Here is a 55,929-nt window from a genome sequence, read left to right on the forward strand (position 1 = left end):
CCGCTCCTACGTCAACGTCACCGTCGACACCGAGAACGTCAAGGGCACCGTCACCCTCTGGGGACAGCCCTTCAGCATCGGCTGACCGGCGCCCGGCCCCTGACGGCCAAGGGCCCTGGGGGGGTGCCGGCGTCCCGCGACGTCGGCACCCCCGGCGGCGGTCCCGCGATCACGACGTCGTCCGAGCCGATCGGTCGGTTCGGCGCGCCCGGAGCAGCTCCGCGGCCAGCCACAGCGCACCAGCCGCCAACAGAACCCCGTGCGCCACGCGCATCCACGGGCTGCCGAAGAACTGCGGGATGAACAGGGCGAACCCGATCGCGAGCGGGACCCCGCTCCATCGCGCCAGCACCCCGGACCGCCAGATCCCGACCGCGGCGGTGACCGCGCCCGCGGCGACCAGCAGCAGCCCCGCCGCGAACATGGTCATCTGGGTGCCGCCGCCGCGAACGCCGTCGACCAGGCCGAGCAGCTCCGGCGTCCCGTCCGCGAGCGCGCGCCCGCCGATCGCGTGCAACCCGAAGTCCTCCGCGCCGTAGTAGGGCAGGGTCAGGCCGACACCGACCCAGGTCAGTGCCGTCGCGGCGATGCCGGCCCGGTCGCCGTCGGTGCCGCGGAGGATCTCGCGCAGCGCCTGCACGGCGAGGCCGAGCAGCAGGAACCCGATCATCCCGAAGAAATGCGCGGCGACCCATGCGCCGGACGCGTAGGCCCGCGCGCCGTCCAGTGTGGTCTGGTTCAGGTAGTCCGAATAGGGCCGGACCGCGGGGTACAGCATGAACAGCAGCCCCGCCGCGCCGAACAACGCCGCCGCCGCGACCCGTGCGGGGCTGGTGACCGCCCGGTTCACCGTCTGGATCATCTCTACCTCCCGTAGCAATTGAGAGCAACGCTCTTACTAGAGAGCAGTGTTCACCGCGACGCGACAGAAAACAAGAGCAGTGCTCTCAAATTCTGTCCGCTCGCCCTCCCGGTCTACGATTCATGCACCGTGTCCGCCTCATCCGAGGCGTGCTTCGCAGGCTCGCGCCGCCCCCCAGAGCAAGGAGCCCGTCGTGGAGACCCCGCGCGAGCAGCCCGACCGGACCGAGATCGAATGGGTCGAGGACGGCGAACGCCGTTCGGCGCCGTGGCGGACCAACAGCACCGTCAAGCCACCGAAGCGGGTCGAGATCGCCGGCGACGAACTGCGCGCCGACGACGCGATGCGGCTCGCCTCCGAGGGCACCGCGGTGCTCTGGCGCGGCGACTTCCTCGGCGCCCGGCAACTCCTCGACGCGCTCAAGCGCAGGCTCGACCGTCAACAGGTCAAGCCCGACCCCGACCTCGCCGTCACCTTTCACCGGCACCGGCAGGCCCGGGCACACCGCACCCGCATCCTGAGCATGGTGCTGATCGAGCTCGACGCAGACTTCGGCATCGGCCTCCGGCGGGCCCCCGACATCCGGGACGCCTGCCGCGAGGCGTACGGCGAGGCGACCGAGCCGAGCGTGGCCTCCCTACAGGAGCTGCTCGGGACGGTGGGGGCGCACGAGTGGCGCAGACGCGGCGTGCTGATCCCGGCCCTCGACGCACGGATCCACCCGCACTACGGCGTCTTCGCCCCCACCAGGAACGAGTACATCGACCTGGTCGCGGAGGCGCGGTTACCCTCCACCGCAACGGCATTCGACCTCGGAACCGGCACCGGTGTGCTCGCCGCCGTGCTGGCGAAGCGGGGCGTCGGACGGGTGGTCGCCACCGACATCGAACCGCGCGCGGTGGCCTGCGCAACCGACAACGTGCAGCGACTCGGGCTCGCCGACCGGGTGGAGGTGGTCCAGACCGACGTGTACCCGACGGGCCGGGCCGACCTCGTGGTGTGCAACCCACCCTGGGTACCCGCCGCCCCGACGTCGTCGGTCGAGCTGGGCGTGTTCGACCGCAAGGGGCACATGCTCACCGAGTTCGTCCGGGGCCTGCCGGATCACCTCAATGCCGGCGGCGAGGGCTGGCTGGTGCTCTCCGATCTCGCCGAACGTCTCGGCCTGCGCACCCGGACACAGCTGACGGACCAGTTCGATCGGGCCGGCCTGACGGTGCTGAGCCGCACCGACACCCGGCCGCGGCACCCGCGCGCCGGCGGCGACCGATCCGGCGGACGCGACCCGTTGGCCGCGGTCCGCGCCACCGAGATCGTCTCGCTCTGGCGACTCGCGGTCCGCGCGTCCTGACGCGCGGCCCGCGACCGACTATCCGACCGTCCGGACTATCGGACCATCTGCCTGAAGAGGCCGTCCGCGCAGCCACCGGCGAAGCCGGTCACGGCACCCGAGGCCGCGCCCGTGGCCACACCACCCACCAGTCCGGCCGGGCCCGCCGCCAGCCCCGCAGCGGAGGCCGCGGTGACGGCACCGGTCAATGCCCCCGTGATGGCGGGTTTCACCCCGGACTTCACGCACTCCTCGGCGAGGGCACCGGCCTGGTTGACGACCTGTGCGGCCACGACCGTCCCGGCGTCGATGGCGGTGCCCACGACCGCCGACACGACCTTGCCGCCCTCGGAGATCGAGTAGTTGATGCTCTGCACCGCGCCGTCGACCTCGAGGCGCAGCGGCAGGTTCTCCAGGACCCGGCCCGCCTCGTTGACGGCGGCGATGGCGTTCGTCTGGGCGTCCCGGACGAAGCGGCCCGACTCGAGCTTGATCTGCGCGGTGCTGGCCTCGACCTGGGTCGCGACGAACTTCGCGAACTCCCGGATCGGACCGGCCTGCGCGGGCGGTGCGATGCACACCGAGGCGAGCGCGAAGGCCCCGACACCGAGCGCGACGGCGAGCGAGGCCGTCCCCGCCCTGACGTCGGCGGAGATCCCGGCCACCCGAGCGGACCTGCCCTGGGCGCCCTCGCGCGCGGCAGCAACGATCGTCATTCTTCCCCCAGTTACACGGCGCGTCGGTACGCGAAGCGATGACATGACTCCCGCCACCGCGCGGGACCGGGGAGGTGCAGAACGTGTTCGAGATCCCCGTGGTCGAGCCCCGACCGCGACGGGTCAGGGGGAAGCATAGGGGCCGTTGCCTTTCCGTGCGACGGTATGACGAATTCGGGGCGAATCAGTCCTCGTCCACGAGCAGATCCAGGTCCTCGGGGTGGGCGGCCAGGTATCGCTGCACATACGTGCAGACCGGCCGCAGCCGCCAGCCGCGTTCCCTCGAGAGCGCCAACACGTCGCCGACCAGCACGGCGGCCCAGCCACGGCCGCCGAACTCCTCCTTGACGACCGTGTGCATCAGCGCGACCACCTCACCGCGGCCGCCCGCGAACTCGGTCGACTCCCCCTCGCCGCGATACCCGAGGATGCCGATCAGCTCGTCGCCGACCCAGAGGTCGAAGCGCGAATGCGAGGGGTTGTCCACGACGCGCGCCAGCGCCGGGTTTGCTGGGACAGGGGCGGGCGCAGTCACCACCGCTGCCGGGACAGGATGCCGCTTGAAGATGTGGGACACCTCACCATGGAAGCAGTCCCCTCCCGGCCCGGTCGCCCGATTTGGTGCCGATGGGGCGATTTGTTGCCGAGTCACCATCTGATCGTGGCCGAATCGGCACCCAAAATACTCACACCGGGACGATGAGGTCCCGGTACTCGGGGTTGTCCGCGACGAATCGCTGGAGGTACGTGCACACCGGCCGGATCTTCCAGCCGTAACCGCGCGCCGCGTCGAGGGCGCGGCGGACCATCACCGCGGCGAGGCCCCGATGACCGAAGTCCTCGACGATCACGGTGTGCATGAACGAGACCACGGGGGTCGCCGACGAGGGCCGCCTTGCTCCCCGCGTGTCCAAGTCGTAATAACCGAGAATGCCGACGAGGTCCCCGTTGAGCCGCAGCTCGAATCGGTTCTGACCTGCATTGTTCGTCACCTCTGCCGTCGGCGATTCCGCGATCATGTGCCCCGTCTCCTTGCCCGATCCGTAATCACAATGTGATTTCCGCCACTATAGGCAGCGGGCCCCGCCACCGTCCCGGTTTGCGCCAACAAATCTTGGTCGACACCCGCGCGGCAGGGGCAGGCACCGGGGATCGGGGGGCGTGCCCTATGGTCGTCCCGACAACTACACAACCCACGGGGGCTCGCACCAGCGGGCTGAGAGGACGGCTAGCTCTTCGGAGCGATCAGGGCCGTCGACCGTTGAACCTGACCGGGTAATGCCGGCGTAGGGAGAGCACTGATGAGGGACACCTCTGTTTCCGGCACCACCGTCACCACCGGGCCCATCGAGGGCAGCAGCAAGCAGTACCTGGACGTCGACGGCCTGTCCGTGCCCGTTCGCCGGGTCCACCTGACCAACGGCGAGCATCTCGACCTGTACGACACCTCCGGCCCGTACACCGACGCCGGGGCGGACATCGACCTCGAGGCCGGTCTCGCGAAGACACGCGACGGCTGGGCCAAGCCCGATCCCGTCGATCTCGGCGGCACCAGCCGCAGCGGCGGCCCCAACCTCGCCCGCACCCAGCTGGCCTGGGCGCGGGCCGGGATCATCACCACCGAGATGCGCTATTGCGCCGCCCGCGAAGGCGTCTCGGCCGAGGTCGTGCGCGAGGAGGTGGCGGCCGGGCGCGCCGTCATCCCGGCGAACCACAAGCACCCCGAGTCCGAACCGATGATCATCGGCAAGCGGTTCCTGGTGAAGATCAACGCGAACATCGGGAACTCCGCGGTCACCTCCTCCATCGCGGAGGAGGTTGAGAAGATGGTCTGGGCCACCAGGTGGGGCGCGGACAACATCATGGACCTGTCCACCGGCAAGGACATCCACCAGACCCGCGAATGGATCCTGCGCAACTCGCCGGTGCCGGTGGGCACCGTGCCGATCTACCAGGCACTGGAGAAGGTGGGCGGCGATCCCACCGCGCTGACGTGGGAGATCTACCGCGACACCGTGATCGAGCAGTGCGAGCAGGGCGTGGACTACATGACCGTGCACGCAGGCGTGCTGCTGCGGTACGTGCCGCTGACCGCCAAGCGCGTCACCGGGATCGTCTCGCGCGGCGGTTCGATCATGGCGGCCTGGTGCCTGGCTCACCACCGAGAGTCGTTCCTGTACACACACTTCGAGGAACTCTGCGAGATCCTGCGCGAGTACGACGTGACGTTCTCGCTCGGCGACGGTCTCCGCCCCGGGTCCATCGCGGACGCCAACGACGAGGCCCAGTTCGCCGAACTGCGGACCCTCGGCGAGCTGACCAAGATCGCGAAATCCCATGGCGTGCAGGTGATGATCGAGGGACCCGGCCACGTCCCGATGCACAAGATCGTGGAGAACGTGCGGCTCGAGGAGGAGCTGTGCGAGGAGGCGCCGTTCTACACCCTCGGCCCGCTGGCCACCGACATCGCACCCGCCTACGACCACATCACCTCGGCGATCGGCGCCGCGATGATCGCGCAGGCCGGCACCGCGATGCTCTGTTACGTGACCCCGAAGGAACACCTCGGCCTGCCCAACCGGGACGACGTGAAGGTCGGCGTCATCACCTACAAGATCGCCGCGCACGCCGCCGACCTCGCCAAGGCGCACCCGCGGGCGCAGGAGCGCGACGATGCGCTGTCGAGGGCGCGCTTCGAGTTCCGCTGGCGCGACCAGTTCGCGCTGTCCCTCGACCCGGACACCGCCCGCGAGTATCACGACGAGACGCTGCCCGCGGAACCGGCGAAGACCGCGCACTTCTGCTCGATGTGCGGGCCGAAGTTCTGCTCCATGCGGATCTCGGCGGATGTGCGCGAGTACGCGGAGCAGAACGGGCTCGAAACGCAGGAGGACATCGACCGGATGATCGCCGACGGCATGGCGGAGAAATCAGTCGAGTTCGCGGACCGCGGCAGCCAGGTGTACCTGCCCGTCGTTCCGGCCGGCCGATAGGCTCTCACGCGTGAAGTTGCTGCCCCTGACCCCGGACGGACAGACCCCGATCCGCGTCCTCACCATCGCCGGAACCGACTCCGGCGGCGGTGCGGGCATCCAGGCCGACTCCCGCACGATGGCCATGTGCGGCGTGCACGCCTGCGTTGCCGTCGCCGCGGTGACGGTGCAGAACTCGGTCGGGGTCAGCGGGTTCCACGAGATCCCACCGCAGATCGTGGCGGACCAGGTGCGGTCGGTGGTCGGCGACATCGGGGTCGCCGCCGCCAAGACGGGGATGCTCGCGTCGACCGCGATCATCGAGGCCGTCGCTCAGGTCTGCGGCGAGGTCGGCATCGGCCGCGGCCAGGCGGTGCCGCTGGTCGTCGACCCGGTCTGCGCGTCCATGCACGGCGATCCGCTGCTGCACGCCGAGGCGCTCGACGCGGTCCGGCACACCCTGATCCCGATCGCCTCGCTGGTGACGCCGAACCTCGACGAGGTCCGGCTCATCACCGGGATCGACGTGGTCGACGACGCCTCTGCCCGCCGGGCCGCGGAGGCGCTGCACGGGCTCGGGGCGCAGTGGGCGCTGGTCAAGGGGGGACACCTGCGCACGTCGACGGCGTCGACCGATCTGCTGTTCGACGGCGAGAACTTCCACGAGTTCACCAGCCCGCGGATCGACACGGGCAACGATCACGGCGGCGGCGACACCCTGGCCGCCGCGATCGCGTGCGCGCTGGCGAACGGGTACCCGATGCCCGACGCCGTCGCGTTCGGCAAGGAGTGGGTGACGCGGTGTCTGGCCGCGTCGTACGACCTGGGCGCCGGGCACGGTCCGGTGTCCCCGCTCTGGCGCCTGCACTGACGCGCGGATGCGCGTCGCCCCCCGCACCGGGGACGACGCGCACCGCGCGCGCAACCGTCAGCGCGAGTAGTCCCGGAAGGTCATGACTCCGCCGACCAGGAAAACCATCACCGCGAGGATGTAGACGGTGACGCGGAACCAGGCGGGCCCGTAGTAACTGACCGCCATCGCCGCACCGAGCGCCGCGAGAATCATCACGACCCCGTAGAAGGGCGTGCGTTGCTCCCTGTCAACCATGACTCCAGTGTGGGCGGCGGCGCCACGGGTGGCAATGCCGCCGCCCTCATTGCGGGTGGAGGGTGAAGGCGCGCAGGCCCTCCGGGACTCCGCGCGGCGGGGCGGCGAACAACCCCCGGCGGTAGGGCTTGGTCGCGACGCCGAGGCCGTCGAGGAATCCCGGCTCGAGCGCGGTCAGCGTGGCCTCGGAGGCGACGATGTTGCCGTCGCCGCCGAGCTCCATCATGCGTGCCGCGACATTCACGTCCACGCCCAGCCAGTCGGAGGCCACCTGCCGCGGCGACCCGGTGTGCACGCCGATCCGCATCCGCGGCCGGTAGCCCGCGACCTCCACCTCGGCGAGCTGGGCTCGGGCGGCGAACATCGCCTCGACGGCACGGTCCGGCCGCGCGAAGACCGCCATCAGCCCGTCGCCCATCCGCTTGACCACCTGGCCACCGCGGTCGACGATCGGCCCCTCGACCGCCTTCGCGACCTCGCGCAGCAGCGCGAGGGCCACCTCGTCGCCCGCGCCGAGCGACCAGCTCGAGAATCCGATCAGATCGGTGAAGACGATGGTCACCTCGCGCGGACCGCGACCGCGTCCGGTCCGCTCGAGCAGCGCCTGCCAGACCTGCAGGGCGCCCAGGCTCACCTCTCGCGAGGCGCCGGGGCCGTCGTCGAGGAACCGGTCCGCGGCCCGCGCCATCGCGCGTACGCCGCCGGGTCCCGCCGTGGACAACGGATCACCGAAGGAGGGGTCGCCCGGCAGGGCCCGGCGGAGCCGGCGGACCGCGTCGACCACCCGGGGCCTGGTGTTGACCTCGCGGATCCACTCGACGGCCGCCCCGGGCACGGTGCGACCCGCGCGATCGCGGTCGCCCGCGTCGATGGGTTCGACGCCAGGGGCGGAGGGGTCGTCACTCACGAGCCGAGTGTAACTCAGGGTTACAGATATTGACCCGTTTCACTGTCCCGCACCCGCTCGTGCCCGCGCGCGGTCCGCCTGCCCGGGGACCCCGTCCGGGCCCTCGATGGAGTTCGCGTAGGTACCGACGCCGAAGGCCACCGCGGCCGCGTTCTGCGCCAGCGCCTCCCGATCCACGTTCGCCAGGGTGTCCTCCGGCGTGTGGTAGCCCGGGTCGTAGGCCTCACCCGCCGTGCCACCCCACTTCTGCGCCTGCTCCTCGGTCTTGCGGTCGTCCGCCCCGCTGTACACCCCACCGGACGGTATCCCCATCTCGATGAACGGGCCGTAGTCCGACCGACCGTCGAAATCCGTTCCGTCCGCGACGATCCCGCGCCAGGCGAGGTAGCCGTTCAGGGTCCGCTCGATCCCGTCGGAACCCTGCGGCCCCGGCCCGGCGCCGTCCCGGTCGGAATCGTCGCCGTCCAGGGTGAGGTATCCCGCGTTCCGCGAACCGATCATGTCGAAGTTCAGGTACAGCGCGATGTCCTCGAGTTCGCTGTCCTCGAGTCCCTCGACGTACCGCTCCGACCCGACCAGGCCCTGTTCCTCGGCGCCCCACCAGGCGAAGCGAACCGCGTTCGTCACGTTCGGCGCACTGCCCAGCCGCAGCGCGGTCTCGAGCACCGCGGCCGACCCACTGCCGTTGTCGTTGATCCCCGGGCCCTCCTCGACGCTGTCCAGGTGCGCGCCCACCAGCACCACGTTCTCGGTCGACCCGGTCGTGGTCTGGGCGATCACGTTGCGGCTCGTGGCGGTCTCGGTGACCGCCTCCAGCTTCAGCGTCAGCTCGGGTGCGGCCGCGGCCGCCGCACCCTCGGAGCCCGGCACGCTCACCACGGGGATCCGCGGCTCCGAGTCCTCCCCCAGCGTGCCCCCCGCCAGCGGACCGTCCTCGTTGTTGACCACCACGACGGCGGCGGCGCCGCGGTCGGCGGCCACCTGTTCCTTCGTCGAGAACGGGCAGACCCCGCGCCGGACCACCGCGATCGCGCCGGCGGCGTCGAGCCCGTCGTAGTCCGCCGCCTCGCAGCCGGGGCTGCCGTCGTCCGGCGGTGCGACGGTCCGTGCGGTGATCCCGTCCGGTGGCGTCGCCGGCGAGTACTGCAAGGTGCGCGCGGCGAACTCCCGGTCACCCGAGCGCAACTCCACCGGTCCGGCGATGAAACGGTCCAGCTCGAACTCCGGGGTGGACACCTCGAAGCCGGCGGAGCGGAGTCGGTCGGCGACGTAGTCGACGCTGGCGTCGTAGCCCGGGGTCCCCGCCGCCCGGGTGTCGTTGTTGTCGGTCGCGATCCGCTCGAGCGCCGCCAGGTGCGCGGCCACCGCGTCGCCCTCGACGGCGGCCGCCAGCGACCGGCCGTCGACGGGGGGTGCGGGCAGCGACTCCGGTTCGTCCCTGCCGCACCCGGACACCAGCGCGATCCCGGCCAATACCACCGCCGACGACGCTCCGACCCGTGCCCGAATGGACTGTCGCATTTGCCGAGCGTACTGCGCGCGGGCGCCGGATCGGCGCAAAAAGAAACCGTGCGCGCCCGGCACCGAGGGGGTGCCGGACGCGCACGGTCGTCTGCGCGAGGTCTAGGCGTCGCGACGGTTCACCATGAACAGCGCCGAACCGAAGATCACCGCCACGAAGGCCACGAAGTAGGCCAGGCTGCCCCAGGGACCCCAGTGGAAGTCGATGCCCTGCGGCGCGCCGAGGAAGTGATTCGCGTTCGCGAACGGCAGGAACGGCTGGATCGTCTCGCCGAACTTGCCGAAGAGACCGAACAGGCTCTCGATCAGCAGCGGCCACAGCAGCAGCAGCGCGATCGCGCCCGCCGACTGCCGCAACAGGGTGCCGACCGAGACCGCGAGCACCACGCAGAGGAAGGCGTAGATCGGCACACCGTAGATCGCCCGCCACGCCTCGCTGCCGGACAGCTTCAGGGCAGCGCCCGCCGCGGAGCCCGCGGTGGCCTTGGCGATCGCGTACGCACCGAAGGTGAGCACGAAGGTGAGCAGCGCGCCGAAGACACCGATCAGCCCGGCCTTGGTGATCAGCACGGAATCGCGCTTCGGCACGGCCTGGAAGGTGGTCCGGATGATGCCGAACCGGTACTCACTGGTCACCGCGAGCGCGGCCATGATCATCAGGACCAGCACACCGAAACCGGACACCCCGCCGACCGCGTCCGCCAGCGTGGGCAGGAAGGGCTCGAAGTCCGGCTTGTCCCCCTCCGCGATCTGGTCGTTGAACTGATTCAGGCTGGCCTTGGACGTCAGCCCGATCACCGCGGCCAGGCCGAGCCCGAGCGCGATGATCGCCACGGTGCACCACCACGGCGACCGGGTCGAGGTGAGCTTGATCCGTTCTGCGTTCACGACACCCATCAGAGCGCCCCTCCCATCACGTCGTCGACGCCGGCAGCGTGGTACTGCACATCGTCCCCCGTCAGTTTCATGAAGGCGTCCTCCAGGGACCCCTGCTCAGCGGCCAACTCGTGCAGGACGATTCCGTGGCCGCCGGCGATCTGTCCGACGACGTCGGTGGTCGACTCGAGCACGATGAGCGCGCCGCCGAGCTCGGAGGTGCCGTCCTCCCGGACCGTGAGGCCCTGCGACGTCAGGGCGCTGCGCAGCGCGTCCAACTGGGGGCTGCGCACCCGCACCGTCGATTCGGACGACCGGTCGACGAACTGCTTGACGGTCGTGTCGGAGATCAGCCGTCCCCGTCCGATCACCACGAGATGCTCTGCCGTCAGCGCCATCTCGGAGAGCAGGTGGCTGGACACCAGGACCGTGCGGCCCTCCGCCGCCAAGCGCTGCATGAACTTTCGGATCCAGACGATGCCCTCGGGGTCGAGCCCGTTGACCGGCTCGTCGAACAACAGGACCTTCGGGTCACCGAGCAGGGTGGCCGCCAGCCCGAGCCGCTGGGACATGCCGAGCGAGAAGCCGCCGGCCTTCTTGCCCGCGACCTCGCTCAGGCCGACCAGCCGCAGCACCTCGTCGACACGGGACATCGGGATCCCGTTGGACGCGGCCATCCACTGCAGGTGCGCCTTCGCGGACCTGTTGGGGTGCACCCACTTCGCGTCCAGCAGCGCGCCGACGGTCCGGAGCGGTTGCTTCAGGTCGTGGTAGTGCTTGCCATCGATCAGCGCGGTTCCCGCGGTCGGCCGGTCCAGGCCGAGGATCATCCGCATGGTCGTGGACTTGCCTGCGCCGTTCGGTCCGAGGAAGCCGGTCACCATGCCGGGCTGCACCGTGAAGGTCAGGTCGTCGACCGCCTTCGTGGGCCCGAACTCTTTCGTCAAACCCCTCACTTCAATCATGACGTGAAGGATTCCTCAGTCCGGGCCCGCGCGCATCGCCCTGAGGTCGCGTCCGGTGTCATCCCTAGGGATGACACCGACCCCGAGAGGCCCTCACCACCCGGACCCGACACGCGTCAGCGCGCGACGCTGAGCCGTTCGAGTCGGGCCACCGCCGCCTCCGCCACCGCCAGGGCGACCTCGGCGCTGTCCATCCGGTCGCCCTGCTCGACGGTCGCCCAGTTCCGACCGTGCGCATAGGCGCTGAGCAGGTTCCACTGGGTGGGCACCTCCATCGCCGGGTCGGGGCCGCCGAGCGCATCCGGCTCCATGAGCAGGCCCGCCTGGGCAACGATGAAGCTGTCCGAGTCGATCGTGCGGAAGCTGCGCTCGCTCAGGCCGGGCCGCACGGTCCGGGCGGCGGCCAGCAGCTCCGCACCTCGCGCATCGGCGACGGCGCACTCCCGCAGCCCGGCCCGGCTCGTCTCCAGGTACTGACGGCGGTAGACCTGGTCACGGTAGCCGAACTGCAGTGTGCGATAGCGCTGTTCGTCGATCGGGCCGGCCATGAGCCACAGCGCGGTGGCCGCGGTCGTGACGGCGGAGCGGATCAGGGTCGGGTGTGCGAACTCGTGCGGGTCGGTGTCCCGGCCGGCCAGATCCAGATGGTCGAGAGCGCTGCGGATGAGCTGGACGACGGTGCCGTGGAGCGAGAGACCCGACGCCCGCAGGATCCGGTCCGCGACCTCGGCGTCCGAGCCCGGCGCGGTCTCGATGCGGCCCAGCCGGCGCGTCAACTCACCGGCCGCAGTCGGCACCCGCTCGCCCATACCCCGAATCTAGCCCGCTTCGACACCGCAGAGTCCCTAGAACTCCGGCGACGACGCCTGCGCCCAGAACCGCTTCGGGATCCGCCCCGCGCGGCGGGCCAGGTACCCCGCGGTCACGGCGGCCGCCATCGCCGACGCCATCAGCGCCGGATCCTTGGCCCTGGTCACCGCCGTCGCGAGGAGCACGGCGTCGCAGCCGAGCTCCATGGCCAGCGCCGCATCGCTCGCGGTGCCGATGCCGGCGTCGAGGATCACCGGGACGCCGGCCGCCGCCACGATCATCTCGATGTTGTGCGGATTGGAGATGCCGAGCCCCGTCCCGATCGGTGCGCCGAGCGGCATCACCGCCGCGCATCCGACGTCCTCGAGCCGACGCGCCAGCACCGGGTCGTCGGTGGTGTAGGGCAACACGGTGAACCCGTCGTCGACGAGTTGCTCTGCGGCCGAGACGAGTTCGATAGCGTCGGGCAGCAGGGTGCGCTCGTCGGCGATGACCTCCAGCTTGACCCAGTCGGTCTCCAGCGCCTCCCGGCCGAGCTGCGCGGTGAGCACCGCCTCGGCGGCCCCGCGGCAGCCGGCGGTGTTCGGCAGCGGGGCGATGTCCAGCTTGCGGAGCAGGTCGAGCACCCCGGTTCCGCCTGCCGCGTCGACGCGGCGCATCGCGACGGTGGTCAGCTCGGTGCCGGACGCGACTAGTGCCTCCTCCAGCACGGCGAGGTTCGCCGCACCCCCGGTGCCCATGATCAGCCGGGAGCCGAAGCTGCGGCCGGCGATGGTCAGCCGGTCTGCAGTGAGCGGCTCAGCCACCCTGCACCGCCGTCAGGATCTCGATCTCCCAGCCCTTGCCGACCGGGGTGTCCCAGGACGCCCGCGGGAACACCGCGCCGTCCACCGCGACCGCGATGCCCTTGGCGGGCAGGCCGAGGTGTTCGAGCAGCTGGGCCACGGTCAGCGGCTCGGACAGCTGATGGTCCTCGCCGTTGACGGTGATCCCGATGTTCACCGGTGTGTTCGTCATCGAGTCCTCACTCATCGTTGAAGGGTGAAACGTTCCGGGGAGGCGCTCTTGGCCTCCGCCAACGGTGCGCCGTCGAGCTCGGCGACCACGGCGTCCGCGGTCAGCGGGGTCAGCAGGACGCCGTTGCGCCCGTGCCCGGTGGCCAGCACCACCCGCTCCGACACCCGGCCGATGATCGGCAGGTTGTCGGGGCTCATCGGGCGCAGTCCGGCGGCGCACTCGTGCAGCTCGTACTCCCCGATGCTCGGCATCAGGGTCTGCGCGTCGGCGATCAGGTCGCGTACCCCGCCGACGGTGACCTGGGTGTCCTCCCCCGACTCGTGCTGGGTCGCGCCGACCACCAGGCCGTCGCCGCGCGGCACCAGGTACACCGGGCGCCCGTGCACGCTGCCGCGGATGGTCATCGTCGGGGCGGGCGCCACCCCGGGTCTGCGGTGCAGCCGCAGGATCTCGCCCTTGACCGGACGGACCGGCAACCCGGGCCACAATCGCGCGGACGCGGTGCCGGCCGACACCACCACCTGGTCGGCGGCGACCGTGTCGGGGTCGGTGACCGCCTCGGCGACGAACTCCACCCCCGACCCGACGCAGGCCGACCGCAGCGCCGCGATCAGCGCGCGGTTGTCGACGGCGGACTCGGTGGCCGCGAGCAACGCCAGTCGGATGTTCGGGGCCAGCGACGGCTGGGCCGCGCGGATCTGGGCCCGCGAGAGCAGTTCCAGCTCGTGGCCCTGGCCTGCGAGCCACTCGGCGACGGTCCGCAGGTCCGCGGCGTCGGCCGCGTCGAGCGCGACGGTGAGCGACCCCTGGGAGGTGAACAGCTTCTCGCCGGAGAGGGCCTCGAGCTCGCCGCCGAAGTCGGGCCAGCGGGCCAGGGAATCCGCCCCAACCTGCAGCACCGCGTCCTCACCGGGCCAGCCCTCCGACAGCGGTGCCAGCATCCCGCCCGCCACCCACGACGCCCCCGACGCGGGCGCCGGATCATGGACGGTGACGCGCCAGCCGGCCTGGGCGGCGCGCCACGCGATCGAGAGCCCGATCACGCCGCCCCCGATCACCGCGACGGTTCTGCTCACAACTCCACCTCACTCCCTGCGCCGGCATGATCCGGGTCAGGTATGACGGTCGGGGCTCGCGGCCCCCTCTCAGCCCCGCGCTCGCCGGGACTCCCGTGTTACTTCTCTCTGCGTAGAGACTACCGTTGAGAGCGTGCACCCCTCGCATGCCGGCAGGCACCTCACCCCACGGGAACGCCTCGCCACCGCCCGCTTGTATCTCTGCACCGACGCCCGGCGCGACAAGGGCGACCTCGCGAAGTTCGCCGAGGCCGCACTGTCGGGCGGCGTCGACATCATCCAGCTGCGCGACAAGGGGTCCGCGGGCGAGAAGAAGTTCGGCCCGATGGAGACCCATGAGGAGCTCGGTGCGCTGGCCGAGCTCGCCGCCGCCGCCCGCAGGCACGGCGCGCTGCTCGCGGTGAACGACCGCGCCGACCTGGCGCTGGCCGCGGGCGCCGACGTCCTGCACCTCGGCCAGGGCGACCTGCCGGTGCACTACGCCCGCCGCATCCTCGGCCCGAACGTGGTGATCGGCCGCTCGACGCACAGCCGCGCGCAGGCACAGCTCGCCTCCATCGAGGACGACGTCGACTACTTCTGCACCGGGCCGGTGTGGGCGACCCCGACCAAGCCGGGCCGGACCGCGTCGGGCCTCGACCTGGTCCGCTCGACCGCCGACTCGCACCCGACCCGCCCGTGGTTCGCGATCGGGGGCATCGACGAGGCGCGGCTGCCCGAGATCCTGGAGGCCGGGGCCGAGCGCATCGTGGTGGTGCGCGCGATCACCGAGGCACGCGACCCACAGGCCGCGGCCCGTTCGCTGGCCGACGCCCTGGCCCGCAACGCCAACCGTTAGTCCAGCCACCCCAGCACGGTCGACGGCGACAGCTGCACCACCGTCTCCGGCAGGCGCTCGCGCAGCCCGCGGTCGGCGGTGACCACCGCGGTCAGGTGCTCGTCCACGCCCTCGAAGGCCGGGTGCGGCGCCCCTGGGCCCGCGGCCATCGCCAGCTCGGTGCCCGCGCCCGCCAGCAGCGCCAGCTCGTCGTCCCCGCTGCCCGCGGCCACGTGCACGGGAACCCGGGCGTCCACCGCGGCCACCGCGCGCGCCTGGCCCTCCAGCACCGCCTCGATCCGCGGCAGCCAGCCGAATCCGCCGTCCGGCAGCTCGATGGTGCGGGGCAGGGTCGCGGCCAGCGCGGCGAGCAGCTCGCCGGTCGCGCCCGCCCGGTCCCGCCACCAGCCGTTCGGGCGTGAACCCAGCACGTTCGCGGTGTCCAGCAGCAACCGGACGGGGGTGCTCCGCAGCTCCGGCCAGCTCTCCGCGAACCCCGGGTGCAGCGGCAGCCCCGCCACCTCGTCCTCCGGCACCCAGCGCAGCTCCGTGCTCTCGCCGTTCGGCACCGTCGTCAGCGGGCCCGCCGCATCGGCGATCACCGTCGTGTAGCTCCAGCCGCTGCTCGCGCGCGCGGTCACCCGTTCCGCGCGGACCCGCAGATCCGAACCGGGGATCCCGGCCTCCTCCTCGGCCTCTCGTACCGCGGCGTGGACGGTCGACTCGTGGCTGTCACGGGCGCCGCCGGGCAGCGCCCAGGTGCCGCCCTGGTGGCTCCACTGCGCGCGATGCTGCAGGAGCACGGTCGGTGTCCCGTCGGCCGCGGGGGCACGCAGCAGCAGCCCGGCCGCGCCGAACCTGCCCCAATGCCGACTGCCGTCGTCGCTCTTGGCCCAGCCGTCCCCGTCACCGCGCATCGACTTCGTTCACCTGCCCCACATCCGGCCACGTCGCACCCCACGCGGTCCCTCGCGCCTCGTCGTCCTCTTCCCGACCGAACTTAGGCCAGTCGTGCACAACAATGCTCAGTTACTGCTTATATGCTCCCCCTTGACTGGCATCCGGGCCAGCTGGGAAGGGTGCGTGGTGGCCGTTCGGGAAGCACCGTCGACGGAACCCCTCGGCGATGATCTCGCGCCGCGGTCCGTCGCGCCTGCCGATGGTCCGGGTGCGTACGGCCGGTTGTCCGAGTTCCTCCGGACCACCCCCGCCAAGCTACTCGCGCTCGGGATCGGGCTGATCGTGCTGTCGCTGATCTCGGGCACCGTCGCCGCGATCCAGGTCGCGGACCGGCAACGCACCCTCGACACGCTGCTCAGCCAGGTCGAGCCCCAGGCGAACGCCACCCAGAATCTGTACAGCGCCCTCTCGATCGCGGACGCCGCGGCCACCACCGCGTTCATCTTCGGGGGCATCGAGCCTGCCGCGGTCCGCGACCGGTACACGCAGTCGATCGGTGAGGCGGCCGCCGATCTGGTCGGCGCGTCGAGCGGCATCCTCGAGACCAATGCGCAGGGACGGCGCCTGCTCACCGAACTGTCCACCGGGCTGCCGGTCTACGCCGGATTGATCGAGACCGCGCGCGCCTACAACCGCAGCGGCTACCCCGTCGGCACCGCCTACCTGCGCGAGGCCTCGTCCATGATGCAGTCGACCCTGCTTCCGATCGCCGAGGAACTGCACGGCCAGCATGCGGAGGCCGTCGTGCAGAACCAGGACGAATTCGCCACCCCGCCCTGGCTCGCGATCGGTCTGCTCCTGTTGTCGCTGATCGCCCTCGTCTGCGGCCTCGTCCTGCTCGCCGGGTGGACCAGGCGGCTGCTGAACCCGGGACTGATCCTGGCGACCGTCGCGATCGCGGCGCTGCTCGGCTGGCTGCTGATCGCCGGCCTGATCTCCTCGACCTCCACGGGGCGGGCCCTCGAGCAGGGCGCCCGGCCGCTGTCACAGCTGACCACCGGGCGCATCCTCGCGCAGCAGGCCCGGGCCGACGAGACGCTCGGCCTGGTTCGCCGCGACGTGAAGGGCGGCTACGCGGAGGCGTTCGGCACGCACCTGACCCGCCTCGAGACGATCCTGGCCGGCTATCCGGACGGCGGCCGGGTGCAGGTGGCGACCGACCTGGTCGACGCGGCCGCCGAGTCCGGAAAGGGTTGGTCGGCCGCACACGAGCGGGTGCAGCGCCTGCTCGACAACGGCGACTGGGCGGGGGCCGCGGCCGTGGCGACCGGCCCCGGCGAACAGGACTCGACGGCGCACTTCGCCCGCGCGGACGCCGCGCTGAACGACGCCATCATCGCCACGCGCACCGAACTGCGCGCCGACATCGACCGCGCCCACTCCACCCTGCACGGACTCGGAACGGGTGCACTCGTGCTGGCGGCCGTGGCCGCCGCGGGCGTCGCGGTGGGTCTGTGGCCCCGGTTGCGGGAGTACCAGTGACGAGAACCGATTCCGGATCGGCCGGGCGGCGGCCGCCCCGACGGTGGTGGCGGACCGCGGGGTCGGCCGTGCTCGTCGCCGTGTCCCTGATCGCGGCCGGCTGCACGCAGGCCCAGCCGAGCATCGTCGCGGACACCGGCGGCTACACCGATCCACCGCTGCCCGAGGGCGCCACCATCGCGCCACCGCCGACGGGCCCACCGGCGAACGAGGCGAACTGCGGGGACGCGACGGCGAGCCTGCGTCCCTTCCCCGGCGTCCCGCCCGAACCGGCGCCGCCGAGCGCCTCTCTCGCCGAGATCCACGCGAGGGGCAGGCTCATCGTCGGACTCGACACCGGGAGCAACCTGTTCAGCTTCCGCGACCCGGCGACGGGCTCCATCGAGGGCTTCGACGCCGATATCGCCCGCGAGCTGGCCCGCGACCTGGTCGGCGACCCGAACCGGGTCGAGTTCCGGATCCTGTCCTCCGCCGGCCGTATCCCGGCACTGATGAACAACACGGTCGACGCGGTGGTCAAGACGATGACGATCACCTGCGAGCGCCGCGAGAAGGTCAACTTCTCGACGGTGTACTTCGAGGCCCGGCAGCGGGTCCTGGCGGTCAAGGGATCCGGTATCACCGGCGCCGCCGATCTGGCGGGCAAGCGGGTCTGTGCCGCCGAGGGCACCACCTCGGTCGATCGCATTCAGCAGGTGCAGCCCGCCGCGACCGTGGTGACGGTCCCGAACTGGGGTGACTGCCTCGTGGTGTTGCAGCAGCGCCAGGTCGACGCGGTGAGCACCGACGATTCGATCCTGGCAGGCCTCGCGGCGCAGGACCCGTACCTCGAGATCGTGGGCGAGAGTCTGAGCGCCGAACCGTACGGGATCGGCATCAACAAGTCGGACAATGACCTGGTGCGGACGGTCAACGGCAGCCTGGAGCGGATGCGCCGGGACGGCACCTGGAATCGGATCTACGATCGGTGGCTGAGGGTGCTCGGGCCGTCGCCCGGCCCGCCGGTCCCGCACTACCTGGACTGAAAGCGGAGACAATGGCTGGAACGCAAGAAGATCCGGAACGGGAGCCCTCCGTCCCGGAGCCTCCATCCGCGCCGACCGAACTGCCGGAACGCACCCAGGCCTCTTCGCCGGAGCCGTCCGAACGCACCCAGGCGTCCGTGCCGGAAGCATCCGGTCGCACCCAGGCCTCCGCACCGGAAGCGTCCGGCCGCACCCAGGCGACGGCACCGGAAACGTCCGCTCCCGCCCGCACCACCGGGCGCGGGAGCCGCTCGCAGCGGTCGCGGACGAGCGTGCGACGGCGCCTCGGCGGCGGGCTCGTCGAGGTCCCTCCCGTCACCGCCGTCGAACCGTCCCAGGCGGTGATGGTCGACCCTGTCGTCGCGGAGAACAAGCGGTTCTGTTGGAAATGCGGGAAACCGGTCGGCCGCAGGGGTCCCACCGGCGCCGGGGCATCGGCGGGAACCTGCCCGTCCTGCGGCACGGTCTTCGACTTCACCCCGCTGCTCGCGCCCGGCGACATGGTCGGCGGCCAGTACGAGGTGCAGGGCTGCATCGCGCACGGCGGGCTCGGCTGGATCTACCTCGCGATCGACCGCAACGTCAGCGATCGGTGGGTCGTGCTCAAGGGCCTGCTGCATTTCGGGGACTCCGAGGCGCAGGCCGTCGCGCTCGCCGAGCGGCAGTTCCTGGCGGAGGTCGCGCACCCGAGCATCGTGAAGATCTTCAACTTCGTCGAGCATCCCCGGCCCGACGGCAGCTCGATGGGCTACATCGTCATGGAGTACGTCGCCGGGCATTCGCTCCGCGACGTGCTGAGCACTCACAAACGGCCGGAACGGATTCCGATAGAACAGGCGATCGCGTACGTTCTCGAGATCCTGCCCGCGCTCGGGTACCTGCATTCGGTGGGCCTGGTCTACAACGACCTCAAGCCGGAGAACATCATGATCACCGACGATCAGCTCAAGCTGATCGACCTGGGCGCGGTCGCGGGCATCGAGGACTACGGCTATCTCTACGGCACTCCCGGGTACCAGGCACCGGAGATCCTCAAGACCGGTCCCACCATCGCCTCCGACATCTACACGGTCGGGCGGACCCTCGCCGTGCTCACCCTCCAGATGCCTTCCGACAAAGGCAAATACCTGGACGGGTTGCCCGATCCCGAGCAGGCTCCGTTGCTCGCCGAGTACGAGTTCTTCCATCGGCTGTTGCTGCGGGCCACCGCTGCCGACCCCGACCAACGATTCCGGTCCGCGGAGGAGATGACCAGCCAGCTCACCGGGGTGCTCCGCGAGATCCTGGCCCAGCAGACCAACGAGGAGCGGCCCGGTCTGTCGGAACTGTTCAGCCCGCAACGCACCACCTTCGGTACCGACGAGGCGGTGCTGCAGACCGACGTCTATGTCGACGGACGGACGCACGCGCCGACGCTGTCGGGCCGCGAGATCACCGCCGCGCTCGCCGTTCCGTTGATCAACCCGTCCGACCCCAGTGCAGCCCTGCTGGCCGCCGCAGTACACGCGGAGCCGGACCAGACCCTGGATGCGATCCGCCACGCCAGGGCGAACGGACTCGAACGGACGGTGGACGGGCGCGCGGGGTTCACCGCGGAGATCGCGCTCGCCGAAGCGAAGGCACACCTCGACCTGGGCGACGCGGCCGAAGCGTCCCGGGTGCTCGGATCACTCAGTGCGGCAAAGGGATCGAACTGGCGCATCGACTGGTACAGCGGGATGGCCTCCCTCCTCGGTGCCGAATACGAGCAGGCGATGAGCCACTTCGAGGCCGTCCTCGAGGCCCTCCCCGGCGAGATCGCACCGAAGCTCGCACTGGCGGCGACAGCGGAACTCATTCTCCAGCACTGGGACACCGACGAGCCCGAGCAGTGGCGCGGATACGCCGAGAAGTACTACCGAACGGTGTGGCGCACCGACCGCAGCCTGGTCAGCGCGGCCTTCGGACTCGCCAGACAGCTGGCGGACCGGGGCGACATCGCCGGTGCGATCGCGGCGCTCGACCAGGTACCGCCGAGCTCACGACATTTCAACGTCGCGCGGATGACGTCGGTACTGACGCTGCTCTCGGGCGCTCCGATCGACGAGATCTGCGAGACCGCGATCCGGGAGGCGGCTCGTCGGGTGAACTCGTTGCCCGCCAACGAGGGCCGGGCCCTGCAGATGCGCACGCTGGTGCTCGGCACCGCATTGGACTGGGTGCTGCGCGGCCACGTCGCGAAGGCCCAGCTCGAGCCGATCCTCGGCGTGACGTTCAGCGAGCAGGGACTGCGCGCCGGCACCGAGGCCGGGCTGCGGGCCCTCGCACGCAACGCCGAGGACCGCCGACACCGGTACACACTCGTGGACCTGGCCAACTCGATCCGCCCCAAGAGCCTGATCTGAGCGGGCATTCGCGCAGTCCCCGCCCGAACGGGCGGGGACTGCCGCGGATCTGGCGCCGGGGTACTAGCCCTCGGTGACCGGCCGATAGGTGCACACGTGCACACCCGCACTGCTGATGACCGTGGAGACCAGCTCGAGGGTGTGCAGGGCGCCGCCGTCGGGGAAGATCGTCTTCCCGCCACCGAGGAGCACCGGCATGACCATGAGCCGGAGCTCGTCGACCAGGCCCTCGTGCAGGAGGGTGCGCACCAGGGTGGGGCTCCCCATCACCACCAGGTCACCACCCGCGGTCTCCCGCAGCTCCCGGATACGGGCAACGGCGTCGCCGCCGGAGATCCTCGTGGTGTTCTCCCACGTCAGTTCGTCGTCGCCGAGGGAATCGGACACGACGTACTTCGAGATGGCGTTCATCCGGTCCGCGAACGGGTCGCCGGCGCGCTCGGGCCACGCCCCCGCCATCGTCTGCCACGTGCGGCGTCCGAACAGCAGCGCCTCGGCCTTGCTCAGCGCATCGTCGAACGCGCCGCCCACCACCTCGGGGTCGAAGAACGGGTGCGTCCAGCCGCCGTGGGCGAAACCGCCGTCGGTGTCCTCCTCGGGTCCACCCGGTGCCTGCACCACGCCGTCCAAGCTGATGAACTCACTGATCACGATGCGCATGGTTCTCGCTCCTCTTCGGTTTGCCCTACCGGGCGTTCGCCTTCGTCAGGGATGTAGACCGTCGAACCGCTCGAAAGTCATCGCTGCGACTGCTCACCTGCGCCATCGGAGGCGAATCCGCGAGCGGCCCGTGCGATGGCCAACTCCTCGTTGGTCGGCACGACAAGCACCGTGACCCGAGAAGAGTCCGTCGAGATCACGCGGGCGGCACGCTCTTTCGCCGTGTTGCGGTCGGGGTCGATCTCGATTCCGAGCCCCTCGAGACCGGCGAGCGCATCGGCGCGCACCTCGACCGCGTTCTCCCCCACCCCGGCGGTGAACGTGATGGCGTCGACCCCGCCCAGGGTCACCAGGTACGCCCCGATGTACTTGCGCAGCCGATGGATGTAGACGTCGTAGGCGAGCTGGGCGGCCCCGTCGCCCGCGCCGATGAGACGGCGGAGCTCACGGAAATCGTTGACCCCGCACAGTCCCTTGAGCCCGGAGCCACGGTTGAGCAGTTTGTCGACAGCGTCCACGTCCAGGCCCGCGCTGCGCCGCAGGTGCATCACGATGCCCGGGTCGATGTCGCCGCTACGGGTGCCCATCACCAGACCCTCGAGCGGGGTCAGCCCCATCGAGGTGTCCATCGCCCTGCCACCGGCGATGGCCGAGGCCGAGGCCCCGTTGCCCAGGTGCAGCACGATCTGCTTGAGCTCGGTGAGATCGCGGCCGAGCACCTCGGCGACCCGGCCGGACACGTACTCGTGGGAGGTGCCGTGGAATCCGTAGCGGCGCACCCCGTGTGCCGCCGCGATCTCGGTGTCGATGGCGTAGGTCCTGGCGGGCGCGGGCAGGGTGTGGAAGAACGCGGTGTCGAAGACCGCGACGTGCGGGACGTCGGGAAACACCCGCATGGCACTCTCGATGCCGACCACGTTCGCCGGATTGTGCAGCGGGGCAAGCGAGGACAGCCGAGAGATCTCCGCGACCACTTCGGGCGTGATCAGCGTCGGGCGATAGAACACCTCGCCGCCGTGCACCACACGATGCCCGACCGCGGCGATACCCGCCGCCGCCAGGTCCAGGCCCGCCTCCGCGAACATCGAGAAGGCCAGCCGCAGGCCCTCGGCGTGATCGGAGATCGGTCCGCGGTGTTCGCTGTCGACGCCGCGGTGCCGATGACTGATGATGCCGTCCGGCTCTCCGATCCGTTCGACGAGCCCCGACGCGATGGCCTCGCCGCCGTCCGGGTCGATCAGCTGATACTTGATCGAGGACGAGCCCGAATTGATGACCAGCACAGGGCCCTTCACCGGCGCTCCCCCTCCGCCGCCACGCCCTGCGCCTGGATCGCGGTGATGGCGACCGTGTTGACGATGTCCTGGACCAGCGCGCCGCGGGACAGGTCGTTGACCGGTTTCTTCAGGCCCTGCAGCACCGGGCCGACCGCCACCGCCCCGGCACTGCGCTGCACCGCCTTGTAGGTGTTGTTCCCGGTGTTGAGGTCGGGGAAGACGAACACCGTCGCCCGTCCCGCCACCTCCGAATCGGGCAGCTTCGCGCTGGCCACCGTCGGCTCGATCGCCGCGTCGTACTGAATCGGTCCCTCCACCAACAGGTCCGGTCTACGGTCGCGGACCAGGACCGTCGCCTCACGGACCTTGTCCACCTCCGCGCCTGAACCCGAATCACCGGTGGAATACGAGAGCATCGCGATCCGCGGGTCGATGCCGAACTGGGCGGCGGTCTGCGAGGAGGAGATCGCGATGTCCGCGAGCTGCTCGGCGGTCGGGTCCGGCACCACCGCGCAGTCGCCGTACGACAACACCCGGTCCGCCAGGCACATCAGGAAGATGCTCGAGACGGTCGAGACCCCGGGCGCGGTCTTGATGATCTCGAACGACGGCCGGATCGTGTGCGCGGTGGTGTGTGCGGCACCGGAGACCATCCCGTCCGCGACCCCCAACTGCACCATCATCGTTCCGAAATAGGAGATGTCCGCCATCACCTCTCGGGCGCGTTCGAGGGTCATCCCCTTGTGGGCCCGCAACCTCGCGTACTCACGAGCGAACTCGTCGGTGTACTCGCAGTTCGTCGGGTCGAGCACCGTGGCGGCGCTCAGGTCGACACCGAGCTCCGCCGCACGCCTGCGCACGGGGCCCTCCTGGCCGAGGATGGTGAGGTCGGCGACCTTGCGCTGCAACAACCGTCCCGCGGCCCGCAGGATCCGGTCGTCCTCACCCTCGGGGAGCACGATGTGCTTGCGGTCCGCGCGGGCCCGCTCGATCAGCTGGTACTCGAACATCTGCGGGGTCACCACCTCGGGCCTGGCGACCTCGAGGCGGGCGAGCAGATCGGCCGCGTTCACGCGCTGCTCCATCAGGCTCAGCGCGGTGTCCACCTTGCGCTGCGAGCCGACCCCGACGCGCCCCCTCGCCTGCGCGGCGGCGCTCGCGGTGTCGAAGGTACCGAGGTCGGTGGTGAGGATCGGCAGCCGCGGCTTGAGACCGGCGACGAGTTTCGCGATGGCCGGGTGCGGAATGATGCCGCCGTTCATGATGATCCCGGCGAGCGACGGAAAACCCTCCGCCTCATGGGCGTTGACCATCGCGAGCAGAACGTCGGAGCGGTCTGCCGGTGCGATCACGACCACACCTTCGGAGAGCCGCTCGAGGATGTGTTCGGCGGTCATCCCGCCGACCATCACCCGCAGCGCCTCCCGCTGCAACAGCTCGGGGTCGCCGCTGTACAGCTCGCCGTCGACGGCGGTCATCAGCTCACCCATGGTCGGCGCGACGAGCAGCGGGATCTCCGGCAGGCTCCAGGCGGGCACCGCCATCGGCGCCAGCGCCGTGGTCACCTCGCCCAGCCGGGCGGGATCGCACCGGTTCGCGACGATGCCCACCAGGTGGGCGTGCTGGGCCCGCAGCTCGGCCGCGCAGATCTGGGCCAGCTGCAGCACCTCTTCCGGACTCCGGCCCGAGCCGCGCAGGGCCAGCAGCACAGGCGCATCCAGATTCACCGCGATCCGGGCGTTGTAGCTCAGTTCGCTGGGGCTGGCGACGTCGGTGTAGTCGCTGCCGATGATCACCACGGCGTCGCACTGCTCCGCGACATCGTGGTAGCGCGAAACGATCTCGCTGAGCGCGAGTTCCGGGTCGGCGTGCACCTGCTCGTAGGTGACGCCGAGGCACTGCTCGTAGCTGAGGTCCGCGGAGGTGTGGTCGAGCAGCAGCTCGAGGATGTAGTCCGGCTCGTCGGTCGAGCGCGCGATCGGCCGGAACACCCCGACCCGCGCCGCGGAGCCGCTGAGCATCTGCAGCACCCCCAGCGCGATGGTCGATTTCCCCGTATCGCCCTCTGGGGAGGCGATGTAGATGCTCGAGACTGCCGACTCCGCGGATGCCATGGCGTCCACCCTAGTGGCGCGGATCGCGGTCCGCCGTCGGCCACAGCCATCCGTCGCGGGCGCGCCGGAATCGGGTAGTCGGCTACGCGTGCCCGGTCCAGCACACGGTGGCAGTGTCGATCTCAGGCCCGATCGGTGTGATCTGGCCCCAGGGGATGAGTGTCGATGCGAACTACATCCTGGTCGATGGTGCCCGTGCTGGCCGGCGCGGCCGTCGCGCTGGCGCTCGGTCTGTTGGTGCCCGGAGCCGCGGCGGCGCCGTCCGTACCCCCGCCAGACACGACGACGCCCGACGGATCGGGGCAGGACGAAGGGTCGGGGCAGGGCAGCGGGTCTGGGTCGGGGGGTGGGTCGTACCCGCGCCCCGCCCTCACCCTCGACTCATCCTCGGCATTCGTGGACGATTCCGTCGGCGCATACATCACCTGCCCGGGCGACAACCGCATGAGTTCCATGGTCGTGACGATGGAGCCCTCCGGAACCGTCGTTCTCGTCACCGGATCGTCAGAACAGCTGTCGGGCCGCGAATGGGCTCTCGACGGATCCCTCACCGTGCCGGAGGTCGAGCCCGGCGAGTACACGCTCGTCACCGCGTGCGGTGGGCAGGCTCCCTTCACCGTGCGTGCGGTTCAGCTCGATCCGAGCCTGACGGTCTCGCCCGATCACGGACCTCCGGGTGAGAACGTCGAATTCCACGGGACGGATCTGCCCCGGTGCCGAGGAACATGGTCGGTCACGCTCGGCGGCACCGTCCTGGGCAACGTCGAGCAGGACGGCGACACTCTGGAGCACACCGCGACGGTCCCGACGCGGGCGACGCCCGGGAGCCGATTGGCACGCATCGAATGTGCGAGCCCCGACGCGTCCGCGGAGGCCGGCTTCGAGGTCGAACAGGCCGCCGGCGTGACGACCACGACGACCACCAGATCGACGGTTCCGACGACCGCGACCACCACGCGCCGGATCCAGACCACCGACCCACCGTCGACCACCACCGTCGGGAACGGCGGATCGGGCACGGGCTCCCCGCCGGTCGCCCTGATCGCCGCGGCAGGACTGACCTCCGTCGCCGTGGCCGCGGGCGCCGGGGTCGCGGTGCGGGCCCGACAAGCCCGGCGCTGGCTGACCGAGCACGTCGACACCCAGCCGAGGCCGGCGCCTCCGGTCATCGCGGTCGAACCGCCGCCGGGGCAGGTGCACGGTCATTCCGTGCGGCTCGAGCCCCGCGGAGACGCGGGCCACCAGATCATCGAGGAGAACGGCCGTGACGAGAACTGAGATCGTGCCCAGGTCGACCCTGCGCGGCGCGGTGTTCGGACAGCAGTCCGACGATGCCCTGACCTCGCGCATGAAGCCACATGTGCCGCCGACCGGGATGACCCCGGCCCGGGTGACCGCGGCCCGGGCGGTGCCGCGCTCGGCGCTGCGGCTGATCGACAGCCGCATCCTGTCCACAGCCCTGCGGTTCCTCGATCAGGACCCGTGCCCTCTGCTGTTGTCCGGTCTGAAGCGGTTCCAGGCCCTCACCGCGGCCGCGCGGGTCACCGCGGCCGCGCCCGGCCGCGAGGAGGTGGTGATGCTGGTCGATCCCTACCGCGTCATCTCCGTGCACCGGCCGGAGGTCGCGCTGCTCATCGACGGCACCGAGGTCGCCCGGATCGCGTTCGACCTCCGGGTTGCGTTCGGCATGGGTAAGACGACGGTCGCGGTGCGACTCGGGGCCATCGACGCCGTCGACTGTGAGGCCGGCGCGGTGTCCGTGGATCTGTCCGTCCCCGGCGGCGAGCACCTGCTGCACGGGGAGGCCGAGTACTCGGTGCGGCGCACGGTGCGGCCACCGATCATGATTCCGGTCGGTCCGCGCCCCGAACGTCGTCGATGAGCCGCTCAGCTGTGGGCCTCCGGGCGGTCCAGGACCCGCAACCAGGTCCCGTCCGGCTGACGCCGCACGACCTGGACCCGGCCGCCGGTGCCGTCCGCGGGCCGCGTGGACGTCATCGCCAGGTCCCCGCTGCGCACGGTCGGCATCGGCTCCTCGACCTCGAAGTGCGGCCGGCCCTCGATCAACTGCTCGAGGACGGCGCGGATCGCGGCCCGCCCCACGGTCTCGCTGCCCGGGGGGAAGGCCAGCACCGCATCGGGCTCGTACAGCTCGGCCATCCCGGCCGCATCGCCCGCGTTGGCCAGCTCGACGAATATCCGAGCCAGATCCTCTGGGGTGGTTGCCTTTTCACGCACCGCGGTCATCTCGATTCTCCCTCGTTCACGCCCCTCACAGGGGCCGGCCTGCCTGACCATTCCATCGTGCGAGCCCGGCATCGATAAGTCCAAGAGCTGGTTTGTCTCATAGCTAGAATCAACAGTTATGGAACTTCGCCAGCTGGAGTACTTCGTCGCGGTGGTCGAGGAGGCCAATTTCACCCGCGCGGCCGAGCGTGTCCACGTCGCGCAACCGGGCGTCAGCGCACAGATCCGCCGGCTCGAACGGGAGCTGGGACAGGAACTGCTGGACCGCTCGGGCCGTACCGTCCGGCCCACCGCCGCGGGCGAGGCCGTGCTCCCGCACGCCCGGGCCGCACTGGCAGCGGTGGCCGCGGCGCGGGGCGCGGTCGACGAGCTGGCGGGACTGGTTCGCGGGCACGTAGCCGTCGGGATGGTGACGGCCGGTCCGACGGGCACAGTGGCGGACATGCTGGCGGGCTTCCACGCCGAGCATCCCGGCGTCGGCATCTCCCTCGCGGAGGACACCTCCGAGCGACTGCTCGCCGCGCTACGCGAAGGCCGGATCGACGTCGCGCTCGTCGGGCTCGCAGGCCCGCCGCCACCCGGGGTCTCCGTTCAGGTGCTCGTGGACGAGCCGTTCGTCGCCGCGGCTCCGCCCGGCGACCCGCTGGCCGCCCACGACGCCGTCACCCTCCAGGCCCTGTGTGCGCGCGAGCTGATCGCCCTGCCCCGCGGCACCGGCCTACGCACGGCACTCGACACCGCCTGTGCCCGAGCCGGACTCACACCCCGCGTCGCATTCGAGGCGAGCGACCCGAACGTGCTCGCACGGCTGTCGGCGCGGGGGCTCGGCGTGGCCGTCCTGCCGACGACGGTGGCGGCGGCGCACGCGACCGAACTCAGGTCCGTCACCATCACCCGGCCCGGGCTCCGCGGCCGCATCGCACTCGCCTGGCGCTCGGACGGACCGGCCAGCTCGGCGGCCGCGGCGCTGATCGGGCACGCCCGGCTGACCCTTCCGGGACTCGCCCCCGCTCAGACCACGGACGCGCGGTCGATGTCGGAGACGTCCGCGCCGGACTCCTCGAGCCGCCGGAACAGCTGATCGGTCCCCTTGCCGGAGGCGTACTCGAGCTCACTGTCGCTGATCGGCACCGCCTGCAGCCAGGTGTCGACGCGTTCCTCGGTGTCGACCAGGATCTCCAGGTCCGGCCAGATGAACGGCACCACCAGGAGCAGGTGCTTCATGGACCGCGCCGGGTCCACCTCGCGGATCGCGTTGGGGATGATGCAGTTCGGTGTCAGATGGAACGAGCCGGACGCGATCGCGAAGGCGCACTGCGCGAGCACGTCGGCCAGCGCCCGGTAGTCGGCGCGGCCGACCGTGACCAGCTCGGTGCGGATCGGGCGGCCGTCGTCGGTGGCGACGTTCGTCGGGAAGCGGGACATGTCCAGCGTCGCGTACGAGGCGTAACCCGGTCCCGGGCACCCGTCCCCGACGGCGATGGACACCTCATCCGGGGTCTCGCCGTCGGCGTCCGCGTCGACCGCGGCCCGGAATCGCAGCACCTGCGGCAGCCCGCCGAACACCGACCCGATCCGGCGGGCGGCTTCCATGACCTCGTCGCTGGCATCCATGAAGGTCAAGCCTAGTGCGCCGACCGGACGCCGGTCGGCTCGGGCGCGTGCTGGGCGAGCGCCCGCCGATCCGTGCCCCGATCAGTGGGCGGTTCCGTGGTCGCCACGGATGTGGACGGCCCCGCCGCGGGAGATGCTGATGGCACGTCCGATTCACGACACCGAGCATCGGCTCCGACCGCCAACCCATCTCACCGAAGGAACTGACATGACCTCCATCGACCTCATCACCCTCGACGCTCCCGACCCCAGGGCCGCCGAGGCCTCCTACACCGCCGCCTTCGGCTTGGGCGACAGGGTGAGGGTCCGCGCCTCCGAGACACCGACGACCGGCTTTCGCGGGTTCGTCATGTCGCTCGTGGTGGCCCAGCCGAGCACCGTCGACAGCCTCTTCGGCACCGCTCTCGACGCCGGCTTCACGGCGCTGAAGCCGGCCAAGAAGAGCTTCTGGGGGTACGGCGGCGTGGTCCAGGCCCCGGACGGCGCGATCTGGAAGATCGCGACGTCGAAGAAGAAGGACACCGCCCCGGTCACCCGTGAGGTCGACGACGTCGTGCTGTTGCTGGGAGTCGAGGACGTCAAGGCGAGCAAGCAGTTCTACGTCGACCGCGGGCTGTCCGTGGGGAAGAGCTTCGGCAGCAAGTATGTCGAGTTCGACACCCCGGGGTCGCCCGTCCGGCTGGCGCTCTACGGACGCCGGGCCGCAGCCAAGGATGCCGGCGTCTCCCCGGATGGCACCGGATCGCACCGGATCGTCATCGGCGGTGACGCCGGAACCTTCACCGACCCCGACGGATTCGCCTGGGAAGGGGCCTGACACACGAACGCAAGCCGCCGGGCTGGGGATGCGCTTGCCACTGCACCCAGTGGCAGGCGCATCCCCAGCCCGGCGTCAGGCCGACTCAGCCCAGCGCACGCAGCCGCGGCGCCAGGTCGCGCTCGAACAGGTCGAGGAACCGGCGCTGGTCGTGTCCGGGGGCGTGGAAGACCAGGTGGTTCAGGCCCGCGTCCACGTACTGCTTGACCTGCTCGACCGCCTCGTCCGGATCGGAGGCGACGATCCACCGCTTGGCGACCTGCTCGATCGGCAGCGCGTCCGCGGCCGCCTCCATCTCGATCGGGTCCTCGATGGAGTGCTTCTGCTCGGCGGTCAGCGACAGCGGCGCCCAGAACCGGGTGTTCTCCAGTGCCAGCGCGGGATCGGTGTCGTAGGAGATCTTGATCTCGATCATCCGGTCGATGTCCGCGCTCGTGCGGCCGACCTTCTCCGCACCCTCGGCGACGGCGGGCATCAGCTTCTCGGTGTAGAGGTCCATGCCCTTGCCGGAGGTGCAGATGAAGCCGTCACCGGCGCGGCCGGCGTACCGGGCCACCACGGGGCCGCCCGCGGCGATGTACACGGGGATACCGCCCTCGGGGACGTCGTAGATCGAGGCGCCCGCGGTGCGGTAGTACTCGCCCTCGAAGTCGACCCGCTCGCCGGTCCAGAGCTTGCGCATCAGCTGCACGGACTCGCGCAGCCGCGCGAACCGCTCCTTGAACTCGGGCCACTCGCCCTGGTAGCCGGTGGCGATCTCGTTGAGCGCCTCGCCGGTACCGACGCCGAGCATGACGCGTCCCGGGTACAGGCAACCCATCGTCGCGAACGCCTGCGCCACCACCGCCGGGTTGTAGCGGAAGGTCGGGGTCATCACCGAGGTACCGAGCTGCAGCGTGGTCGTGCGCTCGCCGACGGCGGTCATCCACGCGAGCGAGAACGGCGCGTGTCCGCCGTTGTGCCGCCAGGGCTGGAAGTGATCGCTCACCGTCGCACTGTCGAGGCCGTGAGCCTCGGCCAGGACGGCGAGTTCCACCAGCTCGCGCGGACCGAACTGCTCCGCGGACGCCTTGTACCCGAGCTTGAGAGCCACCGTTCCTCCTCGCGAGTGCTTCCCGTCACAACCGAGACCCACTATGCACGGCACATTCCCGGCCCGTCACGGGGGGTTCGGGTTCACCCCGGGATGCCTGCGGCACAGGCCTGTTCGGGCGGCGACTCCCCACCCTCAGAGCGCGCCGATCACCGTCACCACCGCGGTGAACCCCGCGACCAGGGACACGGCGACCGCGAACAACCACAGCTCCCTCGCCTCGGGCATCGGGGCACCGCGCTCGAGCGCGTGACGGACCTGCAGCCAGCGCCGCATCCCAACCAACGAGGCGGCCACGGCCAGCAGGATCAGGGTGAGGCCGAGCAGGGTGCGCACCCACCCGGTGCTGAAATCGGGCACCAGGTGGACCATGGCGATGCCACCGGCCAGGAACCCCAGCGAGGTCCGCATCCAGGCCAGGAACGTCCGCTCGCTCGCCAGGGTGAACCGCTCGTCGGGCCGCTCGATTTCCGCCACCGGGTGATCTTCGCATCGGTCGGCACGGCCGGGCCGGTGAATCCGCGCCGGTTCGCCTCGTGATGTCGCGTTTTGAGCCACAATGACCAGTGACATGTAACACACCGTGACTGTTCCGTGATCCAAGGTTTCAGAGATCCATTCCCAGGTGCCCCACCGAGGAGGACATTTCCGTGACCCCATCGACAACGAACGGCAGATCCGGCAAGAACCTGCGCAGGGTGCTCGCCGCCACCGCGCTCACGGCGTGTGTCGTGACCCTGCCCGTCGCCCCCGCCCTGGCCCAGCCGGGCAGCTCCGGGAGCTCGGGGAGCTCGGGGAGCGCGGGCAGCTCCGACTTCGCGCTGCCGATCTCGAGCCCCGCGGGCCTCATCGCACTGGCGGCGGCGACCACCCAGACCGGCAAGCCGTACGTGTGGGGCGGCACCGGGCCCCACGGCTGGGACTGCTCCGGCCTGACCCAGTGGGCGTTCCGGCAGGCCGGGGTGAAGCTGCCGCGGGTCAGTCAGCAGCAGGCCTGGGCCGGCAACGCCGTCCCGGCGTGGGCGATGGCGCCCGGCGACATCATCACGTTCCGGGCCGCGAACGACCACGTCGGCATCTACGCCGGTTTCGGGCAGGTCTTCAACGCCAACAGCGCCGGGATACCGATCGGGCTGACCCCGCTCTCCGAGCTGCCGCCGATCAACCAGGTCCGCCGGTTCTGATCCCGGTCCGGGACCGACAGCACCGGCGGGGCGCAGACGCACGGGTCACAATTGACCCGTGACCACCGACGAACAGAGCACCGGCTGGACCTACCTCATGGACATGGACGGGGTCCTCGTCCACGAGGATCACCTGATCCCGGGGGCCGACGCGTTCCTGGCCGAGCTGCAGGCGGCGGACACCCCGTTCGTCGTGCTGACCAACAACTCGATCCGCACCCCCCGCGACCTGCGCGCCCGCCTCGTGCAGACCGGCCTCGACATCCCCGAGGAGGCGATCTGGACCTCCGCGCTGGCGACCGCGACCTTCCTGCGCAATCAGCGGCCGAACGGCAGCGCCTACGTGGTCGGGGAGTCCGGCTTGACGACCGCGCTGCACGACATCGGGTACGTGCTCACCGACCGGGACCCGGACTACGTGGTGCTGGGCGAGACCCGCACGTACTCGTTCGAGGCGATCACCACCGCGATCCGTCTGATCGAGCGCGGCGCCCGGTTCCTGGCCACCAACCCGGACGCGACCGGCCCCTCGCGCGAGGGTTCGCTGCCCGCGACGGGCTCGGTGGCGGCGCTGATCACCAGGGCCACCGGGCGCGAGCCGTACTACGTCGGCAAGCCGAACCCGCTGATGATGCGGTCGGCGCTGCGGGCGATCGGGGCGCACTCCGAGCACACCCTGATGATCGGCGACCGGATGGACACCGACGTCGTCTCCGGCCTCGAGGCGGGACTGCAGACGATCCTGGTGCTCACCGGCATCTCCACCCGCGCGTCGGTCGAGATGTTCCCCTATCGGCCGACGCTGGTGATCGAATCGGTGGCCGACCTGGTGGGGCGCACCGGGGACCCGTTCGCCTCCGCCTGAGCGCCGAGGCGGTCAGCGGAGCGACACCGGCCGGCCGGCGACGAGGAGCACCACCGACTCGGACTCGGCGGCGACCGCGGAGTTGAGGCGGCCGAGGGCATCCCGGAAGCGGCGGCCGGAGGCGGTGGCGGGAACGACACCACTGCCGACCTCGTTGCTGACGGCGACGACCGGCACGGCGACGGAACGCCAGGCCGATACCAGCTCCTCGACGTCGGACCACACCGCCGCCCAGCCCGATTCGTCGTCCCACGCGCCGTGCGCGTCGATGCGCCGGGCCAGCCAGGTGCCGAGGCAGTCCAGGAGCACCGGCCCCTGCGCGCCGCGCAGCGCCGCCGCGACGTCCTCGGTCTCGACGGTGCGCCAGGGCGCCGGGCGCGAGGCCCGGTGCGCGGCGATCCGCGCGGCCCAGTCCGCGTCGCCGTCGGCCGGTCCGCCGGTCGCCAGGTAGGTGACGTCGTCGCGGTCGGCGAGCAGACGCTGCGCGTGGGTGGACTTGCCGGCCCGCGCGCCGCCGAGCACCAGCGTCCGGTGCGGCAGCACACCTTTCGGCCCCGGCTCCCCGACCACGACGACCGTGCCGTCGTCGACGACGCGGACTCCCCACGGCCGCACCCGCTCCGGCAGGTCGACCGGGTTGTGATGACCCAGGTGGACGGCGAGGACATCGGTGCCCTCGACGATCGCCCCGGCCTCGCGCAGCGCCGCCACCGCCCGCGGGAACGTGGACAGGTCGAGGTGGTCGGGTTCGTGGTCGACGAGGTCCCCGAACGTCTCCTCCAGGAACACCGCGTCGTAGCGGGCGCCACGCACCGCCGCCAGCGTATCGGCCGGAAGCGGGCCGGTATCGGTGGCCCACAACAGCTTCCGGCCGTCCGGGCCGACGACCTCGTACAGCACCGAATCGCCGTCGCGGAGCACCCGGTGCGCGGCAGGCAGCACCCGCACACGGTGCCCGCCCACCGTCAGCGCGTCCCCCGGGGCGACCGGCACCCACCGGATGGGGTCGCCGGGCGCGACCCAGTCCCGGCACAGGTCCAGCGCCTCCGGTGGCCCCACCACGTCGAGCGGATCCCGGCGCCCGGCCCACGATCGCATCAGCAAGGCCAGGGGCCCGAGGTGGTCGGGGTGGGCGTGGGTGAGCAGAATGTGCCGCACCCCGGCCAGCGACCGTCCCGCCGCGACCGCGGCGCGCGGCACCTCCGGCCCGCAGTCGAGCAGCAGCACGTCGTCGACGAGCGCGGCGGTCTGCGCGCGGGACTCGCCGCGCGCCAGCAGGGTCAGGCAGGAGACGCAGCCGCAGAACGGATTCGGCCAGCCGTCGGCGGCACCGGTGCCCAGCAGCACGACCTCCATCAGGTCTCCCCGCCCGCGTCGGATGCCCCCGCACGCATCCCGACCGGCAGCACCACCGGCCCGTCCGGGCGTTCGAGCACCTCGACGCGCGCCCCGTAGACGGCGGCGATCCGGTCCGCGCGCAGCACCTCGGCGGGGGTGCCGTCGGCGACCACCCGGCCGCCATCGAGCATCACGATCCGGCGACCGTACTGTCCGGCGAGCGTGAGGTCGTGCATCGCCGCGACCACCGAGATGCCGTCCGCGGTCACCAGGCCCCGCACCAGGTCCAGCACCTGCTGCTGGTGGCCGATGTCGAGGGCGCTGGTGGGCTCGTCGAGCAGCAGGACCCGCGGCTGCTGCGCCAGCGCCCGCGCCAGCACCACCCGCTGCAGCTCGCCCCCGGACAGCGCGGTCACCGGCCGCCGGGCCAGCGCGCCGAGGTCGAGCCTGTCGATCACGCGGTCGACCACCTCCCGGTCGCGGGCGGTCTCGGTACCGAACCGCGGCACATGCGGCGTGCGGCCGAGCCCGATCAACTCCGCCACCGAGACCCCGTCCGGCACCACCGGCCGCTGCGGCATCAACGCCACCGCCCTCGACATCGCCCGCCGGGGTGCCCGCGCCGGGTCCAGCCCCGCGACCGACACCGCACCCGCAGACGGCACCACGCCCGCCAACGCGTGCAGGAGGGTCGTCTTGCCCGCCCCGTTCGGCCCGACCACCGCGACCCATTCACCCTGCCCGACAGCGAGATCCACCCCGTCGAGCACGGTGAACCCGCCGCGGTCGACCCGCAGTCCCGAGCACTCGACCGCGCTCACAGCGCACCCCTCCCGCGCCGGAGCACCAGCAGGAAGAACGGAGCCCCGATCGCGGCCGTGACGACCCCGATCGGCAGTTCGGCCGGGGACATCGCGGTCCGCGCCACGACGTCCGCGAGCACGAGGAAGGCGGCACCGAGCAGGAGCGAGAGCGGCAACAGCAGTCGATGGCCGGGGCCGACCACGAGCCGGATGGCGTGCGGGACCACGATGCCGACGAAGCCGATCAGCCCGCTCACCGAGACCACCGCGGCGGTCCCCAGCGTCGCGGCGGCCACCAGCGTCAGCCGTACCCGCGCCGGGTGGACGCCCAGGCTCGCCGCCTCCACGTCGCCGACCGCCATCACGTCGAGGACCCGGCGGTGCAGGCCGATCACCGCGGCGGCCACCACCACGTAGGGCAGCACCACCGCGACCTCGGTCCAGCCGTCGGTACCGAGGCTGCCGAGCAGCCAGTGATACACCTGCCGCAGGGTGTCGTCGTTGCGCTGCTGCAGGAAGGTCTGCACGGCGTTGGCGAACGCGGCGACCGCGACGCCGGCGAGGATGATCACGACCTCGCTGCGGGCACCGCCGACCCCGCGGCCGAGCGAGTACGTCGCCGCCACCGCGACGATGCCGCCGACGAACGCGGCGACCGGTACCCCGGCGGTCCCCAGCGCGGCCCCCGAGACGATCGCGACGGTCGCACCGAGGCCCGCACCGCTGGAGACGCCAAGCAGGAAGGGATCGGCCAGCGGGTTGCGGAACACCCCCTGATAGGCGGCGCCTGCGAGGGCGAGGGTGGCGCCGACCACCGCGCCGAGCACCACCCGCGGCAGCCGGATCTGCCACAGGATCGCGTGCTGCTGCGCGGTCAGCCCCGAGTCGATCCGGACCCCGGGGATCGCGTCGAGCAGGTCGAGGACGACTCCGCGCACCGTCAACCCGGCGGGCCCGGTCAGCACGCCGATCAGCAGGGCCGCCGCGAGCGCCAGGACGGCGGCGGCGAGGACGAGCGTGCGCCCGGTCCGGCTCACCCGACCGGAGCCGGGACGGTCGCGACCGCGGCGCCGATGTCGCGCACCAGGTCCACCACCCGTGGCCCCCATCGGCTGGCGACGTCCGCGTCGAGCACGCGCACCTGCCCGGCGCGGACCGCGGTCATGCCCGCCCAGCCGGGGCGCGCGGCGACCCGCTCCGGCGTGACGCCGCAGCACTGACCGTCGGCCAGGAAGATCAGATCCGGGTCCGCCTCGACGACGTACTCCGCGGACAGCTGCGGATACGCCTCGCCGCCGTCGGCGATGCTCGCCAGCCCGAACAGGCCGTAGACCTCGCCGAGGAAGCTGTCGTCGGAGACGGTGTAAAGCGTGTCGTCGAGTTCGTGGAAGTAACGCAGCGGCCCGGCGCGCTCGGGCACCGCCGCCACCGCCGCGTCGACCTCGGTGCGCATCGAGGCGACCAGGGCGGTCGCCTCCGGCAGGTGCCCGGTCGCGGCACCGATCCGCTCGATCTGCGCGTACGCCTCATCGAGGTCCGCCGCGGCCGGCAGCAGCAGGGTCGGCACGCCCGCCGCCCGCAGTCCGGACACCAGGCCCCCGACGTCGTCCATCGCGATCACCAGGTCGGGTGTGTAGCCGATGATGGCCTCGACGTTCGGTGAGTACCCGGACAGCGCGGTGGTCGGCACGCCGGGCGGGTGGTCGGACTGGTCGTCGACCGCGACGACCTGCTCGCCGGCCCCGACCGCCCACAGCGTCTCCGTCGCCGAGGGGCTCAGCGAGACGACGGCGCCGGGACGGGCGTCGATGGTCACCTCGGTGGCCGCGCCCGACGGACCGGATGCCACCGTCACCGGGAAGGTGCCGTCGCCACCGCCCCCGGACCCGGTCGGCTCGGCCGGGTCCGATGAGCAGGCGCTCGCGAAGGCGACGGCCACGGCGATGACCGCCGCGGCCACACGGAGCCGGCGGGCGGGCGCCGTTCGTGGAAAACGTTCCGGCACAGCCGACCTCCGTTGTGTGTGGCTAGCCCAGGGCGTTCTCGAGATCCGCGAGCAGGTCCGCGGTGTCCTCGAGCCCGACGGACAACCGGACCACGCCGTCGGTGAGCCCCACAGCCGCACGGCCCTCCGGGCCCATCGCGCGGTGCGTGGTGGTGGCCGGGTGGGTGATCAGCGACTTGGCGTCGCCGAGGTTGTTCGAGATGTCGACCACCCGCAGCGCGTCGAGCACCTCGAAGGCCCGCTTCTTGGCCTCGCCCTCCGGAGCATCGAGCTCGAACGTGACGACGGTGCCGCCGCCGCTCATCTGCCGCTTGGCCAGCTCGTGCTGCGGATGCGACTCCAGGTACGGGTACTTCACCCAGCGCACCGCCCTGTGCTCCTCGAGGAACCGGGCGATCTGGAGCGCCGAGTCCACCGAGTGCCGCACTCGCACGGGCATGGTCTCGAGCCCCTTGAGCAGCGTCCACGCGTTGAACGGGCTCAGCGCGGGGCCGGTGTGCCGCATCAGGTTCTGCACCGGACCCTCGATGTAGTCCTTGGGGCCGAGGATCGCGCCGCCGAGCACCCGGCCCTGGCCGTCGATGTGCTTGGTGCCGGAGTACACCACGATGTCGGCACCCAGGTCGAGGCTGCGCTGCAGCAGCGGGGTGGCGAAGACGTTGTCCAGCACCACCTTTGCGCCCGCCGCATGCGCGAGCTCCGCGACCCGCGGGACGTCCACGAGCGACTGCATCGGATTCGACGGGGTCTCGAAGAACACCGCGGTGGTCGGCACCGACAGCGCCTGCTCCCACTGCTCGAGGTCCTCGCCGTCGACGAAGACGGTCTCCACGCCCCAGCGCGGCAGGATCTCGTTGCACACCACGAAGCAGGAGCCGAACAGGCTGCGCGCGGCGACCAGCCGATCCCCCGCCTTCAGCAGCGCACCGAGCGCGGTGAACACCGCCGACATGCCGCTGGCGGTGCCGAAGCAGGCCTCGGCACCCTCGATCAGGCGCAGCCGCTCCTCGAACATCTTCACGGTCGGGTTGCCGTACCGGGAGTAGACGAAGTGGTCGACCTCCCCGGTGAACGCCTGCTCGGCCGCGCCCGCCGACTCGTAGACGAAGCCGGAGTTGAGGAACAGCGCCTCGGACGTCTCCTCGAACCCGGTGCGCATGACGCCGCCGCGCACGCCGAGCGTGCCGAGACCGACATCCGGCGGGAGCTCGCGGTGGAAGGCCCCGCCTTGCGGGATGCCGCTCACGACTGCCGCCACGGGAGGCCGAGCGCGCGCCAGCCGACCGCCCCGCGGTGGCCGTTCGCGTCGATGCCGCCCTCGAAGCCGTCGAGGACGTTGTAGGACGGCTCGATCCCGGCCGCGGTCGCGGCCTCGGCCGCACCGATGGAGCGCTGACCGGACCGGCACAGGAACACCACGGGTCCCTTGCCGGTGATACCGGCCTCCTTGAGATGGTCGACGAAGTTGTCGTTCCTGGCCCCTCGCACGCTCACCCACTCGATGAACACCGGATGTTTGCCGAGCTCAGAGGTGTCGGGAACACCCACGAACTTCCACTCGGCGTCGGTGCGGACATCCACGAGGACCGCCTCCGGATGCTCGCGCAGCAGGTCCCATGCCTGCTGCGGGGTGATGTCGCCTGCGTAGCTCATGGCATCAGTTTTTCACAGCCGGTGAAACTGTTCACGCTGCGGCAGCCAGCTTGACGTTGCCCGATCCCCTGGCGAGGGACACAAGCAACGGTTGTGACCCCCCAACCGGGGGCTGCCTAGCGGCGGGGCGCCGGAGGGCGCAGGATTGACAGTTGCGGTTCGAGGCTCTTGCCTCGGACGACCGGTCGGAGTGTGCTTAGCCTAAGCTGGAAGCCGACCGGTGGGCCCGAGAACGGCCTGACCATGCTCATCACCGACCGTCCGCACATCGAAAAGGTAGTTCGCTCCCGATGACTCAGACCCGTCCTTTGCGCGTGGCCATCGTTGGTGCCGGCCCTGCCGGTATCTACGCCGCCGACGCCCTCATGAAGTCCGATACGGCCTCCGGACGCGGCGTGTCGATCGACCTGTTCGAGCGGATGCCCGCCCCGTTCGGCCTGATCCGCTACGGCGTCGCCCCCGACCACCCGCGGATCAAGGGCATCATCACCGCCCTGCACAAGGTCCTCGACAAGCCGCAGGTCCGCCTGCTCGGCAACATCGACTACGGCACCGACATCACCCTCGACGACCTGCGCACCTTCTACGACGCGGTCATCTTCTCCACCGGCGCCAACGCCGACCGCGCCCTGAACATCCCGGGCATCGAGCTCGACGGCAGCTACGGCGCCGCCGACTTCGTCTCCTGGTACGACGGCCACCCCGACGTCCCCCGCGAGTGGCCGCTGCAGGCCGAGAAGGTCGCGGTCCTGGGCGTCGGCAACGTCGCGCTCGACATCGCGCGCGTGCTCGCCAAGACCGGCGACGAGCTGCTGCCGACCGAGATCCCGGCCAACGTCTACGAGGGCCTGAAGAACAACAAGGCCGTCGAGGTCCACGTCTTCGGGCGCCGCGGGCCGGCCCAGGCCAAGTTCACGCCGCTGGAGCTGCGCGAACTGGACCACTCGCCCACCATCGAGGTCATCGTCGACCCCGAGGACATCGACTACGACGAGGGCTCCGAGGCCGCGCGCCGCGGCTCCAAGCAGGTCGACATGGTCGCCAATACCCTGCAGGACTGGGCCATCCGCGACCAGGGCAACCGCCCGCACAAGCTGTTCCTGCACTTCTTCGAGTCGCCCACCGAGGTGCTCGGCGAGGACGGCAAGGTCGTCGGATTGAGAACCGAGCGAACTGAGCTTGATGGCACCGGCAACGTCCGTGGCACCGGCAAGTTCAACGACTGGGACGTCCAGGCGGTCTACCGTGCCGTCGGCTACCTGTCGCAGAACATCGCGAAGCTGCCGTTCGACGACCAGGCCGGCACGGTTCCCAACGAGGCGGGCCGGGTCATCGGCGACGACGGCAACCACATCGCCGGCACCTACGTCACCGGCTGGATCAAGCGCGGCCCGGTCGGCCTGATCGGCCACACCAAGGGCGATGCCAACGAGACCATCGCCTGCCTGCTCGAGGACGCCCCGAACTTCGAGGGCGCACAGCAGCCCGAGGAGGACGCGGTCGTGACGTTCCTCGAGGGCAAGCAGATCCCGTTCACCACCTGGGACGGCTGGTACCGCCTGGACGCGCACGAGCGTTCCCTCGGCGAGCCCGAGGGCCGCGAGCGCATCAAGGTCGTCGAGCGGGAAGACATGCTGCGCGCCTCGAAGCAGTAGGTTTTCGAGTTCGAGGTGGCGTTCGGCCCGCTGAGCGGGCCGAACGCCACACTTTTTTCACCGACAAGGCATGCTCTTACAGTGTTTGACGCCCACGTACACATCATCGACCCCCGGTTCCCACTGGTGGAGAACGACGGCTACCTGCCGGAACCGTTCACCATCGCCGACTATCGCGCCCGGGTCGACGGCTTCGGCGTGGACGGCGGTGCGGTGGTGACCGCGTCGTATCAGGGCACCGATCAGGCCTACCTCGTCGCCGCGCTGCAGGAGCTCGGCCCCGGCTGGGTGGGCGTGACCCAGCTCGCCGAGGACGCCACCGACGAGGACATCGTCGCCCTCGACAAGGCGGGCGTGCGGGCACTGCGCTTCAACCTGCGCCGCAGCGCCACCGACCTGAAGCTGCTGGCCACGCAGGCGCAGCGGGCCTGGGACCTGGTCGGCTGGCACGCGGAGTTCTACGTGGACGCGGCACTGCTGCTGTCCCTGGAACCGGTGTTCAAGAAGCTGCCCGCCGTCAGCATCGACCACCTCGGCATGTCCACCAGGGGCCTGCCCTACCTCCTGAACCTGGTCGACCGCGGCGTCAAGGTGAAGGCCACCGGCTTCGGCCGGGCCACGATCGACGACGTCGGCGACGCGTTGCGGCGCATCCACGCGGTGAACCCGGAGTCGTTGATGTTCGGCACCGACCTGCCCGGGACCCGGGCCCGGCGGGCCTTCGAGGCCGCGGACCTCGACATCGTCGCGGCAGCGGTGGGCGACGACCTCGAGGCCGTGCTCGGCGGCAACGCCCGCGCCTGGTACCGGCTCACCTGACCGGCGCCGGTCGCTACGCGAAGATCGCCGCCGTCAGCCAGACCCCGGCCGCCAGCAGCGCGCCGAGCAACTCGACGAGGATCGACAATCCGACGGCCTTCGTGGCGTGCACGGTCGACGTCCAGGCGTCGGAGTGTGTGCGGTGCCGCTGCACCTCCGCGAGGTAGGTGCCGAGCAGGAACCCGATCAGCAGGCCGACGACCGGTATCACGAAGAAACCGACGATGCCGAGCAGCGCGCCCGCGACCAGCGACCGCTTGGGCACGCCGGCGTCGCGCATCCGGCGGCCCGGCCAGGTGTACTTGACGACACCCGACACCACCAGCAGCACGGCCGCCGCGGCGAACACCGCCCACCCGGTACCGGTGCCCTCGAGGATCGCCCAGACCGCGATGGCCCCCAGGATCAACAGGGCACCGGGCAGGATCGGCAGCACGACCCCCACCAGTCCCACCACGATCGCCAACCCGATCAGGACCTCGACACCGACGCTCACGGGCCATACTGTGCCAGACCGCCGCCCGGCACCGATTCCGTGCATTGCACACTGTCCGGATGGACCTGGGGATCGACACCACGCTCACGCTGCTCGCCGCCGGGCTCATCTTCCTGCTCGCGCTCGGGCTCGGCGTGTGGAAGTACCGGCAGATGGCGCTGTCCGAGAACCACCTCGCGCACCCGTACGTGGACATCGCGCACCGAGCGGCATTGATGTACTCCTTCGCCACCCTGCTGATCGCGGTGTTCGTCGAGCTCAGCGCCTGGTCGACGTGGGTGAACCTGACGGCGGCCGCGGTATCGGTGTTCTTCTTCGTCGCCGCGATCGCGAGCTACATCGCGCACGGCGCCAAGCGCGACACCACCAACCAGTTCGCGCACCCGGACCGTGGGCTGCGCCTGGCGATGATCGCGCTGATCGTCGGCGAGATGGGTGGCTTCGCGGTGCTACTGGCCGGGTTCGTCCGCGGACAGCTGCTCGGCTGACCGCTACGCCGGGACCTGGTGCAGCGACAGCACGTTCGCGTGCGGGTCCCGGAACCAGGCGATCCGGGTGCCGTCCGGCCCCGTCCAGGCGTCGTGCTCGTCCTGGTCCAGGCCCGGATACCGGCTGAACTCCACCCCCTTGGACCGCAGTTCCTCGACCGCCGCGTCCAGATCGTCCATCTGCCACCCGAGCACGGTGTACCCGGCGTCCTCCTTCGACTGGACGAGGGTGATCCGGAGCTCGACCCCGTTCCCGCCGTCGACCACCAGGGCGAACGGGGTCCGCTCGGTGAGGGTGAGCCCCAGCGTGTCCACGTAGAACATCGCCGAGACGTCGAGGTCCGTGCTGGGCGCGAACGCCACGAGTCGACCGGGGAAGGCCATGGATTCACTCTGCTCGGCCGGTCGCGAACAGGCAAGACCCCCTCTCGCCGGAGACGATCAGTGACCCGCAGCACACCTCCCCGCACCCACGGGTTAACGTCTGTTAATTCACGCCACACCGTGCCCAGAACGAGGAGAATCCGTGTCCGCAGAAGACGTAAGGAAAGGCCCGCTCGCGGGCGTCCGCGTGGTCGAACTGGCAGGCATCGGGCCGGGACCGCACGCCGCGCTGCTGCTCGCCGACCTCGGCGCCGATGTCGTCCGGGTGCAGCGCGCCGGGATGATCCCCGGCCCCGACAAGCGTCACGACCAGACCCAGCGCGGCCGCCGGATCGTCGAGGCCAATCTCAAGGACCCGGCCGACATCGAGAAGGTCCTCGGCCTGCTCGAGCGCGCCGACGTGCTGATCGAGGGCTTCCGGCCCGGCGTCACCGAGCGGATGGGGCTCGGCCCCGACGCGGTCCTCGAGCGCAACCCGCGCCTGGTCTACGGCCGGATGACCGGCTGGGGCCAGGAGGGACCGCTCGCCCAGTCCGCCGGCCACGACATCAACTACATCTCCCTGACCGGCGTGCTACACGCCATCGGCCGCCAGGGCGAGCGCCCGGTGCCGCCGCTGAACATGGTCGGCGACTTCGGCGGCGGCTCGATGTTCCTGGTGTTCGGCATCCTCGCCGCCCTCGTCGAGCGGCAGAACTCCGGCAAGGGCCAGGTCGTGGACGCCGCGATGGTCGACGGCACCCTCGCCCTCTCGCACATGATCTGGAGCTTCCGCGGACAGGGACTGTGGTCGGACGAGCGCGGCGTCAACATGCTCGACACCGGTGCGCCCTACTACGACACCTACGAGACCGCGGACGGCAAGTACATGGCCGTCGGCGCGATCGAGCCGCAGTTCTACGCGGTGCTGCTCCACGGACTGGGGCTCGATCCCGCCGAGCTGCCCGCCCAGAACGACACGAGCGCGTGGCCGGAGCTGCGGAAGGTCTTCACCGAGCGCTTCCTGTCCAAGACCCGCGACGAGTGGACTGCGATCTTCGACGGCACCGACGCCTGCACCACCCCGGTGCTGACCTTCGCCGAGGCGCCCGACAACGCGCACATCGCGGCCCGCGGGTCGCTCGTCGAGCTCGACAAGGTCACCCAGCACCGCCCGGCGCCGCGGTTCTCCCGCACCGAGACGGGTATCCCCACCCCGCCGCCGATCGCGGCCGTCGACGCCGCCGACCTCTGGCAGTAATGCGGCTGCGCCGCAGTGGTGCGGTTACGGAGTGCCGGCACTCCGTAACCGCACCACTGCGCACTCATCCACAGGCCCCGCTGATTCCCCAGGTCACCGGAACGAGTAGGGCCGCGCCTCGTGGCACGGTCGTCCGATGGACAGCATCGAGTTCCAGGCGCTCCTCGACGCGCAACACGGGCTGCTCAGCTCGGCGCAACTGCGCCGGTTCGGCTATCCCTGGCATCGCGTCCGGCATCAGGTCGACAGCGGCCACTGGTTGTCGGTCCTGCGCGGCGTCATCTCGGTGAGCAACGGACCGCTGACCCGACCGATGATCGTGAGCGCGGCGCTGGTCTACGGCGGCCCGCAGGCGATCCTCAGCCACCAGAGTGCGCTCGAGCACTGGGGCATGATCGGCGAGCCGCCCGGGCCGATCCACATCACGGTGCCGCGGAAGCACTCCGCGATCGCGCAACCCCCGACCGTGCGCCCCACGACCGCACGACCTGCCGCCCACATCGGGGAGATTCTCCACCCGGGCGTGGTCGTGCACCGGTCCGTCGCGATCAAGCACCTCCGCGTCGACCGAGACGTCCCCGTGGCCTCGGCGGCGTCGTGCGTGATCGACGTCGCGGTCGCGGAACCAACCGCCAGGCAGGCGATGTCCGCGTTCACCGCGCTGGCCACCAATGGTCGGATCCCCCTGCGACACCTGAGGGAACAGCTGGAATTGCGCAGGCCCCGCCGCTATCGCCGGGCGTTGAACGACGCAATGACCCTGCTGGCCGACGGGGTCCAATCCGCGCTCGAATACGAGTACGCGGTCGATGTCGAACGGGCGCACGGACTCCCGACAGCGCGCCGTCAGGGGCCGGTGGTCGTCGACGGCCGCACCCTCTACGAGGATGTCGAGTACGACGAGTTCGGTGCCGCTCTGACCGTTCGCCTCGACGGCCGGGCCACCCATTCGATGGCCGAGGTCGCGTTTCGGGATCGCCGCCGCGACAACGCCGCCGAGCTCGCCGGCCGGCCACGCTTGGTCTTCGGCTACCCCGAGACCCACGACGACCCGTGCGGGGTCTTCGCCGAGGTCCGCACCGTCCTGGTCCGCGAGGGCTGGACCGACCGCTCGCACCCGTGCCCGCGATGCGCCTAGCGCTGTGGTGCGGTTGCGGAGAGTCCGCACTCCGCAACCGCACCACTGCGCTACGCGCATCAGATCACCAGGGCCGGGCGTTCCACGTCCACGCCCCCGGAGAGTGCGCGGTAGGCGGCGGCGATGCCGGTCACCGCGGCGGCGAGCTCGCCCTCGCTGCGGGCGTACGGCAGCCGGATGTACCGCTCGAACGCGCCCTCGAGCCCGAACCGGGGGCCGGCCGCCAGCAGCACCCCGTGATAGGGCGAGGTGGCCGCGAGCGCGGTCGACATCGGCGCGGGCAGCTGCATCCACAGCGCCATGCCGCCGCTGCCCGGGGTGCACCGCCAGTCCGGCAGCTCGGTCGCGACCGCGTCGAGCAGCACTGCCCGCTGCCTGCGCAGCTGCTCGCGACGCTCCGGGAGCACCTCGTCCTCGACCTCGAGCATCGACACGGCGGCCAACTGCTCGACCACCGCGGTGCCCAGGTCGAGGGCGGAGCGCGATGCGGCGAGAGCACTGATCAGCGGGGCCTCCGCCCGGATCCAGCCGATCCGTAGCCCCGACCAGAACGCCTTGGACGTCGAGCCGATGGTGACGATGTCCGCCCGCACACCGCCCCGCCCGAACGCGGCGACCGGTGTCGGGGTCGGCTCGTCCAGACCCAGGTCGGCCATGGTCTCGTCGACGATGAGCGTCATCCGGGTGTCCCGGGCGATCGCGACCAGTTCGGCGCGGCCCTCGTCGTCGAGGCAGAAGCCCGTCGGGTTGTGGAAGTCCGGCACCAGGTACGCGAGCTTGGCCGCGGTCTGCCGTGCGGTGCTGCGGATTCCGTCCAGGTCCCAGCCCCTGGTCTCCTGCCGGACCGCCACCGGTACCGGCCGGGCCCCCATCCTCTTGATCGCCTCGATGGCGTTCGTATAGGTCGGGTGGTCGATGAGCACGCGCTCGCCCGGCGCCGCGAGCAGGCCCAGCACCAGGACCAGCGCGTGCTGCGCGCCCGCGGTGACCATGATCTGCTCGGGGGCGGTCGGCAGGCCGCGCCTGCGATACCGTTCGGCGATCGCCTCGCGCAGCACCGGCAGCCCGACCGGTTCGATGCCGTGCCCGCCGAGGTACGCGGGCAGCGCGTCGAGGGCCTCCGCGAATGCCCTCCGCATCGGCTCGACCGGCGCGGACATCGAGGCACACGTGAGGTCGATGACGGGATCCGTGCTCGTGCCACCGAAGGCGGAACCGCCGAACATCTTGCCGCGCAGCAGCTTCCCCGTGGCCCCCGACTCGGGTAGGGCGACGGTGCTTCGCGAGCCCTGCCTGCTGATGAGATATCCCTCGTCGCGGAGCACCGCGTACGCGGAGGTGATGGTGGTCCGGCTCAGTTCGAGCACGCCCGCGAGGTCGCGCTCGCTGGGCAGCGCCACCCCCAGCGGGATCCGCCCGTCGGCCACCAGCAACCGCACGCTGTCCGCCAACGCACGGTACGCGGGCCGGACGCTGCGGCGCCGGCTCCCCGACTCGTCGTCCTGCCACTTCCCGAGGTCACGCGCCAACGTGGTCGCGCCCATCACTCTCATATACCCAGCACCCTGATTGCCATGCAGTCCAGTATTCGCAAAGTGGATGTTTATTGCAATACCAGCGACGAGCACCATGGGAGCATGGTCGCAGCACTGATCCTCACCGTCCTGGCCCTCGGCTCCGTGGGCATGTTCGTCGCGGCACGTCGGTCGAACGGCGATCGAATCTTCCACCTCGACCAGTTCCGGCCCGCCGCACCGCTGGCCGGGCGCCTACCGGAGGAGCACGATGCGGCGCGCGCCTACCGCGACCTGCAGGCCGTGCAGGCACGCCACGAGGTCCACGTCGCCGACAGGGGCGCGCCGCATCACTGACCGATCCGCCAGACCAGTCCAGTTGCTCGCAACTGGACTGGTCAATCGGGCTGTATCTCGACGACCCGAGCGCGGACCCGGCGCATACTGGACCCGTGAGCGCACTCGGTTTCACCCTCTTCGACACCCCGATCGGCCGATGTGCGGTCGTGTGGGGTGAATCCGGGGTCGTGGGTTTTCAGCTACCCGAGGGCTCGGACGAGCTCACCCGCGAACGCTGCACGGAGCTCTTCCCCGACGCCGCCGAGCAGGATCCGGACTCGAGCCCGGACGCGCGGCGAGCGATCGACGGCGTCGCATCGCTGCTCGCGGGCGAACCCGATCCCCTCACCGACGTGCTGCTCGACCTGCGCGCGGTGCCGGCCTTCGACCGCCGGGTCTACGCGGTGACCCGGGAGATCGGGCCGGGTCAGACGCTCACCTACGGGGAGGTCGCCGCCAGGATCGGGAGCCCCGACGCCGCACAGGCCGTCGGACAGGCGTTGGGGCGTAACCCGATTCCGGTCCTGGTCCCGTGCCATCGGGTGTTGGCCGCGGGCGGGAAGACCGGCGGCTTCTCCGCGCACGGAGGCGCGGTCACCAAGCGCGCGCTGCTCACGATCGAGCACGCACCGGGATTCGACGAACCGACGCTGTTCTAGCGGGGGTACGGACCCGGGCCGCTGCGGGGCGTCAGGATTGTTCCCGGTGGGTCATCCCGGAGAGGGTGAAGACGTACTCGCCGGCCGCCTCGTCGAACGCGACGCTGTAGGAGGTCGGGTAGTAGCCGGATTCCTGGTAGGCCTGCGGCTGCTTGATGTCCTGCCGGAACGTCGGCTTGGTCAGCAACCAGTCCCGCGTCATCATCGGCTCCAGGAAGCTGTACTCGCCGTCCCAGGACCCGTTGATGAACACCTCGGTGAAGTCCATCCCCGGGGCCACACCGGCCGTCGAATCGAACCAGTGCGCTCCCATCTGCGGGATCGGAGGGAACGGCGCGGGCACATAGTCCTGCGGGACATATTGCGGGTCGGGCAGTATCGCGGCCTTTGCCTCGAACTCGGGGTCCGTCGGCACGATCGCGGCGACGTTCTCCTCGTTCATCATGAAGAAGTGCAAGTCGAAATGCGGCTTGTCGAAGATGCCGATCGGCTCGTGGCCGTGGTTGTTCCAGTCCAGCGTCGCGAACTCGAACGGAGTGCCGGACACCTGCTCCGGGAACTGCAGGTTGAAGACCTCGGCGGGTTTGCCCTCGTGCGTGGGCAGCCCGGCCAGCCCCGACTCGGTGAGCCGGACCCCGACCCCGGTGGGATTCCCGTCGGCGCCCAGCTCGACGAACGTTCGGGCGGTACCGTCCCCGATCCCCGTCGAGGGCCCGTAGAAGGTCCCGGAACCGTCTCCGCCGTCCTCGCTGCCGCATCCGGTGAGCGCCAGGCCCACACACGCCGCGAGTACGAGACCGCTCCTGCAGACACCTGACCGAGTACGCATACCGCACCTCGCGAGCCGAGTCGGGGAGAACCGCGTTTTCTGTAGCGTACGCGCGCACCGGTGCCGTCACGGGTGATCACGAGAACCGGGCGCCGGGTCCAGGAACGACCCGACGCCCCGTTGCGGCGCCTCGACCTACGGCGCGCCGAACATCAACAGACCGTCCTTGGTGCACTCGGGGAAGTTGTTCTCGCGCGGGTGGCAATCCCAGCCCCGCACGGTCGCGGCCTGCCCGGGCGCACCCGGTGTCGCGACGAACTCCTCCATGACGGTGAACGCCTCGCCGCAGCCGACGCGGCCCGCGGGGGTGCTGACGGCGACCAGGTTGAACGGGGTCGAGCCGATGCTGAACTGCCCACAGGTGACGTCCGGGACCTCCGGCTGGGGCGGCGGCGGGTTGCCGCCCGCGCCGGGGAAGTACGGGCCGACGCCCGGCTTGTCCGGCACGATCAGCACCTGACCCGGATAGATCACCGTGTCTACGCTCGGGAAACCGTTGAGCCGCAGGATCTCCCCGACGTCGCCACCGAACCGCAACGCCACGTCCGACAGGCTGCCGCCCGGCTCCACGACGTACGTCCTGGTACCGGGCGGGCGGCCGGGATCCGGTCCGGGCTTCCCGGAGACGTCGAGTACCTGACCCGGGTGGATCACCGAGCCGACGGTCAGTCCGTTCGCCTGCAGGAGGGCGCCGAGCGGAATTCCGAATCGGGCCGCGATGCCGGACAGGGTGTCGCCGGACGCGACGGTGTAGCGGGTCGGGTTCGGACCGGGAGGCGGGGTGGTCGGGGGCGCGGTCGTCGTGATCGGCGCCGCGGAGGTGATCGGCACCTCGGGCTCCACCGACGTGACCGGCACGTCGGGCACCGAGGACGACGGCACCGCGGTCGACGGTTCCGCCACGGCGGAACCCTCACCGCCGGACGAACAGCCACCCACCAACGACACGGTCACCGCGAGGGCGCCCACCCAGCCAATTCGATTCATTCGGCGACCCTAATCCACGCCGGACCGCTACCCGGACAGGCTCGGCGGCGAACAGGTAGCGCACTACGCGCGACCGCGGCGACGATCCACCGAAGAATCGACACCGCGTCACTGTCGATGTCCGAACCGTCGGGGAGCCCGCTCAATGATCGTTTCTGCACTGTTCCAGGGGGACGGCGTCCTCGCCGCAATCGCCGCTGGTCTCGACACTATGTCGCGGACCCGGAATGACGCCGGCGACGCGGTCGGGAAGATCCAGACGGCGCTGCGGTCATGGGATCCGGACAGCCTGCCCGTGCACGGGATCGACAAGTCGTACGGCGGCGAGACCGCCGCCGCGGTCCGCCGGTTCCAGATCAGCGTGCTCGGGACCCCGGCCGCGACGGCGACCGACGAGCTCGGTCCACGGACGGTGCTCGGGCTGGACCGGGTGCAGGCGGCGGTCGAGAACCCGCCGATGCCGTCGGCCGAACGGATCCGGCGCAACGTGTGGCGGCTGAGCACCGGCCGCGGCTGGGACCCGACCCTGCTCGCCTACGCCCACGCGGTCCGGACCATGAAGGCTCGCCCCGCCGACGACCCCACCAGTTGGGTCTTTCAGGCAAACCTGCACGGCACCTTCCGGACCGCCCTCGCCGACGCGGACCTCGGTCACGACGGCGACCGGTTCTTCCTGCCGTGGCATCGGATGTACCTGCACCACTTCGAACAGATCCTCCTCGACACGGTCATCGGCAACGGTGGACCCGCCGACTTCGCCCTCCCGTACTGGAACTACGGCAACCCCGAACCGCAGAGCACGCTCCCCTACCCCTTCCGCGACGTCGACCTCGCCCTGCCCGACGGCTCCCCGAATCCACTGGCGCTGCCCGCCCCGCTCCGCTCCGCCGAGGTGATGGCGGGAAATCCCCTGAGCCCCAGCATCACCTCGACGTTCACCGCGATGTGGCAGCCCTCCTTCTCCGGGGCGATGCGCACCGGTTTCTCCGGACAACTGCAGAACATTCCGCACGGTGCCGTGCACGGGGCGATCGGCGGCGACGCGGGAGCGGGTCCCGGGCCTGCCGGCAACGTGGCCCTGATGAGCAGCACCGACGCCGCTGCCCACGACCCGGTCTTCTGGCTGCACCACGCGAACCTCGACCGCCTGTGGGTGCAGTGGCTCGAGCGCCACGCCAACCCGACCGATGCGGCCTGGCTCGACGCCGAGTTCAGGTTCTTCGGCGCGGACGGCGAGCCCGTCACCAGTCGGGTCGGCGACGTGCTCGACCACGTGCGGGGGCTCGGTTATCGGTACGACGACCAGAGCGAGCAGGCCGCGCGGCCGCGCCGCCTGATCCCCGTCGCACCGAGTCCCTCGCTCGTGGCCGCCACCGCGGACCCGACCGAGGTGACCCGGCGCACCACGGCCTGGCTGACGGTGCCGGACGACTCGCGCCCGGCCATCGAACACGCCCCGGACACCGCCGCCGCCGCGGGCTTCGGTGCGGCACTGTTGACCGTGGATTTCCTTGCCGCCCAAAGGAACCCGGGAATCGTCTACCAGGTGTACCTGAACCTACCGGAGACCGAGACAGGCCCCCGAGCGGACCGGTACCTGGCCGGGACCTTCTCGCTGTTCGGTGTCGACGCCGACGGGAGCCTCGGATTCACGTTCGACATCACCACGCTCGTGCAGACGCTCGCGAGCGCCAAGCGGTGGGATCCGGCCGCGCTCAGCGTGACGGTGCAACCGGTGCGCCCGACCACCGGCGCGCACGCGGGCACCGTGGAATCCGGCGCGCCCGCGGAAACCGCGGTCCCCCTGCGGATCGGGCGCATCGGCCTGTACGTCGGCTGATGCGCCCGGGCCGCGGGTCCTACCGCAGGACCTCGCGACGGACGATGGTCTCGTCCCGGCCGGGGCCGACACCGATGCACGAGATGTAGGCGCCCGAGAGCTCCTCGAGCCGCAGCACGTAGTTCTGCGCGTTCACCGGCAGTTCCTCGAAGGTGCGGGCGTGCGAGATGTCCTCCCACCAGCCCGGCATCTCCTCGTAGATCGGCTTGGCGTGGTGCACCTCGGTCTGCGACATCGGCATTTCCTCGTGTCGCACGCCGTCGATCTCGTACGCCACGCAGATCGGCACGGTGTCCAGGCTGCTCAGCACGTCCAGCTTGGTCAGGAAGTAGTCGGTGATGCCGTTGACGCGGGTGGCGTAGCGGGCGATCACGGCGTCGAACCACCCGGTGCGGCGCGCGCGACCGGTGGTCACGCCGACCTCGCCGCCCTGCTTGGCCAGGTACTCGCCGTGGTTGTCGAAGAGCTCGGTCGGGAACGGGCCCGAGCCGACGCGGGTGGTGTATGCCTTGAGGATGCCCAGGACCGTGGTGATCTTGGTGGGGCCGATGCCCGAACCGACCGCCGCACCACCGGAAGTGGGGTTGGACGAGGTCACGTAGGGGTACGTGCCGTGGTCGACGTCGAGCAGCGTGCCCTGCGAACCCTCGAGCAGCACGGTCTCGCCGGCCTCGAGCGCCCGGTTCAGCTGCAGTCGCGTGTCGGCGATCCGGTGCTTGAAGCCCTCCGCCTGGCCGAGCACCTCCTCGACGACCTGCTGGGCGTCGAGCGCCTTGCGGTTGTAGATCTTGACCAGGACCTGGTTCTTGTACTCCAGGGCGGCCTCGACCTTCTGGGTGAGGATCTTCTCGTCCAGGACGTCCGCGACGCGCACGCCGACGCGGGCGATCTTGTCCTGGTAGCAGGGGCCGATGCCGCGTCCGGTGGTGCCGATCTTCTTGGCGCCGAGGAAGCGTTCGGTGACCTTGTCGATGGCCACGTGGTACGGCATGATCAGGTGCGCGTCGGCCGAGAGCAGCAGTCGACTGGTGTCGACGTTGCGCTCTTCGAGGCCCGCGAGCTCGGTCAGCAGGACGCCCGGGTCGACCACGACGCCGTTGCCGATCACGTTGGTCACGCCCGGGGTGAGGATGCCCGACGGGATCAGGTGCAGTGCGAACTTGTCGCCGTTCGGCAGGACCACGGTGTGACCCGCGTTGTTACCGCCCTGGTAGCGCACCACCCACTGCAGGCGTCCGCCCAGTAGATCGGTAGCTTTGCCCTTGCCCTCGTCGCCCCACTGGGCGCCGATCAGGACGATTGCCGGCATGACATTGACTCCTACGGTTGACGGGCATCTGTGCATGTCGCAGCGCAGAGGCCAGCCGTCCGTGGACAGTGGCCGAAAGGACAGTTTAGTCCAACCGGGGAGCCGGACCGGCCTCGCATCACCGGATCGGAGTCGAACGGGGCCGTTTCGACTCCGCACGAGCAACTACCCTTGCGCCATGACCAGCGATGGACCGCGCCACCCCACCCTGGGCGAGATCATCAGACGACAGCGGGAACTGGCGGAGCTCCCGATGCGACAGCTGGCCGCGCTGGTGGGGATCTCGAATCCGTACCTGTCGCAGATCGAACGCAATCTCCGCGAACCCAGCGACCGCGTGCTCGAGGCGATCGCGGAGCAGCTTCACCTGTCCGCGGATGTCCTGACGGCGGAGGCGCGTCGCGATGAACCCGAGGACCTGTCGGCGATGGTGCGCCACATCCGCCGGGATCCGGATCTGACAAAGGCGCAGCGCCTGGCCCTCGAGGAAATGTACGAGACGTTCCGCGAGGTGACCCGGGCCAAGCGACGACGCGGGGCGCGCGCCGACTGACGCCGCGCGTTCTGCCGCGAGCGCCAGCGAACAGAGAACGCCCGGCACAGTCTGGATGACCGTGCCGGGCGCTCGGGCCGGGCTTCACATCTGCGCGTGGATCACTTCATGGCTTCGCGCGCGAGCGCGGTTGCCGCCGAACTGAACTCCTTGACGTATGACGTGTGAGCCTTGGTCAGGGCGCCCACCCAGTCCAGCCGGGTGGCGGCGCCGATCTTCTCCTCGATGGCGAGCAGGTCGGCGAGGCCGGACTCGTAGGCATCGAGCGTGATCGTGCCGGTCCGCTTCGCGGCCTCGACGACCGTCTCGTTGAGGGCGACGATCCGGTCGGCGTTCTCTCCCGCCAACTTGGCGAAGGCGGTGACGCCATCGGTCACGGCGGACGCGGCAGCCGCGGCGGTCGCGGCAGTCGCGGCAGTTGCGGCGGTCGCGGCGGTCGCGGTGGCATCGGTGTTGGGTGCGGTCTTCTGGGCGGTCATTTTTCGTCTCCTGGTGTCGAATCGGCGTGATTGTTAGCAGGTTAGCAGAATCATTGCTAACGGTCGGGGCTGGGTGCCATCCCGGGGCACAGGTCCCTCATTCGCGGACGTAGGTGCCCGGCGCCTCGCCGAGGACCGGATGGTGTTCACTCCCCATCCGCGGCGGCTTCCGAGTGGCGCCGGCCCGGGCGGAGGACCACGAGGCCCAGTCCTCCCACCAGGAACCCCGACGACGCTCGGCCGCATCCCGCCACGCGGCGGCGTCGGCAGGCAGCACCGGATGCTCGTCGGCCCCGGGCCCGCCGACCACCTCGTACCAGCTGCGGTCGCCCGGCGGGTTCACGATGCCCGCGATGTGCCCACCGTTGGACAGCGCGAATCGCACCTCGCCGCCCATCAACCCGACTGTCGCGTAGGAGGATTCCCACGGCACGATGTGGTCGTTGATCGCGCCCACCACATAGGTGTCGCAGCCCACGTCGCTCAGCGCCAGGGTGCGGCCGCCCCTCTCGAACTCGCCCTTGGCCAGCTGGTTGTCCCGGTACAGCGCCCGCAGGTATTCGCAGTGCATCGCGCCCGGGATCCGAATGGAGTCCTCGTTCCACGCCAGGATGTCGAAAGCATCAGGTCGCTCACCCTGCATCCACCGGCTGACCCAGTAGTTGAAGATCAGGTCGTTGGCCCGGAGGAGATCGAACGTGTCGCCCAGGTCCCGGCCGGCCAGGAACCCGCTCGCGCCGGTGCGGACCTCGACCCGCTCCAGCGTCTCCGGATCGGTCATGAACCCCATCTCGCCCGGTTCGCTGTAGTCGAGCAGGGTGTTGATCAACGTGAGCGTGCCGATCCGGCCCTCCCCGCCCGCCGCGAGGTAGGCCGCCAGCATCGTGGCGAGCGCCCCACCCGCGCAGATCGCGACGAGGTCGACGCGGTCGGACCCGCAGATCTCGGCGACGGCGTCGACAGCCGCTCCCGGGCCGCCCTGCAGATAGTCCTCGAGCGTCGCATCGCGCATCGACTCGTCCGGGTTGCGGTACGAGATGGCGAACACCGATCGACCCTGCCCCAGCGCCCACTCGACGAAGCTGCGTCCCGGAGCAAGGTCCGCGATGTAGTACTTGTTGATCCACGGGGGGTTGATCAGGATGGGCGTTTCGTGGACCTCGGCGGTGTGCGGCTCGTACTGGATGAGCTCGATCAGATCGTTGCGGAAGACCACCTTGCCCGGCGTCGCCGCGAGATCAGCTCCGAGCACGAACGCGTCCCGGTCCACCTTCAACGGACGCCCGCCGCGGCGGAGCAGGTCCTGGGCTGCGAGCCTGGACCCGCGCACCACGCTCGCTCCCCCGGTCTCGAACGCCCGGACCAGGACGGCCGGGTTGGTCACGGGGATGTTCGTGGGAGCGCAGAGGTCGACGAGCAATTGGGCGAGCTTGCGGGCCTTGCCGTCCTCGAGCGGGTCGCCCGCCCCGGCAACGACGAGGTCGTCGAGGTAGGCCGACGTGGCGAGGTACGACTGCCGCAGCGCGAAGAAGGCCGGATTGTCGTGCCACGCTGCGCTGTCGAACCGCCTGTCCCGCGGGTCGAGTGGCATCGGCGGGGTCACGTCGCGCTCCGCCAGGACCTGGGCCGACGCCACCGGGATCCGGGCCATCCGAGACGCCCACCGACCGGTGGCCGCGGCGACGCCTGCCGGGTTCCGCACCGCGCGCCCGGCCACCGCGGCCGTGGCGCCCGACCAGCCGAGCGGATCCAGCCTGGCCGCGAGGGAACGTGGAAGTCGCTCAAGCATCGGTGTCTCCGTAGTACCGCAGCAGCATCTCGGCGACGCACACCGGCCGCGGGACCCCGTCCGCCTCGAATGTCAGCCGCACGGTGAGCTGGTAGCCCCCGTCGCACGGCTCCACGGTCAGGAGTTCGGCGGTCGCCCCGATCCGCGAGCCGACGGGCAGCGGCGCGGGGAACCGGACCTTGTTGAGTCCGTAGTTGAGGACCTGCTCGCAATCGGTGACCTCGAGGATGCCCCAGAACAGCTCGACCGCCAGCGACAACGTCAGGTAGCCGTGCGCGATCGTCGTCCCGAAGGGGCCGTCCTTGGCCCGCTCGGGGTCGACGTGGATCCACTGGCGGTCACCCGTCGCCTCGGCGAACTTGTCGATTCGATCCTGCGGGATCTCGACCGTGGCCGACGACCCGAGCCGGGTGCCGGCGAGGCCGGGCAGCTCACTCATCGTGACCGTGCGGGTGGTGGTGGCAGACGCCATTGATCCTCCTGGAGATGAATTCATGATTCGCGACCGCTAGCAGGAAACCACGCGCGACAATTCCGTACATCGACAGCACGTAATTAATCAGTCCCCAATGCGACAGCGCGGTCCCACCGCCGAGGTTAATGACGTCCGACCCCGGATTCGGAAACCATTCCGCTGAGCGGGAAGGTTGCTCAACACCAGGTAAATGCCGGTTTCTGAGGTAACAGTAAAGATCGGTACCGCATTCTTCGAGTCACAGTAAATGGGAATCCGGATGCGTCTCGCCGATATCGACCAAGCGAACAACCACCAAACAACAATTGGACAACCGCCCATATCGAGACGTAATTGACGATGCCGTTTATTGGACATTTGACCAATTCGCGAGCGCAGCGCGATCGCCGATTGACACCGGCTCGAAGTGAGGCAAGGCTAATGACCGCTCCGATCCGA

Annotated in this window: 59 protein-coding genes and 1 riboswitch; of the genes, 23 read left to right on the forward strand and 36 right to left on the reverse strand. The window is 70.7% G+C overall.

The genetic code is table 11. The annotated features are described in order from the left end of the window. On the forward strand, positions 1–85 hold an 85-nt coding region (locus ACFQS9_RS00005; protein ID WP_378400760.1), incomplete at its 5' end, for an MspA family porin. Between the two features lie 84 nt (positions 86–169). Here the strand turns inward: ACFQS9_RS00005 and ACFQS9_RS00010 are convergent. Beyond that, complete coding sequence (locus ACFQS9_RS00010) at positions 170–862, reverse strand: hypothetical protein (RefSeq protein ID WP_378400264.1); 693 nt, start codon at positions 860–862, stop codon at positions 170–172. A 193-nt stretch (positions 863–1,055) separates the two neighbouring features. Between ACFQS9_RS00010 and ACFQS9_RS00015 the strand changes: the two genes are divergently transcribed. Continuing rightward, positions 1,056–2,213, forward strand: coding sequence for a methyltransferase (locus ACFQS9_RS00015; RefSeq protein ID WP_378400266.1), 1,158 nt, complete (start codon positions 1,056–1,058; stop codon positions 2,211–2,213). 35 nt (positions 2,214–2,248) lie between these two features. Here ACFQS9_RS00015 and ACFQS9_RS00020 read toward each other — a convergent pair whose 3' ends face one another. The 3 genes from ACFQS9_RS00020 to ACFQS9_RS00030 form a co-directional block, all read right to left on the reverse strand. Beyond that, complete coding sequence (locus ACFQS9_RS00020) at positions 2,249–2,908, reverse strand: DUF8020 domain-containing protein (protein ID WP_378400268.1); 660 nt, start codon at positions 2,906–2,908, stop codon at positions 2,249–2,251. 184 nt (positions 2,909–3,092) lie between these two features. Next, positions 3,093–3,446 carry a GNAT family N-acetyltransferase gene (locus ACFQS9_RS00025; protein WP_378400762.1) on the reverse strand — a complete coding sequence of 118 codons (354 nt, stop codon included), beginning with the start codon at positions 3,444–3,446 and terminating at the stop codon, positions 3,093–3,095. 148 nt (positions 3,447–3,594) lie between these two features. After that, positions 3,595–3,927, reverse strand: a complete 333-nt coding sequence (locus ACFQS9_RS00030) for a GNAT family N-acetyltransferase (RefSeq protein ID WP_378400270.1) — start codon at positions 3,925–3,927, stop codon at positions 3,595–3,597. Positions 3,928–4,209: 282 nt separating this feature from the next. Between ACFQS9_RS00030 and thiC the strand changes: the two genes are divergently transcribed. Then, a complete protein-coding gene (gene thiC, locus ACFQS9_RS00035) occupies positions 4,210–5,901 on the forward strand; it encodes a phosphomethylpyrimidine synthase ThiC (protein ID WP_378400272.1) in 1,692 nt (563 codons plus the stop codon). 10 nt (positions 5,902–5,911) lie between these two features. Next, entirely contained in the window at positions 5,912–6,751 is an 840-nt protein-coding gene (gene thiD, locus ACFQS9_RS00040; protein WP_378400274.1) for a bifunctional hydroxymethylpyrimidine kinase/phosphomethylpyrimidine kinase, read from the forward strand. Positions 6,752–6,808: 57 nt separating this feature from the next. Here the strand turns inward: thiD and ACFQS9_RS00045 are convergent, their stop codons facing one another. The 9 genes from ACFQS9_RS00045 to thiO form a co-directional block, all read right to left on the reverse strand. Beyond that, positions 6,809–6,988 carry a hypothetical protein gene (locus ACFQS9_RS00045; protein WP_378400276.1) on the reverse strand — a complete coding sequence of 60 codons (180 nt, stop codon included), beginning with the start codon at positions 6,986–6,988 and terminating at the stop codon, positions 6,809–6,811. Between the two features lie 46 nt (positions 6,989–7,034). Then, complete coding sequence (locus ACFQS9_RS00050) at positions 7,035–7,799, reverse strand: adenylate/guanylate cyclase domain-containing protein (RefSeq protein ID WP_378400764.1); 765 nt, start codon at positions 7,797–7,799, stop codon at positions 7,035–7,037. Positions 7,800–7,934: 135 nt separating this feature from the next. Beyond that, positions 7,935–9,416, reverse strand: coding sequence for a M28 family peptidase (locus ACFQS9_RS00055; protein WP_378400278.1), 1,482 nt, complete (start codon positions 9,414–9,416; stop codon positions 7,935–7,937). 102 nt (positions 9,417–9,518) lie between these two features. After that, entirely contained in the window at positions 9,519–10,313 is a 795-nt protein-coding gene (locus ACFQS9_RS00060; RefSeq protein ID WP_378400280.1) for an ABC transporter permease, read from the reverse strand. Beyond that, positions 10,313–11,257: an ABC transporter ATP-binding protein gene (locus ACFQS9_RS00065; protein ID WP_378400282.1), complete on the reverse strand. Its 945-nt coding sequence runs from the start codon at positions 11,255–11,257 to the stop codon at positions 10,313–10,315. Before ACFQS9_RS00065 ends, ACFQS9_RS00060 begins: the two co-directional genes overlap by 1 nt. 116 nt (positions 11,258–11,373) lie before the next feature. Further along, positions 11,374–12,066 carry a hypothetical protein gene (locus tag ACFQS9_RS00070; protein ID WP_378400284.1) on the reverse strand — a complete coding sequence of 231 codons (693 nt, stop codon included), beginning with the start codon at positions 12,064–12,066 and terminating at the stop codon, positions 11,374–11,376. Between the two features lie 36 nt (positions 12,067–12,102). Continuing rightward, positions 12,103–12,873: a thiazole synthase gene (gene thiG / locus ACFQS9_RS00075; RefSeq protein ID WP_378400286.1), complete on the reverse strand. Its 771-nt coding sequence runs from the start codon at positions 12,871–12,873 to the stop codon at positions 12,103–12,105. Then, positions 12,866–13,099, reverse strand: coding sequence for a sulfur carrier protein ThiS (gene thiS, locus ACFQS9_RS00080; RefSeq protein WP_378400288.1), 234 nt, complete (start codon positions 13,097–13,099; stop codon positions 12,866–12,868). Before thiS ends, thiG begins: the two co-directional genes overlap by 8 nt. Continuing rightward, complete coding sequence (gene thiO / locus ACFQS9_RS00085; RefSeq protein WP_378400290.1) at positions 13,096–14,160, reverse strand: glycine oxidase ThiO; 1,065 nt, start codon at positions 14,158–14,160, stop codon at positions 13,096–13,098. Before thiO ends, thiS begins: the two co-directional genes overlap by 4 nt. Then, positions 14,157–14,267, reverse strand: a riboswitch (TPP riboswitch). (Overlaps the previous gene by 4 nt.) 26 nt (positions 14,268–14,293) lie before the next feature. Between thiO and thiE the strand changes: the two genes are divergently transcribed. After that, on the forward strand, positions 14,294–14,998 hold the full coding sequence (gene thiE / locus ACFQS9_RS00090; RefSeq protein WP_378400292.1) for a thiamine phosphate synthase: 705 nt from the start codon (positions 14,294–14,296) through the stop codon (positions 14,996–14,998). On the opposite strand, the gene ACFQS9_RS00095 is transcribed toward thiE, so the two are convergent. Continuing rightward, positions 14,995–15,894: an NUDIX hydrolase gene (locus ACFQS9_RS00095; protein ID WP_378400294.1), complete on the reverse strand. Its 900-nt coding sequence runs from the start codon at positions 15,892–15,894 to the stop codon at positions 14,995–14,997. The genes thiE and ACFQS9_RS00095 overlap by 4 nt on opposite strands. Before the next feature lie 169 nt (positions 15,895–16,063). Between ACFQS9_RS00095 and ACFQS9_RS00100 the strand changes: the two genes are divergently transcribed. The 3 genes from ACFQS9_RS00100 to ACFQS9_RS00110 all read left to right on the forward strand — a co-directional run bounded on the left by ACFQS9_RS00100 (position 16,064) and on the right by ACFQS9_RS00110 (position 20,828). After that, positions 16,064–17,419: a hypothetical protein gene (locus ACFQS9_RS00100; protein ID WP_378400296.1), complete on the forward strand. Its 1,356-nt coding sequence runs from the start codon at positions 16,064–16,066 to the stop codon at positions 17,417–17,419. Positions 17,420–17,487: 68 nt separating this feature from the next. Further along, entirely contained in the window at positions 17,488–18,444 is a 957-nt protein-coding gene (locus ACFQS9_RS00105) for a glutamate ABC transporter substrate-binding protein (RefSeq protein WP_378400766.1), read from the forward strand. A gap of 80 nt (positions 18,445–18,524) precedes the next feature. Beyond that, positions 18,525–20,828, forward strand: coding sequence for a serine/threonine-protein kinase (locus ACFQS9_RS00110; protein ID WP_378400768.1), 2,304 nt, complete (start codon positions 18,525–18,527; stop codon positions 20,826–20,828). A 63-nt stretch (positions 20,829–20,891) separates the two neighbouring features. Here the strand turns inward: ACFQS9_RS00110 and ACFQS9_RS00115 are convergent, their stop codons facing one another. The 3 genes from ACFQS9_RS00115 to pta all read right to left on the reverse strand — a co-directional run bounded on the left by ACFQS9_RS00115 (position 20,892) and on the right by pta (position 24,879). Beyond that, positions 20,892–21,488 (reverse strand): dihydrofolate reductase family protein, encoded by a 597-nt coding sequence (locus ACFQS9_RS00115; protein WP_378400297.1) that lies wholly within the window; start codon positions 21,486–21,488, stop codon positions 20,892–20,894. A gap of 77 nt (positions 21,489–21,565) precedes the next feature. Continuing rightward, complete coding sequence (locus tag ACFQS9_RS00120; protein WP_378400299.1) at positions 21,566–22,783, reverse strand: acetate kinase; 1,218 nt, start codon at positions 22,781–22,783, stop codon at positions 21,566–21,568. Further along, complete coding sequence (gene pta, locus ACFQS9_RS00125) at positions 22,780–24,879, reverse strand: phosphate acetyltransferase (protein WP_378400301.1); 2,100 nt, start codon at positions 24,877–24,879, stop codon at positions 22,780–22,782. The genes ACFQS9_RS00120 and pta overlap by 4 nt, the downstream gene beginning before the upstream one ends. A 165-nt stretch (positions 24,880–25,044) precedes the next feature. Between pta and ACFQS9_RS00130 the strand changes: the two genes are divergently transcribed. Next, positions 25,045–26,157 (forward strand): hypothetical protein, encoded by a 1,113-nt coding sequence (locus tag ACFQS9_RS00130; RefSeq protein ID WP_378400303.1) that lies wholly within the window; start codon positions 25,045–25,047, stop codon positions 26,155–26,157. Further along, positions 26,144–26,761, forward strand: coding sequence for a hypothetical protein (locus ACFQS9_RS00135; RefSeq protein ID WP_378400305.1), 618 nt, complete (start codon positions 26,144–26,146; stop codon positions 26,759–26,761). The genes ACFQS9_RS00130 and ACFQS9_RS00135 overlap by 14 nt, the downstream gene beginning before the upstream one ends. A 5-nt stretch (positions 26,762–26,766) precedes the next feature. On the opposite strand, the gene ACFQS9_RS00140 is transcribed toward ACFQS9_RS00135, so the two are convergent. Beyond that, entirely contained in the window at positions 26,767–27,126 is a 360-nt protein-coding gene (locus tag ACFQS9_RS00140) for a YybH family protein (RefSeq protein WP_378400307.1), read from the reverse strand. A gap of 118 nt (positions 27,127–27,244) precedes the next feature. Here ACFQS9_RS00140 and ACFQS9_RS00145 point away from each other — a divergent pair, with 118 nt between their 5' ends. Next, positions 27,245–28,207, forward strand: coding sequence for a LysR family transcriptional regulator (locus ACFQS9_RS00145; protein ID WP_378400309.1), 963 nt, complete (start codon positions 27,245–27,247; stop codon positions 28,205–28,207). Here ACFQS9_RS00145 and ACFQS9_RS00150 read toward each other — a convergent pair. Next, on the reverse strand, positions 28,138–28,740 hold the full coding sequence (locus ACFQS9_RS00150; protein ID WP_378400310.1) for a suppressor of fused domain protein: 603 nt from the start codon (positions 28,738–28,740) through the stop codon (positions 28,138–28,140). The genes ACFQS9_RS00145 and ACFQS9_RS00150 overlap by 70 nt on opposite strands. Positions 28,741–28,948: 208 nt before the next feature. On the opposite strand from ACFQS9_RS00150, the gene ACFQS9_RS00155 reads away from it, so the two are divergent. Next, positions 28,949–29,557, forward strand: a complete 609-nt coding sequence (locus ACFQS9_RS00155) for a VOC family protein (protein WP_378400312.1) — start codon at positions 28,949–28,951, stop codon at positions 29,555–29,557. Positions 29,558–29,642: 85 nt separating this feature from the next. On the opposite strand, the gene fgd is transcribed toward ACFQS9_RS00155, so the two are convergent. Together fgd and ACFQS9_RS00165 are read right to left on the reverse strand one after the other, a co-directional pair. After that, complete coding sequence (gene fgd / locus ACFQS9_RS00160; RefSeq protein WP_378400314.1) at positions 29,643–30,650, reverse strand: glucose-6-phosphate dehydrogenase (coenzyme-F420); 1,008 nt, start codon at positions 30,648–30,650, stop codon at positions 29,643–29,645. A 135-nt stretch (positions 30,651–30,785) separates the two neighbouring features. Beyond that, entirely contained in the window at positions 30,786–31,127 is a 342-nt protein-coding gene (locus ACFQS9_RS00165; protein WP_378400315.1) for a YidH family protein, read from the reverse strand. Between the two features lie 173 nt (positions 31,128–31,300). Between ACFQS9_RS00165 and ACFQS9_RS00170 the strand changes: the two genes are divergently transcribed. After that, entirely contained in the window at positions 31,301–31,834 is a 534-nt protein-coding gene (locus ACFQS9_RS00170; protein WP_378400317.1) for a C40 family peptidase, read from the forward strand. A 97-nt stretch (positions 31,835–31,931) separates the two neighbouring features. After that, entirely contained in the window at positions 31,932–32,699 is a 768-nt protein-coding gene (locus ACFQS9_RS00175) for an HAD-IIA family hydrolase (protein ID WP_378400770.1), read from the forward strand. Between the two features lie 12 nt (positions 32,700–32,711). Here the strand turns inward: ACFQS9_RS00175 and ACFQS9_RS00180 are convergent, their stop codons facing one another. Genes ACFQS9_RS00180 through ACFQS9_RS00205 form a run of 6 tightly spaced genes read right to left on the reverse strand, consistent with a single transcriptional unit; the run spans position 32,712 to position 38,498 of the window. Beyond that, positions 32,712–34,055, reverse strand: coding sequence for a bifunctional adenosylcobinamide kinase/adenosylcobinamide-phosphate guanylyltransferase (locus ACFQS9_RS00180; RefSeq protein WP_378400319.1), 1,344 nt, complete (start codon positions 34,053–34,055; stop codon positions 32,712–32,714). Beyond that, positions 34,055–34,858 (reverse strand): ABC transporter ATP-binding protein, encoded by an 804-nt coding sequence (locus ACFQS9_RS00185; RefSeq protein ID WP_378400321.1) that lies wholly within the window; start codon positions 34,856–34,858, stop codon positions 34,055–34,057. The genes ACFQS9_RS00180 and ACFQS9_RS00185 overlap by 1 nt, the downstream gene beginning before the upstream one ends. Further along, on the reverse strand, positions 34,855–35,949 hold the full coding sequence (locus tag ACFQS9_RS00190) for a FecCD family ABC transporter permease (protein ID WP_378400323.1): 1,095 nt from the start codon (positions 35,947–35,949) through the stop codon (positions 34,855–34,857). Before ACFQS9_RS00190 ends, ACFQS9_RS00185 begins: the two co-directional genes overlap by 4 nt. Then, positions 35,874–36,845, reverse strand: coding sequence for an ABC transporter substrate-binding protein (locus ACFQS9_RS00195; RefSeq protein ID WP_378400325.1), 972 nt, complete (start codon positions 36,843–36,845; stop codon positions 35,874–35,876). The genes ACFQS9_RS00190 and ACFQS9_RS00195 overlap by 76 nt, the downstream gene beginning before the upstream one ends. Before the next feature lie 22 nt (positions 36,846–36,867). Continuing rightward, a complete protein-coding gene (locus ACFQS9_RS00200; protein ID WP_378400327.1) occupies positions 36,868–38,091 on the reverse strand; it encodes an O-succinylhomoserine sulfhydrylase in 1,224 nt (407 codons plus the stop codon). Further along, on the reverse strand, positions 38,088–38,498 hold the full coding sequence (locus ACFQS9_RS00205; protein ID WP_378400329.1) for a rhodanese-like domain-containing protein: 411 nt from the start codon (positions 38,496–38,498) through the stop codon (positions 38,088–38,090). The genes ACFQS9_RS00200 and ACFQS9_RS00205 overlap by 4 nt, the downstream gene beginning before the upstream one ends. A gap of 290 nt (positions 38,499–38,788) precedes the next feature. Between ACFQS9_RS00205 and ACFQS9_RS00210 the strand changes: the two genes are divergently transcribed. Both ACFQS9_RS00210 and ACFQS9_RS00215 read left to right on the forward strand, forming a co-directional pair. Further along, complete coding sequence (locus ACFQS9_RS00210; RefSeq protein ID WP_378400331.1) at positions 38,789–40,153, forward strand: FAD-dependent oxidoreductase; 1,365 nt, start codon at positions 38,789–38,791, stop codon at positions 40,151–40,153. An 81-nt stretch (positions 40,154–40,234) separates the two neighbouring features. Next, the gene (locus tag ACFQS9_RS00215) at positions 40,235–40,972 is read left to right on the forward strand and encodes an amidohydrolase family protein (RefSeq protein ID WP_378400333.1); all 738 of its coding nucleotides are present in this window, start codon (positions 40,235–40,237) and stop codon (positions 40,970–40,972) included. 13 nt (positions 40,973–40,985) lie between these two features. On the opposite strand, the gene ACFQS9_RS00220 is transcribed toward ACFQS9_RS00215, so the two are convergent. Beyond that, on the reverse strand, positions 40,986–41,468 hold the full coding sequence (locus ACFQS9_RS00220; RefSeq protein ID WP_378400335.1) for a DUF456 domain-containing protein: 483 nt from the start codon (positions 41,466–41,468) through the stop codon (positions 40,986–40,988). A gap of 59 nt (positions 41,469–41,527) precedes the next feature. On the opposite strand from ACFQS9_RS00220, the gene ACFQS9_RS00225 reads away from it, so the two are divergent. Beyond that, entirely contained in the window at positions 41,528–41,956 is a 429-nt protein-coding gene (locus ACFQS9_RS00225; protein WP_378400337.1) for a hypothetical protein, read from the forward strand. 3 nt (positions 41,957–41,959) lie between these two features. Here ACFQS9_RS00225 and ACFQS9_RS00230 read toward each other — a convergent pair whose 3' ends face one another. After that, entirely contained in the window at positions 41,960–42,340 is a 381-nt protein-coding gene (locus tag ACFQS9_RS00230) for a VOC family protein (protein ID WP_378400339.1), read from the reverse strand. Between the two features lie 142 nt (positions 42,341–42,482). Here ACFQS9_RS00230 and ACFQS9_RS00235 point away from each other — a divergent pair, with 142 nt between their 5' ends. Both ACFQS9_RS00235 and ACFQS9_RS00240 read left to right on the forward strand, forming a co-directional pair. Beyond that, positions 42,483–43,580: a CaiB/BaiF CoA transferase family protein gene (locus tag ACFQS9_RS00235; protein ID WP_378400341.1), complete on the forward strand. Its 1,098-nt coding sequence runs from the start codon at positions 42,483–42,485 to the stop codon at positions 43,578–43,580. 136 nt (positions 43,581–43,716) lie between these two features. Further along, on the forward strand, positions 43,717–44,718 hold the full coding sequence (locus ACFQS9_RS00240; RefSeq protein ID WP_378400343.1) for a hypothetical protein: 1,002 nt from the start codon (positions 43,717–43,719) through the stop codon (positions 44,716–44,718). Between the two features lie 59 nt (positions 44,719–44,777). On the opposite strand, the gene yczR is transcribed toward ACFQS9_RS00240, so the two are convergent. Beyond that, positions 44,778–46,271: a MocR-like transcription factor YczR gene (gene yczR / locus ACFQS9_RS00245; RefSeq protein WP_378400345.1), complete on the reverse strand. Its 1,494-nt coding sequence runs from the start codon at positions 46,269–46,271 to the stop codon at positions 44,778–44,780. 84 nt (positions 46,272–46,355) lie between these two features. On the opposite strand from yczR, the gene ACFQS9_RS00250 reads away from it, so the two are divergent. After that, on the forward strand, positions 46,356–46,589 hold the full coding sequence (locus tag ACFQS9_RS00250; RefSeq protein ID WP_378400349.1) for a hypothetical protein: 234 nt from the start codon (positions 46,356–46,358) through the stop codon (positions 46,587–46,589). A gap of 95 nt (positions 46,590–46,684) precedes the next feature. Further along, a complete protein-coding gene (locus ACFQS9_RS00255) occupies positions 46,685–47,230 on the forward strand; it encodes a methylated-DNA--[protein]-cysteine S-methyltransferase (protein WP_378400351.1) in 546 nt (181 codons plus the stop codon). A 31-nt stretch (positions 47,231–47,261) separates the two neighbouring features. Here ACFQS9_RS00255 and ACFQS9_RS00260 read toward each other — a convergent pair whose 3' ends face one another. Continuing rightward, the gene (locus tag ACFQS9_RS00260; protein ID WP_378400355.1) at positions 47,262–48,059 is read right to left on the reverse strand and encodes a DUF5602 domain-containing protein; all 798 of its coding nucleotides are present in this window, start codon (positions 48,057–48,059) and stop codon (positions 47,262–47,264) included. 135 nt (positions 48,060–48,194) lie between these two features. Beyond that, entirely contained in the window at positions 48,195–49,046 is an 852-nt protein-coding gene (locus ACFQS9_RS00265; protein ID WP_378400356.1) for a lytic transglycosylase, read from the reverse strand. A 145-nt stretch (positions 49,047–49,191) separates the two neighbouring features. Between ACFQS9_RS00265 and ACFQS9_RS00270 the strand changes: the two genes are divergently transcribed. After that, the gene (locus ACFQS9_RS00270; RefSeq protein ID WP_378400358.1) at positions 49,192–50,886 is read left to right on the forward strand and encodes a tyrosinase family protein; all 1,695 of its coding nucleotides are present in this window, start codon (positions 49,192–49,194) and stop codon (positions 50,884–50,886) included. 19 nt (positions 50,887–50,905) lie between these two features. Here ACFQS9_RS00270 and ACFQS9_RS00275 read toward each other — a convergent pair whose 3' ends face one another. Further along, a complete protein-coding gene (locus tag ACFQS9_RS00275; protein ID WP_378400361.1) occupies positions 50,906–52,195 on the reverse strand; it encodes an adenylosuccinate synthase in 1,290 nt (429 codons plus the stop codon). Between the two features lie 178 nt (positions 52,196–52,373). On the opposite strand from ACFQS9_RS00275, the gene ACFQS9_RS00280 reads away from it, so the two are divergent. Continuing rightward, entirely contained in the window at positions 52,374–52,748 is a 375-nt protein-coding gene (locus tag ACFQS9_RS00280; protein WP_378400363.1) for a helix-turn-helix domain-containing protein, read from the forward strand. Between the two features lie 101 nt (positions 52,749–52,849). On the opposite strand, the gene ACFQS9_RS00285 is transcribed toward ACFQS9_RS00280, so the two are convergent. The 3 genes from ACFQS9_RS00285 to ACFQS9_RS00295 form a co-directional block, all read right to left on the reverse strand. Further along, a complete protein-coding gene (locus ACFQS9_RS00285) occupies positions 52,850–53,227 on the reverse strand; it encodes a hypothetical protein (protein ID WP_378400365.1) in 378 nt (125 codons plus the stop codon). A gap of 97 nt (positions 53,228–53,324) precedes the next feature. Continuing rightward, entirely contained in the window at positions 53,325–55,016 is a 1,692-nt protein-coding gene (locus ACFQS9_RS00290) for a PHA/PHB synthase family protein (protein WP_378400367.1), read from the reverse strand. After that, on the reverse strand, positions 55,009–55,488 hold the full coding sequence (locus ACFQS9_RS00295) for a MaoC family dehydratase (protein WP_378400369.1): 480 nt from the start codon (positions 55,486–55,488) through the stop codon (positions 55,009–55,011). Before ACFQS9_RS00295 ends, ACFQS9_RS00290 begins: the two co-directional genes overlap by 8 nt. Positions 55,489–55,929: the final 441 nt, after the last annotated feature.

Origin of the sequence: Rhodococcus daqingensis, from assembly GCF_042665615.1 — a bacterium.
GTDB lineage: Bacteria > Actinomycetota > Actinomycetes > Mycobacteriales > Mycobacteriaceae > Rhodococcus_G > Rhodococcus_G daqingensis.

Coding starts and splice junctions, on each gene's coding strand:
- ACFQS9_RS00155 (WP_378400312.1), top strand. CDS start 28,949: ATGACCTCCATCGACCTCATCACCCTCGACGCTCCCGACCCCAGGGCC.
- ACFQS9_RS00270 (WP_378400358.1), top strand. CDS start 49,192: ATGATCGTTTCTGCACTGTTCCAGGGGGACGGCGTCCTCGCCGCAATC.
- ACFQS9_RS00230 (WP_378400339.1), bottom strand. CDS start 42,340: ATGGCCTTCCCCGGTCGACTCGTGGCGTTCGCGCCCAGCACGGACCTC.
- ACFQS9_RS00095 (WP_378400294.1), bottom strand. CDS start 15,894: ATGCGCGGTGACGGGGACGGCTGGGCCAAGAGCGACGACGGCAGTCGG.
- yczR (WP_378400345.1), bottom strand. CDS start 46,271: ATGAGAGTGATGGGCGCGACCACGTTGGCGCGTGACCTCGGGAAGTGG.
- ACFQS9_RS00190 (WP_378400323.1), bottom strand. CDS start 35,949: ATGGGGGCCACGGGTGGTGGACCTGGTGCGCGACATCGGCGCCGCGGT.
- ACFQS9_RS00285 (WP_378400365.1), bottom strand. CDS start 53,227: ATGACCGCCCAGAAGACCGCACCCAACACCGATGCCACCGCGACCGCC.
- ACFQS9_RS00180 (WP_378400319.1), bottom strand. CDS start 34,055: ATGGAGGTCGTGCTGCTGGGCACCGGTGCCGCCGACGGCTGGCCGAAT.
- ACFQS9_RS00130 (WP_378400303.1), top strand. CDS start 25,045: ATGCGAACTACATCCTGGTCGATGGTGCCCGTGCTGGCCGGCGCGGCC.
- ACFQS9_RS00260 (WP_378400355.1), bottom strand. CDS start 48,059: ATGCGTACTCGGTCAGGTGTCTGCAGGAGCGGTCTCGTACTCGCGGCG.
- ACFQS9_RS00240 (WP_378400343.1), top strand. CDS start 43,717: ATGGACAGCATCGAGTTCCAGGCGCTCCTCGACGCGCAACACGGGCTG.
- thiS (WP_378400288.1), bottom strand. CDS start 13,099: ATGAGTGAGGACTCGATGACGAACACACCGGTGAACATCGGGATCACC.
- ACFQS9_RS00060 (WP_378400280.1), bottom strand. CDS start 10,313: ATGGGTGTCGTGAACGCAGAACGGATCAAGCTCACCTCGACCCGGTCG.
- ACFQS9_RS00140 (WP_378400307.1), bottom strand. CDS start 27,126: ATGACCGCGGTGCGTGAAAAGGCAACCACCCCAGAGGATCTGGCTCGG.
- ACFQS9_RS00070 (WP_378400284.1), bottom strand. CDS start 12,066: ATGGGCGAGCGGGTGCCGACTGCGGCCGGTGAGTTGACGCGCCGGCTG.
- ACFQS9_RS00150 (WP_378400310.1), bottom strand. CDS start 28,740: ATGGATGCCAGCGACGAGGTCATGGAAGCCGCCCGCCGGATCGGGTCG.
- pta (WP_378400301.1), bottom strand. CDS start 24,879: ATGGCATCCGCGGAGTCGGCAGTCTCGAGCATCTACATCGCCTCCCCA.
- ACFQS9_RS00295 (WP_378400369.1), bottom strand. CDS start 55,488: ATGGCGTCTGCCACCACCACCCGCACGGTCACGATGAGTGAGCTGCCC.
- ACFQS9_RS00290 (WP_378400367.1), bottom strand. CDS start 55,016: ATGCTTGAGCGACTTCCACGTTCCCTCGCGGCCAGGCTGGATCCGCTC.
- thiC (WP_378400272.1), top strand. CDS start 4,210: ATGAGGGACACCTCTGTTTCCGGCACCACCGTCACCACCGGGCCCATC.
- ACFQS9_RS00250 (WP_378400349.1), top strand. CDS start 46,356: ATGGTCGCAGCACTGATCCTCACCGTCCTGGCCCTCGGCTCCGTGGGC.
- ACFQS9_RS00265 (WP_378400356.1), bottom strand. CDS start 49,046: ATGAATCGAATTGGCTGGGTGGGCGCCCTCGCGGTGACCGTGTCGTTG.
- ACFQS9_RS00280 (WP_378400363.1), top strand. CDS start 52,374: ATGACCAGCGATGGACCGCGCCACCCCACCCTGGGCGAGATCATCAGA.
- ACFQS9_RS00045 (WP_378400276.1), bottom strand. CDS start 6,988: ATGGTTGACAGGGAGCAACGCACGCCCTTCTACGGGGTCGTGATGATT.
- ACFQS9_RS00225 (WP_378400337.1), top strand. CDS start 41,528: ATGGACCTGGGGATCGACACCACGCTCACGCTGCTCGCCGCCGGGCTC.
- ACFQS9_RS00205 (WP_378400329.1), bottom strand. CDS start 38,498: ATGAGCTACGCAGGCGACATCACCCCGCAGCAGGCATGGGACCTGCTG.
- ACFQS9_RS00030 (WP_378400270.1), bottom strand. CDS start 3,927: ATGATCGCGGAATCGCCGACGGCAGAGGTGACGAACAATGCAGGTCAG.
- ACFQS9_RS00065 (WP_378400282.1), bottom strand. CDS start 11,257: ATGATTGAAGTGAGGGGTTTGACGAAAGAGTTCGGGCCCACGAAGGCG.
- ACFQS9_RS00020 (WP_378400268.1), bottom strand. CDS start 2,908: ATGACGATCGTTGCTGCCGCGCGCGAGGGCGCCCAGGGCAGGTCCGCT.
- ACFQS9_RS00010 (WP_378400264.1), bottom strand. CDS start 862: ATGATCCAGACGGTGAACCGGGCGGTCACCAGCCCCGCACGGGTCGCG.
- ACFQS9_RS00175 (WP_378400770.1), top strand. CDS start 31,932: ATGGACATGGACGGGGTCCTCGTCCACGAGGATCACCTGATCCCGGGG.
- ACFQS9_RS00055 (WP_378400278.1), bottom strand. CDS start 9,416: ATGCGACAGTCCATTCGGGCACGGGTCGGAGCGTCGTCGGCGGTGGTA.
- ACFQS9_RS00145 (WP_378400309.1), top strand. CDS start 27,245: ATGGAACTTCGCCAGCTGGAGTACTTCGTCGCGGTGGTCGAGGAGGCC.
- ACFQS9_RS00275 (WP_378400361.1), bottom strand. CDS start 52,195: ATGCCGGCAATCGTCCTGATCGGCGCCCAGTGGGGCGACGAGGGCAAG.
- ACFQS9_RS00210 (WP_378400331.1), top strand. CDS start 38,789: ATGACTCAGACCCGTCCTTTGCGCGTGGCCATCGTTGGTGCCGGCCCT.
- ACFQS9_RS00115 (WP_378400297.1), bottom strand. CDS start 21,488: ATGCGCATCGTGATCAGTGAGTTCATCAGCTTGGACGGCGTGGTGCAG.